Source organism: Zhongshania aquatica (genome assembly GCF_027257955.1).
GTDB classification, from domain to species: domain Bacteria; phylum Pseudomonadota; class Gammaproteobacteria; order Pseudomonadales; family Spongiibacteraceae; genus Spongiibacter; species Spongiibacter aquatica.
Window position 1 is genome coordinate 57,672 of sequence record NZ_JANZNQ010000016.1, and the last position, 41,521, is coordinate 99,192.

Here is a 41,521-nt window from a genome sequence, read left to right on the forward strand (position 1 = left end):
GATTATGGTCGTCTTGTTGGCGCTATATATGACTGTCTTTCAGATAATAATCCCGTGCAGGCCCTTCTTGTTCTATTGGCAGAATGCTTCCATGCCGAGATGGTTTCTCTCGTTGTGAGTTCATCTAGGAACGTGAGTAACGGTAAAATACTCATGGTGAGTCGACGTAGTTTAGGAGATATAGGGTATTACGAAGGGCAGTCCATTCCATTGAGTTCGACGAGAATCTCGCAAGTTACCAAATCACATGTATTTCCTGCGTCGCTAGCACCTGATGATGAAAAAGCGTGCAAAGTATATGACTTATTCTTGGAGTCGGTGGATTTTTATAATTCGTATACAGTAGCGCTTTTTGATGACGGCGAGGCTGTGACCTTACTTAAGATTGGTCGAGGCCGCGGACTAAATTATTTCTCTGCAATAGAGCGGGAGCTTATTGATGTGCTTGTGCGGCATATAAAACAGTTTATGTGCGTGAGCAAACAGATAAAACGTGTGGAATTAGAGCGTACTATTTTCTACAGTGTGGTTGAAAAATGCTCTTTGGCAACTATTGCCCTAGATCATCGAGGTTTGATAGTGCATGTCAACCAATGTGCTGAAAACCTGTTGCGCAGAACGCCGGAGATATGTGTCGAAAGCGGACGGATTGAGCTCACTGATCTTGCTACTCAATGTAAATTCGAAGCCATAATATCTCGTATACTCTGTGCAGACCATCGTGAACCCCCCAGCCAATTGGAAGTCATGCGTGTTTCGAGAGATGGGCACTCTTTGGATTTAGGCTTGGCCATACGACCGGTAGCGGCGAAACACGGCATACCGCCAGCGGGTGCGCCGGCGATCGCTGTATTCATTCGCGATACCAGTTTATATTCTTCGGCGCCTGCCGCCATTGTAAGTGAACTCTTTGCACTTTCTCCCATGGAGGCGCGAGTCGCGCTGTTATTGGCGGACGGTCTTAACCTGGTTGAAATATCGGAATTTATCGGTATAGCGCACGCGACGGTGCGCACTCATCTAAGGTCGGTGTTCAAGAAGATGGGCGTTGACCGTCAGGCGTTAGTTGTAAGATTGGTTTTGATGAGTGTGGCGTGCTTGGCGTAGTGGTTTGGAACTGTACTTCGCTTGGCTATTCAACTCAGTGAGGCTTTGTGGTGTCGGTATTTTCCCTTTGTTGTTTGTCACTAAAATAACGATGTAGGGGGTGAGTATGCTAGATAGAAGATGTAACTTGTCACCGGCTGCTATTGATGATCCCGACTTTTAACTAATAAACGATTATAAATTGGGCCGCCATCTGCATGTAGGTCTACCACCAGAGGCTAGGGGCTTGAGGTACGCCCCGGCCGCTAGTAGTGGACTCCAGCCCTTGGTGTGATTAATCTGTAATGCCAAAGTTATAGCGGAAATCTATAGAGTATTGTGTTTCATCTGGATGAGTAATCGCAACGTAATTACCCCCTTGAAGGGTTGTGTCCAACACAATCATTCTTTCTTGTTCCTCTGTTAAGTTCTTTGCATTGAATATCACTGCCCAGCGTTTATTTTCTGGGCCAATGGCTAAACGTGCATTGATTTTGGTCGTTGCTTCTTGGAGGGTCTTTTCGTCTAAATCGTAGTCTAAGTAATGCTCACCTTGATAAAGAATGTCGAAGGCAAACATACCGCCTATATTCCAGTTGCGAGCAATTGGGAAGCGAATTGTGGGGGTGAGGCTGCCGGTAATTTTAGGGTTGAACGGTAGTTCTTTACCGCTAAGGTCTTGGGATGGCGGCGCGTCTTGGCCACATTCAGGCGCGGCATTTCTGTCATCCCAAGTTGTCGGGCCACAGGGGAAGTCGCCGTATTTTGCTTCGTTGAATCCGAGGCTGCCCTGCACTGTCAGCCACGGCATTGGGGGTAACCAATTAAAATCCACCTCAACGCCCCATGATTCGGCTTCCTCTACATTTGTGGTGTATATCACCGTTCCATCAAAAATATTTAACTGCAGATTGTCAAACTGTATGCTGTAAAGGGTGGCGTTCACCTCCAATGTTTGTTGGAGTAATCTACTTTTAATACCAAGCTCAGCGGATAATGCTTCTTCAGGTTTATACCGCAGGTATCTAGTGTTTATGATGGGGCCGGAAAAGCCACCGCTCTTAAAGCCCTTAGATACATTGCCAAACAAGGTCAGTTCGTCGACAGGCGACCAACTTATGGCAATTTTCGGCGAGAACTCATCCTCTTTTATTCGGCCTTTCTCGTAGTAGTTTTCTGAGCCATTGGTGACTTCTGGTATTGGCGAGTCAGAGTAGTTAGATTGCTCTCCGTCAATGGTTTCGGTTCCGATACGCAAGCCTAATGATGTGGTAACTGAGTCAGAAAGATGCCAGTCTGCCTGACCGAACAGTGCGTAAGTTTCAGATTTAGTATGGACAGACGTTTCGATAATAATATCTTCGGCAACTGCGGAGATCACGCCGATATCGGCGAGTTGAGAAAATAATGCCCCTAGAAAAGCGGGTAGTGGTACTCCGCGCCCCTCTGCAATTACCGGTGCTAAGGCGATCAAACCGTCGTACACAATGAAGGTATTTTGACTTACATGTGACTCTGCCTGGCCAGCGAATAGCCCAAACATCCAATCTATTGAGTGGCCCCAGCCAAACAGGGGAAGGCTATCAGCGCTGTAACGTAATTCAAAATGTTTTTGCTTATATCGCTCAGGGCCGTCAGTTTCGAAATAGCCAGAGTTGACGGGACTAAAATCCGTATCCAGGAGAAACGGAGTGTCGACTCTAGCCCAGCTGATCAGGGCGTCGATGCTGCTATTTCGAAATTGCAAAAAGTCTCCAATATCAATATTCGTTTTTAGTGCAATGGAATCGCTCGCACGATTAGAGTAGGTTGGGGAATTGGCAGAGCGAGTGTCATTAAACTCGTCATCTTCTATTTTGGGGTCTTTTTGTGCAAAAGTGGCGCGTGCGGTATCGGTAAGATAGGAGTGCTGAAAGCCATTACCTACGCCTTCATACTCACTGCTGAAAGCGATCAGTTTAATATCTATGTTTTCATTGGGAAGGTAATCAAGTCGTACGCGCACTGATTCATCTTTAAATTCTTCTTTCTCATTGTTGCGCGCAGTATTATATAGCCCAAGGTATTTCTCTCGTTTTCGCCAACTGATGCGAGCAGCAAGAACCTCGTCAATAATTGGAAAGCTAGCTGCCGCTTCGTAACGTTTGCCATCGAGTCGCTCTTCCGCCACTTGGACGTAGCCTTCTGGCTCAAAAGAAGGTGATTTTGTGGTGAAGTTTAGCACGCCGGCAATGGTGTTTTTCCCAAAGAGGGTTCCCTGGGGGCCGCGTAACACTTCCAGCCTTTCTAGGTCGAATACGCCGTCATTGGTGAATGTGCTGCGGCCGTAACTAATGCCATCAATAACCAAACCTACCGACGGTTCTATATTTCTTGCCAGCGGCGGTGACCCGAAGCCACGGATTGTTGTTGAGCTATTCTGCGGATTTGACGCCGTAAATTTAACATTAGGTGTGTATTGTACTAAGCTCTGGGCGTCGACAATCGCTGCTTCGCTAGCCATATCCCCCGATAGCGCGGAAACAGACATAGGTACGTCTTGAAGGCTCTGGGATCGCTTTTGAGCAGTAACAATTACCTCTTCCAGTATCCTCTTATTATCTTGCTGAGCGAAGGCAGTGGAATTTAAGAAAATCGGAAAAATGAGTATGAGCATACTTTGGTTTGTTTTTCTTTTCATAAATCTTCCTATTATTATTTTATAAGTAGCTTATAAATCATCGAGATGATGAGTGCGCTAAATATGCGGCTTCAGTCATAGTTTGCTATTGCAAATCACGTAGAATCTGAGCGTTGTATAGTCAAGCTGAAATAGTTGTAGGCATGCTTCGTGTGGCAATATTGGTTCGTATTCGACTCTTTTTTATGAGTTAAACGTATGTCGACTATCAGCAATATGAATATTTTAATCTTATAAGGTTTGTATTTTCATCAGAAGATAGAATCTATGGATACAGAGTAGACAAAAAAGCACTAGTTCTGTCGTCTTGAATAATGTAATGCACGGGAGGATAAAGCGTGCTGCTATTAAGTAAAGTTAGTTCAAGTGTTGCTCATTTCTGGAAAAAGTGTGATTCCAATGCAGTGTATATCGCGTAGGTTTAGTTGGTTACGATGTTCGTTGATAATAAAAATATGAAATAGAAATCGCTGTTAAACCGTATTCTGATCTTGCTGTCGCATGTAATTCGTCGCCTGTATATTTCTATTGGTGAGATTCCTTGCTATGCACTAGATAGCTGATTTCAGCGGCTTAGAAGAGGGAAATTTCATATTTTGTCTTCAGGCGGGCGGTTCGAATCAATACAACTATAAAAAGGAGCGTATAAGGTTATGCAAAGGAAGAAGTTGCATCAAGTACTGGCATTATCGATTAGCGGCATCATTTCTCTGCCCTTGTTTAGTGAGCCGACAATGGCTAGACCAAGCGAGATCGAGGAAATACTGGTAACCGCGCAAAGACGTGAGCAAAGTCTGCAAGAGACGCCGATCTCGGTAACGGCGCTTAATTCTGAATCGCTTACGGAGCTTGGCGCATCTGATGTAAGTGGCGTCTCAGACTACACTCCGGGTTTATTGGTGGCTCCTACAGTTGGCGGTTCTGTTAACGCCGGTATTGTCATACGTGGAGCCGGCAATATAAGCAATAATTTGAGCCGAGATAATGCAGTGGGTATGTATTTGAATGGCGTTCCAATATCTAAAACATCAGGAGCAATCTTTGATGCTGTAGATTTAGAGCGCGTAGAGGTTCTGCGTGGACCACAAGGTACGCTCTATGGCAAGAACACGATTGGCGGGGCGGTTAATCTGATCACCAAAAAGCCAAGTGGTGAATTCGGTGGGCAGCTGCGAGTTGGATTGGGGAATGAAGACTTGGTTGAAACCCGTGGCTCATTAGATATCCCGAGTCTAGGTAGCCTAGAGGATGGCATGGGAGAATTTAAGGCTAGGGTGTCAGGCTTTCTTCGCCAGCGCGATGGTTTTTATACTAATGATGGCCCGTCCGGGGATGATTTTGATAATAGAGATCAGTGGGGGCTCAGGGGCGACGCTGTCTGGAGTTTAAGTGAGAGCTTACATATTGAGTACGGGTATGACAGATTTGTGGCGGAGCAGACACCGCCGATGTTGTCACTGACAAACTCAGATGCATTTGTTTTTGTTAGTCCGCAACTCAATCCGGTAGTCGCTGGGGCGACACAGAAAAATCGGCCAGATTCAATCGCAAATGACAGCGCGGTTGCTAGTGAGTCAGAGGTAAGTGGCCACACATTAACGATATCGTATGACCTTCCAGATTCAGCGCTGGGTGATCTGACGTTTAAGTCTATCACCGGATATCGTGATTTAAACACGCTAAGCCTGAGTGATTTTGACGGTACGGCACTGGATCTGTTTCGTTTTAAAATTGAAAATGACTTCGATCAGTGGACTCAGGAATTGCAGTTAGTTGGTATGACTGAGCGCACAAATTACGTTATTGGCTTGTTCTACTATGAGGATGACTGGAACACCGATAATCCTCGCTGGCTCTTCCAGCTTGGCGGAGACAGCAAAGACGAGAGTCAGCGCGGAGCAAATAATGTATCCATTGCGGCATTCGGGCAATTAACGTGGACGCCAAATAAGTTTGATGACCGCATGGAGCTTACCGTTGGTGGGCGCTGGACCAAAGAACACAAAGATGCATTTAATCTTGCAAAGGATGTCAGCATCTATGAACAAGATCCAAGTGACCCTAATGCCGGTGTCTATGTCCGTGATGCCGCTGGCAACCCTGTTTTCAATGCCTCTGGTAATTTGATACCGCTTACTACTGACGACACGTGGACTGAATTCACGCCCATGGCGACTGCAGCGTGGCGCTTTAGCGAGGATATACATGGTTACGTAAAAGTGGCGACTGGGTTCAAAAGTGGCGGCTTTAATGGTGTGGCGACGAACAATGAGTCTTTTCTTAAACCTTTCGAACCAGAAACCATGAGCACGTACGAGCTCGGTTTGAAGTCTAGATTGTTAGATCAGCGTTTACTTTTAAATGTGTCGATGTTTTACAACGACTATGAGGATTTTCAGGGCGATCGCTTTGTAGAAGAGGTAGTGGGTACGGTTATTGTGAATGCCGGCAGTGCAACGATGCAGGGTATGGAAATTGAGCTCACGGCGCGGCCAACACCTAATCTCGATGTGATTGTTAACTATTCACTGCTTGATACCTCATATGACAAGTTTGTTGGTGACAATGGTATGGATGTATCTAAGGATCGCTATTTTGCCTATGCGCCAGAAAACACAGTCTTCACTTCTGTGAAGTACACCTTCGATCCATTTGAGTTTGGCACCTTGTCTGTGCGTGCCGACTACTCTTGGACTGACGACTACTACGTGACGATCATGGACGACCCAAGCACTAACGTGGAGGCATATGGATTATTAAGCATGCGAGCTGACTTAAGCGCTATTCAATGGGGCGGCGGCGAGCTGCGGCTTTCAGCGTGGGGCCGAAATTTGACGGACGAAGAATACTGGAACTCGGCAATTAATTTGCAAGCTTTTACCGTCACTCAGTGGGCAGATCCACGCAGCTACGGCGTTGAGCTGGCCTACGAATTCTGATTGCTGGCCGCGTTGTAGCGCGGCGGATCACTGCCATTGTCGCGGGCGGAGAAATAACAGCAGTGCCACACGGTATCAAGTCTAAGGGCAAAGATTTCCGTTTGGCACTGCTGTGACTTCTTTCCCTGCGTCCCCTCTGCTGTTGTCCCAGTAGGCGCCTTTCAATATAGCGATGCCAGCGCTGAGCACAACGATGGCTCATCGTATTCCTGAAAAGTGAATACGGCCTTGGTTGTTATTATCACTCTGCAGTTTAGCTAAGACCTACTTCACACAAATTGCATTGTGGGACTTGTATTTTGGAAGAGGTCGTCATTATGATGGAAACGATTTCATAATAATAACTAATGCCTCAACAACGAGTCAGTTGGCGAAGGGTAGGGGCAGTCAAGGTGTCTAAGCGTAGCGAGTCGCTGCAGGATGTGCTCGGCTCTGTGTCTGCGTTGAGTGGTTAAATGCTGGTGCAGAATATTCAGGATTTCATGGCCAAGTTAATGCTCGGTGTGATCGTTCAGGGCGAGAAGGCTGACAGTGAACAGGTCGCTATACGCGGAATTAGTCTCACCCGAGACGGCCCATCGACCGCTTGGAGTTGCCGGCCAGATGTTACTTACCAGTTTCAAGGAATTCCTTGCTCCAGCTTTAATACTGGTTGGGGGCAATGCCTTCCCGCCTACACAACTCAGAAAAGGATTCTTCTCCGCGCAACCCCTCCAGCACAATCCGAATTTTTTCATCCGGCTCATGTTTCTTGCGGGTTTTGCGGCGTATAGTTCTAACAAATGTCTCTGTTAAATCTGCCATAATTGACTCCTGTAATCAATAAAATGTAGCAGAAGTCTCCCTTCAAGATTCAGGGAAAATATGTCTCATATGTTTTGGCGGAATACAAATTGAGGTGTATCTGTCTACAGTGATATTCCGAGCATGGGCTTACAGCGATAGTCGTATTGCGATAAGGTACGATTTGTAGTTAGTACGAAAAATAGATAACAATAAACGGATAAATTAGGAGTCTTTGTGAGTTTAGAAATCCATCGCCTGCAAAAAATTATTCTAACTTTCGGCTTGATAAGTCCTGTTTGGGTCTCTCCAGCTCTTAGTGCATCTGACAATAAGATTGAGTCATTAGAGGAGGTTATTGTTACGGCTCGAAAACGAGCTGAGAACATGCAGAAGACCCCTGTCTCGGTAACCTCTATTTCAGGAAAGGATATCGAGGCAGCAAAACTGTTTGACCTCAGAGATCTTCAATCAAAAGCACCGAATCTAAATACCCCGGTTGCTGCAGACGGAGGTGGCAGCACATTTCAAGCCTATATTCGCGGGGTGGGGCAATTCGACTTTGGACTGACAACAGATCCGGGGGTTGGAATCTATATTGACGGTGTCTACCTAACAAGAACTATTGCTTCAAATCTCGAGTTTTCAGATGTTGAGCAAATTGAGGTAATGCGTGGCCCGCAAGGAACATTGTTCGGGAAAAACACGATTGGTGGCGCGATTCAAGTCGTTACTCGTAAACCGAATGGAGATACTCGCCATAGCGCCAAGATTACGGCTGGTGACTATAACTACAAAGCTTTTGACGGCTATGTTGAGTTTCCTATTTCAGAAAGTGTCGCTGCCAGTATTTCTGTGATGGCTAAGAATTCAGATGGTTGGCAAAAACGCAACAGCGGAGACAATGCGGGAAATGATAATTCCTGGGGAGTAAGAAGCCATCTTGGAATCGATTTTTCAGACACGTGGGGCGCGCACTTTATTATTGATCATACTGATATAGATCAGAACGCCTTCCCACATGTTCTACTCGACTTCGACGCAAATGCATCGATTCCGCCCCTCTATAATACGTTCGTGGTTGGACCATTGGGAGAACCTTGCTGTACACCCAATAAAGATATAGATCGAAGCGATGTATTAAATAAGAAAGATCGTGAACTTGTAGACAATACAGGGTTTAACCTCACCAATACTTGGGATTTCGATAACCATGTGCTGCGTTCAATCAGTAGTTATCGCACATTGGAATCTGAAACGTATAGAGATACAGATAATTCCCCGCAGGACTATTTTTCAGTTGAATCACTATTTGATGTAACTGCATATAGTCAAGAGTTTCTGCTTAGTAATAGTGGTGCTGGCAAACTGGACTGGCTCGTTGGGTTGTTCTACATGAAGGAGGATGGAAATCAGATCACGAATACTGTTGTGGCAGGGGGCTTATATGAAGCTGTCTTATTGCCGCTTCCACCTAAACTGACAGACTATGATTTGTTCTACGATAGAACGCAGGTTACAGAGAGCTATGCTGCGTTTTTAAATGCCACATGGCATATAACCGATTCGACGAGTCTGAATTTTGGTGGTCGTTATACCGTAGATGAAAAAGACTTGGAGATGTACACGCTGCGAGCTGCAAGCCAGACGCCGATAGTAGAGCCGGGACCTACCGATCCAGCCTCTTGTAGCGATTCCACGCGCAGTGGGAATGGATCAGTCTACTTTTGTAAAAATAAGTGGGAAGACTTTTCTCCAAAAATTGGTATAGATCATCAGTTCACTGATGATGTTATGGCTTACGCACATGTCACCAGAGGTTTCCGCAGTGGTGTATATAATGGTAGACCTATTGAGCGTCGACATGTATCTGAAGCGGACCCAGAGCTCCTTATTAGCTACGAAGCAGGTCTTAAGTCCCGGTTTTGGAATGAGCGATTACAAATCAATGGTGCGGTCTTTTACAATGATTATGAAGATCAGCAACTCTTGGTTATTCAGAGTGAGCAGACTGCGGAGGGGTCACTTGCGCTTGTTGTAGACAATGCTGCAGATTCAGTTATGCAGGGAGCTGAGCTTGAAATTAAAGTCTTGCCAATTGATGGCTTAATGATCTCTGGCAATGTGGGTTTGGTAGATCCGGAATACAAGACATTTATGGCTGTCGATCCAAGTACAGGCGAGGACGTCGATTTAAGTGACCGAAAATTTGCGCAGGTACCTGATTTGACTGCAAGTTATATGATCCGATATGCCTACTCGTTCCCTAGTGGAAGTCAACTTACCTTGCGTTATGACGCTTCATATATCAGCGATATTTATTATAACAACGATAAAGAGGCCCGTTCATACGAAACTCTTCATGCGCCAGGCTACACTATACACAACGCAGGAATAAGCTTTTTTACCCCGAAAAAGACATGGGAGTTTAGTGTTTTTGGTAGAAATATCACCGACAAACGGGTAATCAATGGTGGGCATGAGGCTGCTGCTTTCGGTATAACTGATGCTACATTCACACCGCCTTCGCGTATTTTCGCTTCGATAAAATACTCAGGATTTTGAGGGGTTACGCGAAATCTAGCTAAAGCAAGTCAATCTGTAGTTTTCTTTGGTCACAAATGCCGCTAGTGTATTTTGAAGAAGCTACAGATGAAAATTTAAATACCGAGCTCAATGAAATGCAAAGGTGGGACGACAATTATGACGTATCGGGATCAACTGGTAGCTTCTATCCTCCTTTGCATTATTCTTGGTTTCTTTTCAGTTGAGACGCTGGCACAAACTCAGTACAAATCTTGTAGTCATAAGCTACAGTCTGACTTGGTCATCCTGAGCTCCGGGTGGAGTAGAGATCTCACTCAACAGCGTACCTACAGCTATAGTGAAACTGGGTTGTCATTGGAGGACCTACAGACATTAAAAGTAGCTTGGACATTTGGTTTCGAAGACACGAATCAGCCGCGTTCTCTTCCAGCAATTACTGATCAAGCTGTCTTCATCGGAAGTCAGGAGGGGACGGTATTTTCCCTAGATACCAAAACGGGGTGCGGCTTTTGGAAATTCCAGACATCGTCATCTATCCGTGCCGCAGTGACTGTGGCCAAGGTTACACAGCCAAGTGGAGATAAACGCCCGATGGTATTTGTTGCGAATGACGATGCAAAAGTCTATGCAATCGATGCGATAAGCGGAACTCAGTTGTGGGAAAAACGTGTTGAAACCCACAAAAACGCTGTGATAACTGGGTCGCCTGTCTACTACGAGGGGGATATATTTATACCGGTTTCCTCTAAGGAAGTTGGAACTGCAGTAAACCCCTGGGGAGGTTGTTGTACATTTAGAGGGTCGCTGGTTTCTCTCGATGCGGCGTCTGGGAAAGAAAATTGGAAGACGTATACAGTCACAAAGCCAGCAGCCTACATGGGCAGGAATATACTAGGCGGTAAGCAATATGGTCCCGCCGGTGCGGCAATATGGAGCGCGCCCACAATAGATACAAAGCGAAAGTTGATTTATGTGGGTACGGGCCAAGACTATACTCTCCCATTAACTGGCCTATCCAACGCTATTCTTGCCATTGACATGGAAACTGGGAAACTAGTCTGGAAGCAGAAATTATGGCCTAAGGATGCATGGAACGTAGCGTGCCCGCTAGGACCTTTTGGAATTAATTGTCCCAAAGAAGAAGAAAATCACGACTTCGATTTTGGTGCGCCACCGATTATTGTAGCCGACTCTGATGGGAAAGACTGGATACTAGCCGGAGCTAAGTCGGGCATAGTTTACGCACTGGATCCGGAGCTTAACGGACAACTGGTTTGGGAGCGTAGACTGAGTAAAGGCGGGTTGTTAGGGGGCATTCACTGGGGAATGGCAGCAGACACTGGTAATGTTTATGTCCCTATTTCAGACGTGGCCGTCCCTTTTTCATGGAAAACATCTTCCGAAGAAAATAAGCCTGGGCTAAATCGCCTCGATCTGAAGACTGGAGAGATAATATGGAGTTCGCCTGTTGCTAAGAATTGCGGCGACGATGAAGTTTGTAAAGTCAATTTTTCCGCAGCAATAACAGGTATTCCCGGCGCAATCCTGGCGCCTGGACTGAATGGTATTATTTATGCGTTTTCTGTCGAAAACGGCGAGCTGGTTTGGGAGTTTGATTCGACTGTAGAAACGCAAACCGTAAATGGAGTGACGGCAAATGGCGGCGCGATGGATGCTGGTGGCGTCGTGGCTGCAAATGGAATGCTTTTTTTTAACTCTGGGTACGCTGGCGCTGGAAGTGCGTTTGGGAAAGGTGGTAACCAGTTTTGGGTTTTGACCAAGTCTGAAACGATCAATAAATGATGCCCTTGGTACTTTAGGCAATTTCGGTAAATATCCGCGAGTAGCTTACTGCGTAGAGAGTTTCCCTTACATTCCGTCTGGTTTAGCAAGCTTAATAAATTCTCCATATCACAGGATGTTGTTATAGTTTGGAGGCCAATGACTGAGTCAGTAAAGAAGTAGTCTAAAGCAATTCAACAAATGTACCTTATTTTCTCTGTAGTGCTGCCATAAAACCAATCCCTCTGGGCGCGATATCTTGGGTGCTAGAGATAAGCCGTATCAATTCATCGGCCGACACCTCTATATGATCTCCTGACTGGGCTGCCATGATGACCGTCGATAGAGTCCGGCCCGCGTTATTTCGCAATAATCTGAGATTTATGTTAGTAAGTACTTCGCGATCCCTATTTGTTGTGACGGCGATAGTAAGGCTGTATGTACCGATTATAAATTTAGAAGCAGATAGGTCTGTAGATTTGTTATTAGTCCTTAAATTTGGTCACCTAGGGCAGCGGCCAAAAATTTGGACTTTTCGTATGCTTGAAATTTGGTTTGGTCACAAAATGGTCACGTTTTGGTCACAGATGGGATTTTGGCCGATATTGGTCGCGGTACATTGAGGAGGGAAACCCCTTCTGTTATAGTGTCGCGCTTCGTGAAATACCCATTTTGCGCCCGTAGCTCAGCTGGATAGAGCGCTGCCCTCCGGATGCAACTCCTGTATTAAACCTCTCGTTACATTAATCTAATATTAATAATAACTATCTGTATTTATTGAAATTTTTTGTCATTTCTCAGTATGTGTTTTAAAGGTGATTAAGTTATATTTGACTGTGCCTTTCTATTTTCGGCGCATTTGTTAAAGTTTAATCGTGCTGTATAAGGCACAACTTGACACCTGCATTAAAATTTACGAATCTGCATTGTATGTAAATCAACTCGTTTGGTGGCGACGTGCAGGACAATTTCGTAATGGAATACGCTTCAACTTTACAGTGGCGTTCATCGAAAAGCACAAAGCTAATTTGTCATCCGTCAGCAAGGGCTGCCTGGCGGTGTTGGCGCGATTTAGATCGGCAATTTGAACTCGTGGGTAATCTGCCGCCGGCATTGGTAGCGTTGCTCCAGTCAGTGGAGCCTATCCATGTTCGGCGGAGTACAACAAATCAGGCGAAAGGAAGTTTTGAGTTTTTTGGAGGGTTTGCTTCGGTTGCGCTAGTAATGAATGCCAACCTTGATCGTGCACTTTTCTGTATTCACGAGATGCCATCACCCGAGGTGGTGGCAAATATTGCAGAAGCTTCTTCGCTAAAATCACTGATGTATAGCTTGGATCGGCAGGATGGCTTACATAGCCTTTATAAGGCGGTGGGCAATCATTTCGATAAGCCGAAGGTAAGGAAGCTATTTGAGGTGGGGGCACTTTCTCTCAGTAAATTGGCTAAATTTGCTAATGTCGGAAGATCGCAGATCCGTGAGAAACGGACTGGATCAATGGAAACTGATCTGACGATACTACAGGCTATCCTGAAAGAAGCTGCGCAGGATGATTGAGTCTGAGCTAGCGACCCTTAACGAAACGGCAGAGCTCAAAGGTCGCATTGCGAAGGACGTACTGGCTTATGGTGCCAGCCTTTTAACCCGATTGGCGGCTGGGGAGTTTGGCGCGCCGCCGGACGATAAGGGAGTCGATGCGCTTTCAGCCTATGGCGCCGCTGAATTGCCTAGCAATGGAATACTAAATTCGCACTTGCAGAGTATAAAGACCATTAAAAAGGTGGAGGCTTGCATAGTATCCTGCATGCTTTGCGCTCGCCCTTTGGATGATTTCTTTGACACGGAAAAGCATGAGCGCATAACCGCGTGGTCACTCTTAGCATGCATTGCTCTTAATAAAGCGGATCAAGAGGGCTATCAGGGCATAATTCAAGAGGGCGCCCGGCGAGTACGCTTAATGACGACGGCGGCTTACCAATGGATGTATAGCCTATTGCCTGAGTTTAACCAGCCAATTGAAGATACCTATGCTGCACTTGCTGAGCTGATGACCATATTAAGTGAGAATATCAATCAGGCAGAGCAATTGGTCAGTACGCATGAGCGTAATTCCGCGAGCAGAGCCAATAATATTACAGAAGTAGAGGCGGCCAAGAAGAGGTTGGGGCAAGCTAAATCTGAAAAACAGTTCATTGGTCAAATCTACTCCCTTTTCGGTCATTATTCTAAGACACTTTTACCTGGCGGCGACGGGCGGCGTGGAGGGGCTGGGGATGCTAATGATAGTGACCAGGCTGCTGTTTCTGTGGCGCCAGTCGTGGGGCTAGAAGATGACAAGTTAAGATTTCTTGACTGGATCGAAAAGGGCAAGGGTGGACATGGATCTATAGCGGCGGCGGAGCTAAACCGCGATCGTCCGATCGGCACAAAGTATATTGAACCCGCACTGGTACTACCAAAAAGCATAAATCGGTCGCGAGTACTTGCTCACTTTCGTGCAAGCACGATGGTAAATAGAATCGCGATGCGCAATATGGCTAATCCATGCGATTGGGGGGTGCTTACGTGGTTTGAGGCCACCACATTTGTGCAAGCCGCTGCAGCGAAACTGAATACAAATAAGGCTGCTGCGCTTGGATTGTTCATGTTGTTGGCAGGGAGGTCAACCGATAGGGCAAAATCCTTGGTCATCAATATGGGGGGTGCCAGTGCAAAGGAACGTATTGACACTATTTTGTTTCGTGGGGATCGAGTGGGCCTGCAGTTTAGGTTGGTTTTGCCCTCCCCGATCGGTGCGGGTAAAGCGCCACAATTGTTAAAACAGGTGAAGAATACGATAACATTGCGGCTGCCACACTGTTTATTGGAGCCATTGCGGGGGTTGAGAGGGCTGGGGCCTGAGGGCTACGATTCACTTGAGGCGGAGCTGAAAAGCTTTCTTGGGTCGCTGAATAACGAGTACAACTTGCGACTAACTATCCCGCGGCTCTGTGGTTTTTTGCGGAGCCAAATGAGACGCCGACTTGATGATCCAGCTGATGCATCGTTAATCTGCGGTGAAACGCCAGATCAGTGTCCAGCATTATATTATTACGCAATAGTGCCTGAACGAATTGTCAAAGAATACAGAGATTGGGTTGCCGAGCTCATGGGCGCGGCTGATGTCAAAGGAAGTTACCCGTCGGAAATACAAAGTCAAAATGCGCTAATTGGCAGCAATACCCAATTTGATGTAAAGCACATAAAAAGCTTGTTCAAACATTTAGCCAAATCAGTGGCTGCACACCATACATTCAAAACTAAAGATTACAAATCGTTCCATAATGCGTACATGTTGTATGTATATGAGGTTCTCTGCCTCGCAGTTGGATATCGAGCGGTTATCAGTCCACTGGAAAATATCAAGGACTTTGATCTTATTCGCCGTTTACTGTGGATAAGCGATAAAGAAAGCCACAATGGATTGGCGGCTAGAACGGTACCGCTGACCCAGCTTGCAGTGGATGTCATAGAAGCCACCATACGCCACATAGAAAGGTTAGCTTACTATTTAAAACCGTATGAGCCTCCAATGGCTGAATATTTGATTCAGTCAGTTCACGGGGAGAATCCATTTTTATCGATGTTTGACAGTAACGGTAAACTGACGACTCTCCGGCCCTCTATATTGACGCCGGTGTTGAACGACAAGTGGCCATTTGCGCTTAATTGGCAGCGCCATTTTATGCGATCGAAGCTTAGAGAAAATGGTGTTCCTGGCGATGTCGTAAATGCTTGGATGGGGCATTCAGACTTTGGTGAGGAAGCATTTGGGCCATGGAGTGGGTTAAGTATTGCCGACTTACGACAATTAGAGGTGGTCATGCAAACCATTCTCTCGGAGCTTGGTATCGCGGCTATCGAAGGTTGGCAGCGGTAATCTAACGAGTTAATTGATAAGTAGAGCGAGGGCGTTCATTGTCCAGATTAGGTGGTCGAGTAATTAGGTCCAAAAATCGGACTGACCGGCGGGCGAGTATTGAATTAAAAGCAGATGGGCTAATTTTATCGACGTTACAATCGTTAAATGCGTGTCCCGTCGATGAGTTGCGATACAAAGCCGAGCTCGCGGAACTGTTGGTGCTAATAAATCAAATGTTCCCGCAAATGGCGCACCGGACAGTCGCTAAAAACCGGTTAATTCGGCATGTCGAAATCGGTAACAAAGAGGGGAGGTGGTCTCTTCCTTTGCCAAACCCTACCATAAAGCTCCGGAGGCATTCCCAGCATAGGACATTAGAGAGGCATGGCTATAGCGCAGAAGCAGCGAGAATAGCGAGCGCACTATTGGAGGCAATGCGCTATCCTGATTTATTTCGTCATTTAGGTGACGAGGATTACATGCATATGGTGTTGCTATCCGCAATCTTATTTGGCGGGTTAAACAATCTCAATTCAGTTCGTGGATTTTGCCGGTTCCTGATGAGTGGCGGTCGACCTGCACGAGTCCAAATTGCAGGGCAAGTACTCTACTGTGTCTACTTTCAAGTTCAGAAAGAGGAAATAGCGAATGTCTACTCTGAGGGGCAGACTGAGTTATGGCGTCGCTGGTATTGCGATCCGATCAGCTTGGGAATGATTTCCCAGTTTGATAAAAACCGAAAGTTAGAGGCTGCTGATTATACAGTCGGGAATATTCTAAAAAATATAAATATGCTTCTGGAAAAAATGGGCATTACACCGTGGCAAACTAGCTCAACTGCCGAGATGGTAATGTCAGGGGCTGCTGTGTCCGAACAATTGGATAATGTCGACATAAGTGCCGCACTTGTTGGCGTAGCGTGCGGTAAGATCTTAACGACGAGTATTCCAGTTGACGCCTGGCGGGCTGTTATGCAGACGCAATACATTATCAAAGATCGCTATAATTTGGCGCCTGTTTATCAGAAGCACGGCAGACCACGTAAACGTGAGCCTTTCGCAAATCAGAAAATGATTTCATTTGAGTTTCAGCGCCTTGCTACCATTGTAAAATTGACTGGCGAAGGTTTACGTAAACGAACGGGTGGGCAGGCAGAAAAAGAGCTCTTAGCGATCGATGTGAGTGAGTGGAGTATCGCAGGAGAAACACTAAGGGATTGGTATGTTCACCATTTACAAGAAAAATCAAACAGCCTGTCCACTGTCAGCCGCTATCATTATGAGGTTGCGAAATATTGGTTTGATGGAAGCACAAATAACGATTATATGGAACTCGATTCAAACGATTGGGAAGAGTACTACGAAAGCGTACTGGGAAATCATACAAAACCAAGTAACCGCGTTTATAGGGCTGGCAGGTTTCAAGACCTACATAATTTTTGCGTAACAAGATTTAAATTTCTGCCTGCAATTGTTGATGGTAACGGAGTTGGAGATAAGCCGGCTAAATATGTACATGCATCCTATATAGGATATGGATTGTACGTATCGGTGAAGGAGGCCGTTTTACGTAGCGCTAATTTGACTGATAACGAAAAATTGGACATCGAACTGATGACCGTTATGGCATATCGGTTAGGATTGCGAGTCAGTGAAATTTGCAAGTTAAGGCTCTGTGATATCGATTACTCTGCGGAGGGCTGGGTATTTGTACGTGAAAATATTTATGGGAACAATAAATCGAGTTCGAGTATACGAAAAATTCCAGCAATGGTACTGATGTCGAATAGCGAATGGGATAGATTTAGGCGCTATGTAACGAATCGTCGTTTATATTCAGAGAGTTCAAAAGAGTTACTTTTCTATCCAAGTTCCGATAAATATACCCCGTGGAATAAACGGTTTATATCAGACTTTGTAGGCACATTGCTTAGAGATATATCCGGTTTGACTGACCTTGTGTTTCACAGTTTTCGTCATACTGCGTTGTCAAACCTGCAGTTAGTCATAGAACAAGAGTGGGAGACTGCATCCATAGTTATGGGTATTGATGTAGATCAGCTTAAAGCGATATATAGGGCTATCGTTGGAAGTTCTGGGGAGAAACTTCGCCGATACTGGGCGCTCGCCTGTTTTGCTGGTCATAACGACCCTTCTGTAACCTTTCACAGTTATTTGCATTTCTCGGATTTGTTAATTGGGTTGAAGCTATCTAGAGCCAGATATGAATTTACCAGAGATCAACTGGTTTCTATGACGGGGTTGAGTGCCAGCAATGTTACTAGAAGAATGCGTAAGTTCGGGGGGGATGTACATAAAATTGCTGCGTCAACCACAATGCCGTCAATCGATGAGAACTTCGAATCAGTTGATAACCCATGTGAACTTGATACAGGAGTGAGTGTTGATTATCCCGATCAATTCATTTCTATGGCTAGTCATGATCAGGCGTACATGATACTTGAAGAGTACCAGGCTGGTGCTCCAGAAACAGTTCTGTCCCATAAGTACGGTATAAGCGAAGACAGATTGAGTTGTTGGATTCAGAATGGGCGGTCATTGCGTGGTATCAAAACCCGTGAAGGAAATTCGCGGCTAATCACTAAAAATCGATCTAGCAGAGAAAAGTTTAATATTGTCCTTCTTCCTCCTCGTTTAAATTCAGCGGCTGAACAAAAGGACGCAGAGTTGATCATTAAACTGCTCAATAAACAGTTTGTGAGTGAAGGAAAAGACAGGCGGGCATTGCTCAACTTGATCAATTTTTACTTGCGTCATGTGACCACATCTAACTCCGGAATTCGTGTTACGGATCCGAAAACATTAGTCAGGTTTATTAACCGGCTTGAATCAGCGGGTATAGTTCCGGTCAGTCGATGGGCTATAAGAATAATCTGCCCAAAAAATACTGAGTCATTAGAAGAATGGCGTGATGTGGCGAAACTACCAGTGAAAAAAATAGTAATAAGTCGTAGCTCCAAAATTATTACGTCGTCGTATTTACGGCTAACCCACCCAGAGGAAGAAAAAATTATTGCTGGTGCGAACAATTTCAGGAAATTTTCTGCGCGAACTCTCCGATATGTATTTCATATGATCGCAATCATGCAGTTTGATAAGTCGTTTTTTATCGTTAAAAATCCTGCTTAATTTCGTAAAATATCGTACTTGTGAAGAAATTTTGTTAATGCCTTTGTCTTCCAGTAGGTCATCAGTGGAATAGTCAGAGCCGCAGTTACCAGTCCAATTGCCCTATCATTGTGTCTATTTCCCAGTCACCAATTCGGGAGTTGTTGTCCACAGCATCAGGGCGGTCATCAATGCTTACACTGTTCTTAACGTGTGCTCGTGTGGATTTGCAATTACGGCGCTTGTCGTATTTCTTGCCTTAACATCGCTATCTGCGGTTCAAAATAGAACATTAAGCCGCAATCAATGATGGTTTACCTCTGTTAGCTATGACTCGATGCACATGGTTGTAAATTCAGAGTCACTAAGTTGTAAAGCACCAATTAAAATATTGTTCTGATAACTGGATGAATTATATACTCATTTCACCGTTTTATGATGACAAAATAGACGGATAGTTATAATAGTATTCACTAGGTATAAACCGGACGCATACATGTTAAATACTGATGCCTCAACTTGTCGCTACCTGTAAAGCTATTTCCATGCGTTGTCCGGATTACCCATTTATTACCATGATTGTTTAAGTGCTTAACTTTATTCACTATTAAATGGCGACTGCGATCCAAGCAGGAGAGTAAGGTGGATTCTAAAACTAGAAGGTGCGGTTGGTGGGTTGGAGGCAAGGCCGGTTATCATGCGACTTTCGCGACTAAAGTTAGCGTCGTCAGTATTAGTGTAGGCTGAAATCCATTTTCGAAGATATAATGAGAAGGTCTTACGTGAATGGGCCCGTTTCGAATATAGCTGATCTGATAAAGTTCTGCTGGATACGTATATCCGGCGATCCATCTGTTAAAATTGATATAACAGTAAATCGATTATAGACATAACCAAAGTTCCAGAATATTATGCCGATTAATATAGATTTAGCCGATATGTGCCGTCGCATGGTTAAATCATAGATCGCGAATGTAATTAAATTATAAAATATAGGGAATTTTCGAAAAAATTACAGTATAAAAATTGACTTTAAAATAGTTTTGGACGGATTGATAATAAAATTTAATTAAGGACTTAATTGATGAGAATAGTGGTAATTGGTGCAGGGTGTGTCGGATGCTATTTCGGAGCAAAATTACAAGTATCAGGGAACGATGTAGTTTATGTTGCAAGAGGAAAGCATTTAGATGAAATTAAGAATAATAAACTCATGGTTTCTCATGAAAACTTTTTTTTCGACGATAAGGTCAACGCTGTATCTATTAACCAGTTATTAGAAGGATATCATTGTTCTGATTTTGATTTAATTATAATTACATTAAAAAGTACGACTACGGCTGAGGTATTTGATGTAATCGGGAGTTGGGCTAAAAAAGGGTTATGTCCGATATTATCTTTACAGAATGGTGTAGAAAATGAGGATATTATATCCACGGTCGTTGGTATTGAAAGAACAATTGGTGGTTTAGTTGTTAAAATAGGCGGTAGCGTAACGCGGCCAGGAGCTGTTGTGGCGCAAGGTGATGCATGTGTTGTTCTTGGCCCATGGCCAAATATTAATAAGAATCCAATTGGTACTGATATAACAGAAAATATTTATAATGCTTTAGTTAATTCAAATATCAAAATTAGTATAAGTAATGATATAAAGAAAGAGCTTTGGCGAAAACTTTTAATAAATAATAGCGTAAATCCATTGTCAGCATTAACGGAATTAGATACACGTGCGTTAACATCAGAAAAAACGTTCTCTAAATTAGTATATTCAATAATGGAGGAGACAGCGTTAGTAGCAAAATATGATGACGTTGTGTTGAGTAAAAGGGATATCGATGAAATGTATAATTTAATAAGTGGATTTGATCCGATTAAAACATCTATGTTAATTGATTATGAAAAAGAAAGAGAGCTTGAAATTGAAGCAATAAGTGGGGCAGTTATACGGCGGGGTAAAAGGCATAATGTAGCTACGCCAATGACTGAATTAATTAAAGCCTTATTGCTTGCAAAAATAAGTTATAGTTATAAATAGAAACCAATTAATTATTGGCAGAGTAAGTTCGCTTTTTTTAACCTGTAAGCTAAAGTTGGGCGAGTCATATTTAGAAGGCGTGCAGCTCCAGAAATACTTTTGTTAGATTTCTCGATCGCAGATTTAATTAAAATATTTTCGACTTCGTCTAAGCTCAAGTTGTTGTCAAAAATTTGGTCAGCCCAATGCTGCTGGGAATAGTTAGATGATGATACTAAATTACCCTCTGTGTTAATTATATTGTCTTTTGTATTATCTTGAACTGGCGCTATAGCAAATAAGGATTCGAGATCGATAATATCATTGTTATCAGTGAGTATTATTCCGCGTTCTATAACATTTTCCAATTCGCGAATATTTCCAGGCCATTTATAATGCAAACAAGCTTGTAGTGCTTTGTCAGACAGCCCAAGAGTACGTTTGTTGTATTCACGATGAAATTTTTCTAAGAAATGTTCCGCGAGCAGTGGTAAATCTTCAATGCGTTCTCGCAACGCAGGTATACTAGCTGGGAAAACGTTTAATCGATAATAAAGGTCCGCGCGAAATCGCCCTTCCTCGACAGCTTTTGCGAGAGATTCGTTCGTAGCAGCTATAACTCTGACGTCAATTTTTCTAGTGTGATTGTCGCCTACCCTTTCAAGTTCGTTTTCTTGAAGGACTCGAAGTAAGCTTGCCTGAGCTCTTGGTGTAAGTTCAATAACTTCGTCTAGAAATATCGTTCCACCGTTGGCGCGTTCGAATCGACCTGCTCGTGATTGATTCGCACCTGTGAAAGCTCCTTTTTCAACGCCGAATAACTCAGCTTCGATTAAATCGTGTGGTATAGCGGCACAATTAACTGCAATAAATGGTTTATCTGACCGCTCACTGCGAACATGCACGCTTCGAGCGATTACTTCTTTACCAACGCCTGTTTCACCCAATAATAATACGGTAACTTTTCCTTGGGCCGCTTTATCTATCATTTTGCAGACTTTTTTATACGACAGCGACTGGCCAATTCCGTAGTATTGTTCTTCTTGATTATTAATGCAGTGATTATATGAATTAAGCTCAGATTGGAGGTCATATAATTCTCCAACGGTAGGATCGGCCTTAAAGTAGCCTCGAAATGAATCTGCGTCATCCCACTCGTCCGCAGGTTTCCCTACTATTATACATTTCTCATCTCCACAACCACGACAACTAATCTCCCGAAACAATATTTCTTGTTTCATGAAAGATGATGCATATGCACAAGCATATCCTAATAGAGACCAGCATGCTGGTTCATCAAGTAAACCAAGCTCAGTTTGACAAATCTCTACTTCGAATGAATCGACCCATTCTAGTTCGCCATAAAAATGGCGATTATCTTGATCTATATCTATTTCTAGAGGGATTACTTTCACCATCCCCTTTAGGGAATGAAGCTGGGGACCAGCTAAGAAAATATCTAGCTCGCTATTGTTGGGCCTAAGTTTCCGAGCGAGTTCTGCGTCACGTAAACCTGATTGGTAACCAAGGCGTAAGAAAAAACCTTTTGCTTGTTCGATTCCCATTGCGTTTGTTATTTCGCGACGAAACGCTGCCATTGAGCTAACTTGCATCAGCATTACGCGTTGTTCGCCAAACCAAATTTTCCCTTCAGTACCTTGAAACCGAATTTGATCAGTTAAGTCCTGTATATCTGTATAGCTTACAGAGGGCAGAGTTGAGAAGGTTGCCATTATCTAAATCTCAATATAATTATTCTATTGTGAGTGTATAAAGTGCGTGTTTGGAGGGTTGCCAATCAACAATAGTATTTATAGCATTAAATTAGGTGTGCTGGATACACCTATAATAACAATAATGGTTATCAATACTCCTTACTTTGGAGGATTGATTTAAGATGTAATTTGTGTTTTTAGGAATGTCTTCAAAGATTGCATTATTAAAATTAAAATACAGATAATAAAATATTTTTATATGTAGTAAACGGAAAAATATATTGGTTTAGACGAAGCGATAGTAACACCATTTCCCTAAAAATATGTAACTTAGTTTGTGTATAAATCAAAAGATTTGATAAAAATTTTATCCACGTAAATATCCATGATCTTCCCGATCGATGTCAAGAATTCAAATCAGATAACATTGATAACCGTGAGTAATGATAAAACTCATCTCTAAAAATGTCGTGATCATTTGGTCTAGTGCTCATAAAACTTAACCATATAATTAATATTGTGTGGTTAAAACCCGTCCCCATACAACGGTATTCAAATAATCATTAATCTAATATATTTAATATATTCAATGACTTAGCTACTTATTGTCTCGGATGCGAGTCTTTGGCATCAAGATTGCTGTTGTCCCAATAGTTACCAGTTTAAGGATTTGCATTTTGGATGATTACAAAAATTTTCACGACATCAAACGTTATGTTCGAATTAAGGACGAAAGTGACCCTAGGTTTGTCGAGTTTGATTTTGCAATTGGTCATCCAGAGCTATTTGTGGAGCTGATATTACCTCGTGATGCTTTCGCGATATTCTGTGAAAATAATAATGTAATTCATATGGATAAAGAAACAATTAAGAAAATAGATCTGGAATCAAAAAAGTGGCGATACGGTGATAAATAACGATAGAAATACCGTTATTAAATTTAAATTCTGAAAAATATTAATTGATAATAAAGAGGGATATATGGCTGTTGAAATACGAACGCTTGCTATCGAACCAATTAGGAATACTTACGGACATACAGCGCGCAGATTCGGAGATAAACCGGCTACAAGGTATCAGGAGGCCAGTTTTGATATCGAAGCAAAAATTAATTTTCATTACAAGCCGCTCTGGGATCCCCAGAGAACACTTAATGATAATGCAAGAACTAATATAAAAATGGTTGACTGGTACTCAGTCACAGATCCAAGGCAATACTATTACGGAAGTTACGTAGCTAATCGTGCAAAGATGCAGGAAGTAGCAGAAAGTAATTTTAGTTTTTGCGATAAAAATAATGTGGTAGAGAATTTAAATGAAAATTTAAAAAATGATCTATTGCGATTGCTGGTTCCATTTCGCCATATGGAGCTCGCTGCAAATATGAACAATAGTAAAATTGCGGGTGATGCTGTTGCTGCAACTGTGGCGCAAATGCATATTTTTACTGCTATGGATAGATTGGGAATGGGGCAGTATCTATCACGAATAGCGCTAATGATCGATGGCGCAACTGGTCAGGGATTAGACAAATCAAAAGACTATTGGATGAATGATCCGTTGCTGCAGCCATTAAGGAAATTAGCTGAAGATACGCTTGTTATCGACGATTGGTTCGAACTGAGTTTTGTTCAAAACTTACTTATTGATGGGTTTATGTACCCATTTGTATACGAAGTATACGACAAAATTATTCAGAAAGATGGTGGTGTTTGCTTATCGATGTTAACTGAGTTTATGAGAGATTGGCATAAAGAGACGCAGCGCTGGGTAAACGCAATGTGTAAAACTGTGTACGCTGAAAATGACGAAAATAAAATATTAATGGAGTCTTGGACCAAGTTATGGATTCCTGTAATAAAAAATACATTTTTAAATCTGGCAAATGAAATTGGTTGCGTTGAAAGTCTAAATGAAATTGAAAGTGACTTAAATTGTCGTCTAGCTAAATTCGGGTTAATTGTTTCAGGGGAATCGAAATGACGCAGAAAGTATTTATAGCGTTACAGGATAATGACAGTGCACGATACCTAGTAGAGGCAATACTAGAAGATAATCCGCATGCTGAAATACAGCATGAACCAGCAATGATAAGAATTGAAGCAGAAAAAAAACTTGTAATTAATCGTACTACGATGGAAGAAAAGTTAGGTCGGCAATGGGATGTTCAGGAGATGTTGATTGATGTCATAAGTATTGGTGGTGGCGTTGAAGAAGATGACGATCATTTCATTCTGCAATGGAAATAAAGGAAATAATAATGAGCGCAAAAAATCGAAAACTAAATCTGAAAGATAAATACCAATATTTGACGCGTGATATGGCATGGGAACCAACGTACCAGGATAAAAAAGATATTTTTCCTGAAGAAGACTTTGAAGGTATTAAAATTAAAGATTGGTCTAAATGGGAGGATCCATTTCGTCTGACAATGGATTCATACTGGAAATATCAGGCCGAAAAGGAAAAAAAATTATATGCGATTTTTGACGCGTTTGCACAGAATAATGGGCATCAGAATATCTCTGATGCTAGGTATGTAAATGCATTAAAATTATTTTTAAGTGGAGTTTCTCCGCTTGAATATGCAGCGTTTCAAGGTTATGCGAAAGTCGGTCGTCAGTTTAGCGGCGCAGGGGCAAGAGTAGCATGTCAAATGCAGGCGATAGATGAGCTACGGCATTCTCAAACGCAACAACACGCGATGAGCCATTACAATAAACACTTTAACGGTTTGCACGATCCTGCTCATATGCATGATCGAGTTTGGTTCCTCTCTGTTCCCAAATCGTTTTTTGATGACGCTCGTTCGGCCGGCCCCTTTGAATTTCTAACGGCAATTTCGTTCTCGTTTGAGTATGTGCTTACAAACTTATTATTTGTGCCATTTATGTCAGGTGCAGCTTACAACGGAGATATGGCTACAGTAACGTTTGGATTTTCAGCGCAGTCAGATGAAGCTAGGCATATGACATTAGGTTTGGAGGTTATTAAATTTATTCTTGAACAGCACGAGGATAATGTACCGATAATTCAAAAATGGATTGATAAATGGTTTTGGCGCGGATTTAGGTTACTAAGCCTTGTCGGGATGATGATGGATTATATGTTGCCAAACAAAGTTATGTCGTGGGCGGAGGCCTGGGAAACCTATTATGAAAAAAGTGGCGGTGCGCTGTTTAAAGATCTAGAGCGTTATGGAATACGTCCACCTAAATATCAAGATGTAGCCAATGCGGCTAAGAATCATATCAGTCATCAAGCATGGGCTACTTTTTACCAATATAGTAAAGCGACCAATTTCCATACATGGATGCCTGACGAATCCGAGATGAAATGGTTAGCGGAAAAATATCCAGATAGCTTCGATAAATACTATCGTCCACGGTTTGAATACTGGGATAGGAAACAGAAGGAAGGAGAACGATTTTATAATGATACTTTGCCTCAGTTATGTCAGGTATGCCAGATACCAGCGATATTTACTGAGCATGAATCACCTTCTGTGCTAAGTCTGCGTCAAGTCGAATATAACGAAGAACGATACCATTTTTGCTCGGATGGCTGCGCTGATATTTTCAATGATGAGCCAGAAAAATATATTCAAGCATGGCTTCCAGTACATCAAATATATCAAGGAAATTGCGACGGAAGTAACGTTTCTGAAGTGGTTTCGAATTACTACAACATAAATCTTGGTAAGGATAACCTAGATTACGATGGATCCCCAGATCAAAAGCGGTGGCAGGAAATTAAGAATAACGGGTCGAAATAAGGCAGCAAAAATGTTGCTTAATAATCAAAAATAAATTGGAGGTTTATTGTGTCGGTAAAAGCGATATCTGAATATACAGCCGAGCCTATGGATACTGTTGATAAATTTCATGGAATGCAATTGATGTATATTTACTGGAAGAATCATTTGATGTTCTGCGCGTCATTTGCGTTTTTGGTAGACCCAGAGATGTCATTTGAGTCAATGTTAACGAATACATTTCTGCCTGCAATTAAAGATCATCCCGATTCTGGAAAAATTAATTTTGAATCGGCAACGTGGTTGTTGAATGGAAACGATTTTAATGCGTCGATGGAGCTTAGTTTACGGGAAAATAAAATTGATCATAAAAGTTTACTAACGATTACAACACCCGAGTTAAACGGGTTAAACAGTTCGGCGACGTAAAGGAATAATTAAATGAGTTATAACGTTACGATTCAGCCAACTGGAGACCAAATTTGCGTCGAGGAAGGTCAAACTATATTGCAAGCAGCTTTACGGCAGGGTGTTTGGCTCCCATTTGCGTGTGGGCACGGGACATGCGCAACGTGTAAAGTTCAGGTCCTTGATGGCGATGTTGATGTAGGTGCTGCATCTCCATTTGCGTTGATGGATGTCGAAAGGGACGAGGGGAAAGTTCTTGCTTGTTGTGCAACGGTTTCGAGCGACGTAACCATAGAGGCAGATATTGATGTCGACGAGGATTTTCTTGGGTACGCGGTAAATGATTATGTATCTACAGTAACGTCTATTATTGATCTATCACCGACGATAAAAGGGATTCATCTTAGGTTAAGTAAACCGATACAATTTCAAGCTGGTCAGTATATTAATCTTAATATTCCGGGTATAGATGGTGCGAGAGCTTTCTCAATGGCTAATACGCCTAAAGACACCCAGGACATTGAGTTACATATCCGATTGGTTGACGGTGGATTAGCTACTGAATATATACACAGCAATTTATGTATTGGTGATGAGCTGGCCTTATCAGGTCCTTACGGACAGTTTTTTGTCCGTGATTCATTACAAGGTGATTTACTTTTTATTGCCGGAGGGTCGGGGTTGTCAAGTATTCAGTCAATGATTCTAGAGTTGTTGGCGAAATCGGATAAGCGAAAAATTACGCTTTGCCAAGGTGCGCGTAACAAAGCCGAATTATATAACCAGAATTTATTTGAAAACCTAGAAAAAAATAACTCAAATTTTAAGTATATTCCAGCTCTTAGTGATATTTCCGATGAAGATAACTGGGCTGGGTATCGTGGATTTGTGCACGAAGCTGCAAATGAATATTTTCATGGAAAATTTGCAGACCTGAAAGCATATTTATGCGGTCCGCCGATGATGATAAATGCTGCAATTAGTACTTTGATGAAAGGTCGCTTATTTGAGAGGGATATTTTTATGGAACGTTTTCTTACTGCCGCGGATGGTGATGGTAATGATCAGAAATCAGCACTTTTTAAAAAAATATAAAATATATAATTAACATGAGCATAAATTATACGATACACGATAGTTATAGCGGTGCTGTTATTAACTGTACATCAGAGCAAAATGTATTAAGCGCGATAAGTTTAGACGGCCGATGTAATGTTTTAGTTGGTTGTCGTGGGGGAGGTTGCGGGAAATGTCGCATCGATGTACTTGATGGACAGTTTGAATGCGGAAAAATGAGTCGTCGCCATGCCCCAGAAGAAGCAATAAACAAAGGCAAAGTTCTAGCGTGTCGACTATATCCGAGAAGTGATCTCATTATAAATACAGCGCCGGACATCGGCAAATAAAAGAGCGAGGAATAAAATGAAAAAAGGAATTATGCGTCCCGGGCATGTGCAAATTCGAGTGTTAGATATCGATGAGGCTTTAGAACATTATTGTGGGCTACTTGGTCTTATTGAAATGGATCGAGACGACCAGGGTCGTGTGTATCTAAAAGCGTGGACGGAAGTCGACAAATATTCAGTAATTTTAACTTTGGCTGATGATCCAGGTATGGACTTCATGGGGTTTAAAGTTACAGACGAGACGTCATTAGAAAAATTACATAGAGATTTATTAGATCATGGCGTTAATGTCGATGTAATACCTGAGAATGAGCTGGTTGATTGCGGCCGTAGATTAAGATTTATTTCGCCTTCTGGTCATACTTTCGAGTTATATGTAGATAAAAAATACACAGGTAAATGGGGCATAGAAGAGTTAAATCCTGAAGCATGGCCGCGAGGCTTAAGAGGAATGCGCGTACAACGCTTTGATCATTGCTTATTATATGGGGATGAGCTCGATACAACACTTGATTTGTTTGTAAATGTTCTTGGGTTTTACTTAACTGAACAAGTACTTGATGACGATAATTCTCGTATAGCACAATTTTTAAGTTTGTCAAATAAGGCGCATGACATTGCATTTATTGCTCACCCCGAGAAAGGGCGGTTCCATCACGCGTCATTCCACTTAGAAACTTGGGAAGATATTCTCCGTGCAGCAGACTTAATATCCATGACTAATACTGCGATAGATATTGGTCCAACACGGCATGGGTTAACTCATGGTAAAACAATATATTTCTTCGATCCATCTGGGAATCGAAACGAAGTATTCTGCGGAGGTGATTACAGTTATCCGGATCATCCCCCAATTACTTGGAAATCAGATCAATTAGGTAAGGCGATATTTTACCATGATCGTGAAATTAACGAACGCTTCCTTACAGTTTTAACCTAATTAGAAACGAGGTCGTAACACTTTATGAAAGAAGTGAAGAATTATATTAATGGGCAATATACTAAATCTATTGAGGAGAAATATTTTAATAATATTAATCCTACTACAGGTGAAGTTCTATCTATTGTGCATGAAGCAGGTCGTAAAGATGTTGACATGGCGGTGTGCGCCGCCAGGGAAGCACTTAAAGGAAGTTGGGGGAAATTGACTGTTTCTGAACGAACAGAAATTCTTTACCGAGTGGCAGACGGCATTAATAAACGTTTTGATGAATTTCTGGAGGCGGAATGTTTGGATACTGGAAAACCACACTCGTTAGCTAGGCATATAGATATCCCCCGTGGAGCTGCCAATTTCAAAGTATTTGCTGACATGATAAAAAATGTACCGACTGAAAGTTTTGAGCTTTCAACGCCTGATGGTGCAGGTGCTTTGAATTACGCGATACGGAGACCGAAAGGCGTAATTGGGGTTATAAGCCCGTGGAATCTTCCTTTATTACTTATGACCTGGAAAGTAGGTCCGGCGTTAGCGTGCGGAAATACTGTAGTAGTTAAACCTTCTGAAGAAACGCCAACGACGACGGCGATGCTTGGCGATGTAATGAAGGAAGCGGGAGTTCCTGATGGTGTATTCAACGTGGTGCATGGTTTCGGAAAGCACTCAGCAGGAGCATTTCTTACTGAACACGCTGATGTTGACGCATTCACTTTTACCGGAGAAACGGGGACTGGTGAACTAATCATGCAATCTGCCGCACGTGGCGTTCGAGATGTATCTTTAGAGCTAGGTGGTAAAAATGCAAGTATTGTGTTTGCAGATTGTGATCTTGATAAAGCGATTGAAGGTACAACGCGTTCAGCATTCTCTAATTGCGGTCAGGTATGTTTAGGGACAGAGCGGGTATACGTCCAGCGTTCAATATTCAACGAATTTGTTAAGCGGATGAAAAGTTCGGCTGAATCACTAGTTATTGGCGCACCTAATGATAATTCAACAAACCTTGGTCCCTTAATAAGTAAGAAGCACCGTGACAAGGTTTTATCGTATTACGAGCAAGCGGTGATTGATGGAGCTACGGTGATTACTGGTGGTGGTATACCTGAGATGGCTACTGAGTATTCGAACGGGTCTTGGGTGCAGCCAACAATATGGACGGGGTTGGATGATAAATCCAAAGTTGTGACTGAGGAGATATTCGGTCCTTGTTGCCATATTCGCCCATTCGATAATGAGGATGAAGTTGTTGAATTAGCAAATAGTCTACCATATGGGCTTGCTGCGTCTGTTTGGACAGAGAATATTTCCCGTGCACATAGAGTGTCGGCTAAGTTAGAAGTCGGTTTGGTTTGGGTTAACAGCTGGTTTTTAAGAGATCTTCGAACCGCATTCGGTGGAAGTAAACACTCCGGGATTGGTCGTGAAGGTGGCGTGCACTCACTAGAATTCTATACTGAACTAAAAAATATTTGTGTAAAAATGTGAGGTTTGCGTGGAGTTTGATGTCGCTCAATATAACAACCCAGAGATCGGAAAACAAATCTTAGTCGGGGGTTACAAAACCAATTATCATGATTCCGGTAGTGGATTTCCCGTAATACTAATACATGGATCTGGACCCGGTGTGTCTGCGTGGGCGAATTGGCGATTAGTAATACATAAATTAGCAGAAAATCGCCGCGTAATTGCACCCGATATGCTCGGGTTTGGATATACAGATAATTTAAAAAACAAAACTTACGAGAAGAAAATCTGGGTTAACCATACCCTGGGTTTTATGGATGCACTTAAAATAGAACAAGTCGATTTAGTCGGGAATTCGTTTGGTGGTGGAATAGCATTAGATATTGCTGTCAAATTCCCAGAGAGGGTTCGTAAACTTGTATTGATGGGTAGTACTGGCGTTAGTTTTGAACTAACCAAAGGGTTGGATGACGTGTGGGGATACACTCCCTCTCTCAAAGCAATGCGAAATTTACTTGATATATTTTCTTACAATCGAAATCTAGTAAATGACGAATTAGCGAATTTGCGTTACGAGGCTAGTATTAGGCTGGGAGCGCAGGATACTTACGCTTCTATGTTTCCGGCTCCAAGGCAAAAGTGGATTGAAGATCTCGCGAGTACTGAATCTGATATAGAAAAAATTTATCATGAAACATTAATCATACATGGACGGGAGGACGAGGTTATACCTATCCAAACGTCATTAAAACTTTTAGAACTAGTACAACATTCACAGCTTCATGTCTTTGGTCAATGTGGGCATTGGACGCAAATAGAACACACAAAACGATTTATTCGGTTAGTCGATCAGTTCTTAAACGAAGAAATTGTTAATAGATCAGGAAACGTTTAATGAAAAATAATGAAATAGAAAATGCAGGAAAAGAGCTCTATCGCTCAATGGTTGAGAGAAAGACAATCGAGCCGTTAAGCAAGACATATCCAGATATGAGCATCGAAGATGCGTACCGCGTATCTCTTTCAATGCTGGACCAGCGGCTTCTCGACGGTACATCCATTATAGGGAAGAAAATTGGAGTTACTAGTAAATCTGTCCAAACAATGCTTGGTGTATATCAGCCGGATTTTGGCTATTTAACAAATGATATGGCGTTTAATAGTGGTGAAGAAATGCCAATCAAAGATAAGTTAATTCAACCACGTGCTGAAGGTGAGATTGCGTTTCTGTTAAAGAAGGATATTACCGGGCCTGGTGTAACTGTTGCTGATGTTTTAGGAGCGACAGAATGTGTAATGCCTTGTTTTGAGATTGTTGATTCCCGAATTGAAAATTGGGAAATAACTATATATGACACAATCGCGGACAATGCTTCATGTGGGCTTTTCATGCTAGGCGACAACGTTATATCTCCACGTAAAATTGATCTTGCAACGTGTGGAATCGTTATGGAGAAAAACGGAAATATAATTAGCACTGGAGCGGGTGCCGCAGCTTTAGGATCTCCGGTTAATTGTGTTGTTTGGTTAGCGAATACTTTAGGTAAATATGGAATCTCCCTTAAAGCAGGCGAAATAATTTTATCGGGTTCACTCGTCCCGTTAGAGAAAGTACAAAGTGGTGATTCTATGAGATTAAGTATAGGTGGAATTGGTAGCGCCTCAGTGCGTTTTATATAAGTTTCGTATGGAGAAGGCTATTATGGTTAGAAAAATTAAAGTAGCTATTATAGGGTCGGGAAATATTGGTACTGATCTTATGATAAAGGTAATTAGAAAAAGTAAATATCTCGAAATGGGTGCAATGGTTGGAATAGATGTAAATTCCGATGGTTTGGCTCGAGCAGGTCGTATGGGCGTTACGACGACTCATGAAGGCGTAGAGGGACTGGTTTCTTTGCCTGTATTTAAAGAAATAGATATTGTATTTGATGCAACTTCAGCAGAAGCTCATAAATACCACGAAGAATACCTGCGTGAACGTCGTCCAGAAATTAAAATTATCGATCTTACACCAGCAGCAATTGGACCATATTGCGTGCCGGTAGTTAATCTAGATCGTAATCTTGAATTAAATAATGTAAATATGGTCACTTGTGGTGGGCAAGCAACTATTCCGATTGTGGCAGCTGTTTCACGAATTGCAAAGGTACACTACGCAGAAATTGTAGCTTCTATATCTAGTAAATCAGCAGGACCTGGTACTCGCGCTAATATTGATGAGTTCACAGAAACCACATCACGAGCAATCGAGATTGTTGGCGGTGCAGAAAAAGGTAAAGCAATAATAATATTAAATCCGGCTGAGCCGCCGTTGATTATGAGAGACACAGTATATGTACTTTCCGAGATAATTGATCAAAAATTAATAGAGAAATCCATAATAGAAATGATTTCAGATGTTAATGATTACGTTCCCGGATACAGGTTGAAGCAAAAAATTCAATTTGATTATATTTCTCCTAACGAACCTATCAATATTCCTGGTGTTGGTATGATGTCGGGACTTAAAACCTCGGTCTACTTAGAGGTAGAAGGAGCGGCCCACTACTTACCTTCGTATGCTGGAAATCTCGATATTATGACGTCTGCCGCATTAGCGACAGCAGAAAAATTAGCCACTTTAATGGTTGGTTGAGGATTAATCTATTATGAAATACATTCCTAAGAAAAAATTATATATTTCTGACGTAACTTTGCGAGACGGTAATCATGCTATAAAACACCAATATTCAATTAAAAACGTTCAGGATATTGCGCGGGCCCTTGACGAAGCCAAGGTTGACAGTATTGAAGTAGCTCACGGTGATGGATTACAAGGATCTAGCTTTAACTATGGGTTTGGTGCACACACTGATCTTGAATGGATTGAAGCTGTATCAGATGTTATTTCGCATGCGAAAATAGCAACGTTGTTGTTGCCAGGTATAGGTACGGTGCATGACCTGAATGATGCTTATTCGGCTGGTGCGCGGATAGTTCGTATTGCAACTCATTGCACTGAAGCTGATGTGTCACGTCAACATATCGAACATGCGCGTAAATTAGGAATGGATACAGTAGGTTTCCTAATGATGAGTCATATGCAATCGCCTACAGGGTTAGCTGAGCAAGCTAAACTAATGGAGAATTATGGTGCGACCTGCCTTTATGTTGTGGATTCAGGAGGAGCACTTAGTATGCAAGATGTTCGGGACAGATTTAAAGCTATAAAAGACGTACTAAATCCTGAGACGGAAACAGGTATCCACGCTCATCATAATCTCAGCTTAGGTGTAGCAAACTCTATTGTTGCAGTTGAAGAGGGTTGCGACAGGATAGATGCATCACTAGCGGGTATGGGTGCCGGTGCAGGCAATGCACCATTGGAGGTATTTATTGCTGCTGCTGAGCGGCTTGGTTGGGATCACGGAACAAATCTTTACAAACTTATGGATGCGGCAGATGACATCGTGAGGCCACTACAAGACCGCCCAGTACGTGTTGATAGAGAAACATTAGCTCTAGGGTATGCGGGTGTATATTCAAGTTTCCTTCGTCATTCAGAAGTTGCTGCAGAGAAATATCATCTGAAAACGGTTGATATTTTACTTGAATTAGGTCGGCGACGTATGGTGGGTGGCCAAGAAGATATGATAGTTGACGTGGCGTTAGATCTTTTGGGTAAAAATAAGGAAATTAATTAGTGAACAATACACTTAACAAAAAGCAAATCTGTGATATTGCAGAGCATCTGGAAAATGCGGAATTACAATTTTCAGATGTAAATAAAATTACCGATGATTTCCCAGATATCACATTTGATGATGCATATAATATACAGTGGGAAATACGGCGTCGAAAAATACAACGAGGCAATAAAATCGTTGGTATGAAAATGGGATTAACCTCCTGGGCGAAAATGGCGCAAATGGGCGTAGATACACCTGTTTATGGATTCCTTGCTGATTATTTTAGTATTCCTGATGGTGGAGAAGTTGATACTAGTTCATTAATACATCCTAAAATTGAAGCTGAGATAGCCTTTGTTACTAAGCAAGATCTAAAAGGACCCGGGTGCAATATAGCACAAGTGTTAGCAGCAACGGATTTTGTCATACCAGCTGTTGAGGTTATTGATTCTAGGTATAAAAATTTCAAATTTGATTTACTTAGTGTAGTTGCGGATAACACTTCATCAGCGAGATTTATTTGCGGTGGAAAAATGGCTAATGTAAACGAAATAGATTTGAAAACAGTAGGTGTTGTTGTAGAGAAAAATGGTGAAGTTGTTGAGGTTGGAGCCGGGGCGGCAGTGCTTGGTCATCCTGCATCGAGTGTCGCAATGCTTGCAAATATGTTGTCAAGCCGTGGAGAGTATATACCGGCTGGCTCATTTATTATGACCGGTGGTATTACCGCCGCAATAAGTGTCAGTCCTGGTGATAACATCTGCGTAAAATACCAAAATTTAGGAAGTATTTCAGCTCGTTTTATTTAGGAGAATTTTATGCCAATAGCGCAATTATTTATTTTAGAAGGTCGTACAACTACTCAGAAAAATAATCTTATTCGTGAAGTAACTGAGGCTGTGTCGCGATCTATCGATGCCCCTATTGAAGGAATAAGGGTTATTATTACTGAAATGCCAAAAGACCATTTTGGTATAGCAGGTGAATCAGCGGCGAATATAAAACGCTAATATTTAGTAATAGGTGATTTATGTATAATCCACCAATTTTTTATCTCAATTGCGATATAAGAACGGCGGAAATGAAGCGCGCTAATTTAAGCTTTAAAAGAATAACGAAAAATGTTGAATACACAAATATTGTATTTATTACTGTAGGTGACCAAGATTCTAACAATATTTTAGTTTATTCGAATGAAACGGATAATAATGAATATATTGAATTATTTTATAAGGATTATAAAAGTATTGTTTATTCAAACAAAAATATTTTCGATGATGATTGGAAATTAATCGAGATAATCTGCAGTGGATTAGTTAATAAATATACTAGAATAAATATTGGAAAAAGTGTATTTGATTCAGAATTAGATGAATTTTCAGATTTTATAACTAAATGTAGGGATAATGGCACTTTAGTTATTTGTTTATACACTTCAGAAATTCATTCAGATGAGGTTTGGGAGTATGGAATAAAAGACCTTTATTTTAGGCGTGTTATTAAGAAATGGATAGATAATTCTGTGTGGGATAAAGTATTAAATAATTCCAATAAGATAGAGACTAGTAAAACATTGAGTGATGAGCTAAAAGTACTTAATTTCGCTTTCTATTTAAGTGGACGTGAAATGCCTCAGCGATTATTCGGATTTTCACGGACAGATAGGAAAAAAGGATTAATCGGGTACGGATGGATGTAACTATAATCTGTATGTTTATATAAACCAGATATAGAAAATTCTATATCTGGTTTTTCTATTTCAATCAACGGAATTAAAAAATTCCCCTATTCAAGTATTTAGATAAAAAAGTACGGCCCTTTTGCTGTGGGTTGAAGAGCCCCTATCACTGTAGACACTCCGCATGGTAAAAATGAACCATCGGAGGAAGTATGAATCAACAGCCCAATCAGTCTTGGGTGACTGACATCACGTATATCATAACCTATGAAGGCTGGCTTTATCTTACGGTAGTCATCGATCTTTATTCTCGACAAGTCGTTGGTTGGTCGATGAACCAGCGAATGACAGTTGATTTAGTATTGGACGCACTATTGATGCCCATATGCCGCCGTAAACCTGTGAGCCAGGTGTTAATCCACTCGGATCAAGGTTCACAATTTACCAGCGGTGAGTGGCAGTCGTTTCTAAATGCCAACAATCTTAAAGCGAGTATGAGTCGCCGGGGTAATTGTCACGATAATGCAGTAGCCGAAAGCTTTTTCCAGCTTCTTAAACGAGAACGTATCCGGCGCAAAATATATAAAACAAGAAGGGAAGCCAAAGAAGATATCTTTAACCACATCGAAATGTTTTACAACTCGACACGCAAGCATGGTACAAACGGATTGCTGTCACCAAGGCAGTATGAAGACCGTTTCAAATTGAATAACGGAGTGGTCTAAATTTTTGGGGGTTATTCAGGTTAATCCGTAAGTTGAATAGATTAAATAGTTAAACATCAGAGAATATCATCAAATGGTAATAATAAAAGTTCCGGCTACACACCTAACTCATTGATATATATATAGTAATTAGTTGGCACGGTTGGTGCTTAGTGTAGTTGATGGTATTAAAAGCAGATCCTAAGGAGAAAATAATGGCTATTAAACCTAGAGAGCAATGGTACGACATAGCGCGAGATTTGAATTGGACATCTACCTATGTCAGCGAGGACGAGTTATTCCCTGAAAATATGTCTGGTAGTGATGGAATCCCAAAAGAAGCGTGGGAGGAGTTCGACGAGCCTTATAAAATGAGCTACCCAGAATATGTAAAAGTACAACGAGAAAAAGATTCTGGAGCCTACTCTGTTAAAGCCGCACTTGAGCGTGCAGAGATTGTTAAAAATTCTGATCCGGGCTGGGTTAGCGTATTAAAGGCTCATTATGGTGCAATTGCAGTTGGTGAATACACCGCGGTAACTGGAGAGGCTCGTATGGCACGATTCTCAAAGGCACCCGGAAACCGAAATATGGCTGTTTTCGGTATGTTAGATGAAACGCGACATGCTCAATTACAATTATATTTCCCACACGAATACTGTAAAACAGATCGGCAGTTTGACTGGGCATGGAAGGCTTATCATCAAAATGAATGGGCGGCGATTGCAGCTAGGTCGTTATTCGATGACATTATCGCCGGTCGTGATGCAATGAGTGTTGCGATAATGCTCACGTTTAGTTTCGAAAGCGGTTTTACTAATATGCAGTTTCTTGGGTTAGCCGCCGACGCTGCTGAGGCTGGTGATTATACATTCTCGAATGTAATTTCCAGTATCCAAACTGATGAATCGCGCCACGCACAACAAGGCGCGCCAATTCTAGAAATATTAGTTAAGAATGGTAGAAAAGAGGAAGCTCAGAAAAAAATTGACGTAGCTATCTGGCGTTCTTGGAGATTGTTTGCAGTGCTAACCGGGCCGATTATGGATTACTACACGCCTGTAGAACATAGAAGCATGTCTTTTAAAGAATTTATGTTGGAATGGATTGTTGGGCAATTCGAAAGATCTCTGTTGGACCTCGGTTTAGATAAGCCATGGTACTGGGATATTTTTATGGAAGAGTTAGATACCTGTCAACATGGTTATCATTTGGGAGTGTGGTATTGGCGGCCGACGGTGTGGTGGAATCCAGCCGCTGGTGTGGGTTTAAAAGAGCGTGATTGGCTTGAAGAAAAATATCCCGGCTGGAACGAGCGCTGGGGGCAATGCTGGGATGTAGTTACAGATAACCTTCTTAATGACAAGGAAAATCTTACTCTTCCAGAAACTCTACCGCTAGTTGATAACATGAATCAGCTACCCATTTGTGGTATTCCAGGTGATAAACACTGGGATATGAATGTTTATAGCGTCGAAAAAAATGGACGAATATTCCATTTTTCAAATGAAGTGGATAAATGGATATTCGAAAGTTATCCCGAGCAGTATGAGGGTCATAAAAGTATAATCGATCGTTTCCTTGGTGGTGAGATTCAGCCTATGACGCTCGAAGGTGCACTTAAGTATATGGGATTCGAAGGCGATGCGGAGATTGGGCGTGACGCTCATAATTATGAATGGATAAATCAAGCTTTTAATGAGATTAAAAAAGCTGTTTGAATTCTAGGAGATAAATAATGGCAATGTTCCCTATTCACTCAAATTTTCAAGGCGATTTTGTTGTTCAGTTAGTTCCTGTGGACAGCGAAGATACAATGGATCAAGTGGCTGAGAAATGCGCGTACCACTCAGTGGGGCGAAGAGTAAAAAAACGGCCAGGAGTGATGCGTGTCAGGAAGCACAAATCATCAACACTATTTGATAGAAACCTTAAGATTTCTAGTAGCGGGCTAAAGCCAGCTGAAGTTTTAGACATTATTTACGAATAATAAGGAAATAAAATGGCGTTTGAGAAAATATCTACGCTTGATGAACTGTGGGAAGGTGAGATGGCTACTTTCGATACGTCCGACGGTACTGAGGTGCTGTTGGTCGGAGTCGAGAACAATGAAATTAAAGCATTTCAAGCTATGTGTCCACATCAAAAAATTCTTCTTTCAGAGGGTACGTTTGAAGATGGCGTTATCATTTGTAGAGCCCATCTCTGGAGTTTTGAATGTAAATCCGGAAACGGCATTAATCCTAGAGATTGCCACCTTGCGGAATACCCAACGAAGATAGTCGAAAACGATATATATGTTGATGTAGATGGTGTTACACCGTTTATGTCTTCTAAATAAGGGATTGGTATGACTAAAAATACTGAAATTGATAAGTTGCTTAATAACAATAATGTTGGGCCGATAATGAGGGCTGGTGATGTAGCAGATGCAGTCGTAGAGGCGGCCATAATAGATAATCCCGGAAAAAATATCGTAGTCGATAATAAAAACGCTTATATACGCATTTCTGCAAATAATGAGTTGCGGCTAACGCGAGAGACAATTGAGCTCGAGCTAGGTCGGCCGTTTAAAATGAATGAAATTGAAATTGAGCTAGCGTCATTTGCTGGCCGGATAAAAATGACAACTGACGAAGTCATTTTTTATTACATAACGAATATGCAAAGTTAGGAGGTTGTTATGAGTTTTGTCGAAAATCAAAAGCCTTTAAGAACTTGGAGCCATTTGGCGAGTGGCCGGAAAAAGCCAAGTGAATATGATGTTGTTTCGCGAAAATTACACTATAGCACTAATAACCCAAATGCTCCGTGGGAGTTATCACCAACGTCACCAATGAATGAGTGGTACAAAAAATATAGAAATAATTCGTTGTTGCAGAATGATTGTTGGGATGATTTTACGGACCCCGATGGTCTGGTTTATCGTACGTACAATTTAATGCAAGACGGGCAGGAAAGTCATGTCATGAGCTTGTTTGACCAGTTTGACGAGCGCGAACACGACTACCAGTTAGACGCCGATTGGATTAAATTATTATTGGAGATGTATACACCATTAAAATATATATTCCATGGTTTACAAATGTCATCTTCATATTTAGCGCAAATGGCGCCGGCTAGCACTATTACAAATTGCGCAACGTTTCAAACTGCAGATTTCTTGAGATTAACTACACATACGGCTTATCGAACATATGAATTATCTGAAAAATATCCCGATCTCGGATTCGGTAAAAACGAGAGATCGGTTTGGGAAAATGGAGAGGGATTCCAGTCATTCCGCTTGTTAATAGAAAAAGGATTAGTAGCTTATGACTGGGCTGACTCGTTTGTTTCTTTATGTTTGGTTACGATCCCAGCAGTAATTGAGGGAATTCTAAAACCACTTTCTAGTGCAGCTAAAGATAATAGCGACGTTTTGCTCCTGTTATTAATCGACTCCCAGATGAAAGATTTGGAGCGACATTTACGTTGGGCTAGAGAACTCGTTAAATTTTCAGTTGTTAACAATTCTGATGCGAAATCAGTGATCTTGACGAAACTAGAAAACTGGAAGTATATCGGTGAAGAAGCAGTAAGCGATTATGTTGGGGCTATAAAAGGACTATCAATATCGCCATCAGATGCAGTCAAGAGTTATAACTTATTAATTAACAGCATTATTGACTAGCAATATTAAGAGATTGGAATATGTCCAGTATTAATATAAATAATAAAATAATTATACCTTGTGAATCCGGAGATTCAATTCTCCGGTCATCGCTCCGTAATTCTATCGGAATTGCATATGAATGTAATTCTGGTGGATGCGGAGCTTGTAAAGTTGATCTAATTTCTGGCGAAGTACAAAATAAATACCCTGATGCATCATCTTTGACTAAACGAGATGTTAGAAAAAATAGGATATTAGCTTGCCAGAATGTACCGGTTGGTTCTATTGAGATTAACGCCGAGATTTCTGGTGGCAGTGAATCATATATATTGCCGGTGAAATACAATGCAAAATTAATTTCAAAAGAAATTATAAGTTCTGATGTTGTTGAGTTTAGCTTTGCAATTAAGAGTGACGTTAAATACAGGCCGGGACAGTATTTTATGCTTTCTATTTGCGGTCTTGCTGAGCGTGCTTATTCCGTATCATCTCCCGATAGTGAAGATGGGGTTATAAAATTTATAATTAAAAAAATGGACATGGGGAAAGTAAGCTCATATTTATTTGATGAAATTAACTCTGGTGACGTGATTGGTTTAGATGGACCATACGGCCATGCTTATTTGATAGAAAATAATTGTGACGTGGTTTGTATTGCGGGTGGGGCTGGTTTATCTCCTATAGCTTCAATAATCCGAAGTCTTAAGAAAAATGGAAGCACAAATAAGTTGCATTTTTTCTACGGAATTAATTTTATTGAAGATCTTAATATTGAATATATATTGCGATTAATAGGTGATATGTCGGGTTCAGAATACAACTTTATACCTGCTATAACTAACGATAATGAAAATTGGAGTGGCGAAATAGGGTTTATACACCAGGTTGTCGAAAGGTGTTTGCCTGACTTTTTAAATAAAGAATTTTATTTTTGTGGTCCTCCGGTTATGACGTCTGCAGTACAAAAGATGCTAATGATTGAGAAATCTGTTCCTTTTGAGCGAATGCATTTTGATAGATTTTTCTAGTTAATATTATAAATTAATTTTTTACCAGGTTTTAATTTTAACCTTTATCACAAAGGTCGGATGAGTTCGCCTAGAGGAAAGCATATTATGAAAATATGGGGTAAAACGATGGTAAGCGCTCAACAAACCCCACCCTATTTATTCTTTGCAATCTCGACTAAGGCATCTATAGTTTTCATAAGCTCAGGATGAGCCCATAGCATGGAAGGCATTCTCAGGATGAGGACTTGCAAGGGAT

At 41.8% G+C, this 41,521-nt stretch carries 32 protein-coding genes and 3 pseudogenes (1 of these 35 running past the window's edge); 31 read left to right on the forward strand and 4 right to left on the reverse strand.

Annotation, left to right across the window (positions count from 1 at the left end):
- Window positions 1-1,107, forward strand: the 3' portion of a protein-coding gene (locus O9X78_RS15275) for a helix-turn-helix transcriptional regulator (RefSeq protein WP_269620597.1). The gene continues 54 nt to the left of window position 1, outside the view; the window shows 1,107 of its 1,161 coding nt (coding positions 55-1,161); its start codon lies off the left edge, out of view; it ends in the stop codon at window positions 1,105-1,107.
- Window positions 1,108-1,381: 274 nt separating this feature from the next.
- Here O9X78_RS15275 and O9X78_RS15280 read toward each other — a convergent pair whose 3' ends face one another.
- The gene (locus O9X78_RS15280; RefSeq protein ID WP_269620598.1) at window positions 1,382-3,766 is read right to left on the reverse strand and encodes a TonB-dependent receptor; all 2,385 of its coding nucleotides are present in this window, start codon (window positions 3,764-3,766) and stop codon (window positions 1,382-1,384) included.
- 653 nt (window positions 3,767-4,419) lie between these two features.
- Here O9X78_RS15280 and O9X78_RS15285 point away from each other — a divergent pair.
- On the forward strand, window positions 4,420-6,705 hold the full coding sequence (locus O9X78_RS15285; RefSeq protein ID WP_269620599.1) for a TonB-dependent receptor: 2,286 nt from the start codon (window positions 4,420-4,422) through the stop codon (window positions 6,703-6,705).
- Between the two features lie 645 nt (window positions 6,706-7,350).
- Here the strand turns inward: O9X78_RS15285 and O9X78_RS15290 are convergent.
- Window positions 7,351-7,509 (reverse strand): annotated as a pseudogene (locus tag O9X78_RS15290) (transposase); the annotation flags it as partial.
- A gap of 216 nt (window positions 7,510-7,725) precedes the next feature.
- Here O9X78_RS15290 and O9X78_RS15295 point away from each other — a divergent pair.
- From O9X78_RS15295 to O9X78_RS15315, 5 genes are all read left to right on the forward strand, one after another.
- Window positions 7,726-10,053 (forward strand): TonB-dependent receptor, encoded by a 2,328-nt coding sequence (locus tag O9X78_RS15295; RefSeq protein ID WP_269620600.1) that lies wholly within the window; start codon window positions 7,726-7,728, stop codon window positions 10,051-10,053.
- Window positions 10,054-10,191: 138 nt separating this feature from the next.
- Window positions 10,192-11,838, forward strand: a complete 1,647-nt coding sequence (locus O9X78_RS15300) for an outer membrane protein assembly factor BamB family protein (protein WP_269620601.1) — start codon at window positions 10,192-10,194, stop codon at window positions 11,836-11,838.
- A 954-nt stretch (window positions 11,839-12,792) separates the two neighbouring features.
- The gene (locus O9X78_RS15305; RefSeq protein ID WP_269620602.1) at window positions 12,793-13,374 is read left to right on the forward strand and encodes a hypothetical protein; all 582 of its coding nucleotides are present in this window, start codon (window positions 12,793-12,795) and stop codon (window positions 13,372-13,374) included.
- On the forward strand, window positions 13,367-15,736 hold the full coding sequence (locus tag O9X78_RS15310) for a hypothetical protein (RefSeq protein WP_269620603.1): 2,370 nt from the start codon (window positions 13,367-13,369) through the stop codon (window positions 15,734-15,736). The genes O9X78_RS15305 and O9X78_RS15310 overlap by 8 nt, the downstream gene beginning before the upstream one ends.
- A 416-nt stretch (window positions 15,737-16,152) precedes the next feature.
- Window positions 16,153-18,867: a tyrosine-type recombinase/integrase gene (locus O9X78_RS15315; protein ID WP_269620604.1), complete on the forward strand. Its 2,715-nt coding sequence runs from the start codon at window positions 16,153-16,155 to the stop codon at window positions 18,865-18,867.
- A gap of 97 nt (window positions 18,868-18,964) precedes the next feature.
- On the opposite strand, the pseudogene O9X78_RS21035 reads toward O9X78_RS15315, so the two are convergent.
- Window positions 18,965-19,105, reverse strand: a pseudogene (locus tag O9X78_RS21035) (IS30 family transposase); the annotation flags it as partial.
- Between the two features lie 825 nt (window positions 19,106-19,930).
- Between O9X78_RS21035 and O9X78_RS15320 the strand changes: the two are divergent.
- Entirely contained in the window at window positions 19,931-20,881 is a 951-nt protein-coding gene (locus O9X78_RS15320; protein WP_269620605.1) for a ketopantoate reductase family protein, read from the forward strand.
- An 11-nt stretch (window positions 20,882-20,892) separates the two neighbouring features.
- Here O9X78_RS15320 and O9X78_RS15325 read toward each other — a convergent pair whose 3' ends face one another.
- Window positions 20,893-22,593: a sigma-54-dependent Fis family transcriptional regulator gene (locus tag O9X78_RS15325; protein ID WP_269620606.1), complete on the reverse strand. Its 1,701-nt coding sequence runs from the start codon at window positions 22,591-22,593 to the stop codon at window positions 20,893-20,895.
- 659 nt (window positions 22,594-23,252) lie between these two features.
- On the opposite strand from O9X78_RS15325, the gene O9X78_RS15330 reads away from it, so the two are divergent.
- From O9X78_RS15330 to O9X78_RS15435, 23 genes and pseudogenes are all read left to right on the forward strand, one after another.
- Window positions 23,253-23,492: a phenol hydroxylase subunit gene (locus O9X78_RS15330; RefSeq protein WP_269620607.1), complete on the forward strand. Its 240-nt coding sequence runs from the start codon at window positions 23,253-23,255 to the stop codon at window positions 23,490-23,492.
- Between the two features lie 64 nt (window positions 23,493-23,556).
- Complete coding sequence (locus O9X78_RS15335) at window positions 23,557-24,558, forward strand: aromatic/alkene monooxygenase hydroxylase subunit beta (RefSeq protein WP_269620608.1); 1,002 nt, start codon at window positions 23,557-23,559, stop codon at window positions 24,556-24,558.
- On the forward strand, window positions 24,555-24,824 hold the full coding sequence (locus tag O9X78_RS15340; RefSeq protein WP_269620609.1) for an MmoB/DmpM family protein: 270 nt from the start codon (window positions 24,555-24,557) through the stop codon (window positions 24,822-24,824). The genes O9X78_RS15335 and O9X78_RS15340 overlap by 4 nt, the downstream gene beginning before the upstream one ends.
- An 11-nt stretch (window positions 24,825-24,835) precedes the next feature.
- Complete coding sequence (locus O9X78_RS15345; protein WP_269620610.1) at window positions 24,836-26,350, forward strand: aromatic/alkene/methane monooxygenase hydroxylase/oxygenase subunit alpha; 1,515 nt, start codon at window positions 24,836-24,838, stop codon at window positions 26,348-26,350.
- A 48-nt stretch (window positions 26,351-26,398) separates the two neighbouring features.
- A complete protein-coding gene (locus O9X78_RS15350) occupies window positions 26,399-26,758 on the forward strand; it encodes a phenol hydroxylase subunit P4 (RefSeq protein ID WP_269620611.1) in 360 nt (119 codons plus the stop codon).
- Between the two features lie 12 nt (window positions 26,759-26,770).
- Window positions 26,771-27,832 carry an NADH:ubiquinone reductase (Na(+)-transporting) subunit F gene (locus tag O9X78_RS15355; RefSeq protein WP_269620612.1) on the forward strand — a complete coding sequence of 354 codons (1,062 nt, stop codon included), beginning with the start codon at window positions 26,771-26,773 and terminating at the stop codon, window positions 27,830-27,832.
- A 14-nt stretch (window positions 27,833-27,846) separates the two neighbouring features.
- Window positions 27,847-28,143, forward strand: coding sequence for a 2Fe-2S iron-sulfur cluster-binding protein (locus tag O9X78_RS20935; protein WP_350339239.1), 297 nt, complete (start codon window positions 27,847-27,849; stop codon window positions 28,141-28,143).
- Window positions 28,144-28,159: 16 nt separating this feature from the next.
- Window positions 28,160-29,083 (forward strand): catechol 2,3-dioxygenase, encoded by a 924-nt coding sequence (locus O9X78_RS15360; RefSeq protein ID WP_269620613.1) that lies wholly within the window; start codon window positions 28,160-28,162, stop codon window positions 29,081-29,083.
- Window positions 29,084-29,107: 24 nt separating this feature from the next.
- Window positions 29,108-30,568 (forward strand): 2-hydroxymuconic semialdehyde dehydrogenase, encoded by a 1,461-nt coding sequence (locus O9X78_RS15365; protein ID WP_269620614.1) that lies wholly within the window; start codon window positions 29,108-29,110, stop codon window positions 30,566-30,568.
- A gap of 7 nt (window positions 30,569-30,575) precedes the next feature.
- On the forward strand, window positions 30,576-31,442 hold the full coding sequence (locus O9X78_RS15370; protein WP_269620615.1) for an alpha/beta fold hydrolase: 867 nt from the start codon (window positions 30,576-30,578) through the stop codon (window positions 31,440-31,442).
- Window positions 31,442-32,227, forward strand: a complete 786-nt coding sequence (gene dmpE / locus O9X78_RS15375) for a 2-oxopent-4-enoate hydratase (RefSeq protein ID WP_269620616.1) — start codon at window positions 31,442-31,444, stop codon at window positions 32,225-32,227. Before O9X78_RS15370 ends, dmpE begins: the two co-directional genes overlap by 1 nt.
- Before the next feature lie 22 nt (window positions 32,228-32,249).
- Window positions 32,250-33,185, forward strand: coding sequence for an acetaldehyde dehydrogenase (acetylating) (locus O9X78_RS15380; protein ID WP_269620617.1), 936 nt, complete (start codon window positions 32,250-32,252; stop codon window positions 33,183-33,185).
- A gap of 13 nt (window positions 33,186-33,198) precedes the next feature.
- A complete protein-coding gene (gene dmpG / locus O9X78_RS15385) occupies window positions 33,199-34,233 on the forward strand; it encodes a 4-hydroxy-2-oxovalerate aldolase (RefSeq protein ID WP_269620618.1) in 1,035 nt (344 codons plus the stop codon).
- Window positions 34,233-35,027, forward strand: a complete 795-nt coding sequence (gene dmpH, locus O9X78_RS15390) for a 2-oxo-3-hexenedioate decarboxylase (RefSeq protein ID WP_269620619.1) — start codon at window positions 34,233-34,235, stop codon at window positions 35,025-35,027. The genes dmpG and dmpH overlap by 1 nt, the downstream gene beginning before the upstream one ends.
- Before the next feature lie 9 nt (window positions 35,028-35,036).
- The gene (gene thmT, locus O9X78_RS15395) at window positions 35,037-35,228 is read left to right on the forward strand and encodes a 2-hydroxymuconate tautomerase (protein WP_269620620.1); all 192 of its coding nucleotides are present in this window, start codon (window positions 35,037-35,039) and stop codon (window positions 35,226-35,228) included.
- Between the two features lie 20 nt (window positions 35,229-35,248).
- Window positions 35,249-35,917, forward strand: a complete 669-nt coding sequence (locus O9X78_RS15400; RefSeq protein WP_269620621.1) for a hypothetical protein — start codon at window positions 35,249-35,251, stop codon at window positions 35,915-35,917.
- 200 nt (window positions 35,918-36,117) lie between these two features.
- Window positions 36,118-36,621: pseudogene (locus tag O9X78_RS15405) on the forward strand (IS3 family transposase); the annotation flags it as partial.
- A 194-nt stretch (window positions 36,622-36,815) separates the two neighbouring features.
- Window positions 36,816-38,321 (forward strand): ferritin family protein, encoded by a 1,506-nt coding sequence (locus tag O9X78_RS15410; protein WP_269620622.1) that lies wholly within the window; start codon window positions 36,816-36,818, stop codon window positions 38,319-38,321.
- Window positions 38,322-38,338: 17 nt separating this feature from the next.
- Window positions 38,339-38,590 carry a toluene-4-monooxygenase system B family protein gene (locus tag O9X78_RS15415; protein WP_269620623.1) on the forward strand — a complete coding sequence of 84 codons (252 nt, stop codon included), beginning with the start codon at window positions 38,339-38,341 and terminating at the stop codon, window positions 38,588-38,590.
- Window positions 38,591-38,602: 12 nt separating this feature from the next.
- Window positions 38,603-38,941 (forward strand): monooxygenase system ferredoxin subunit, encoded by a 339-nt coding sequence (locus tag O9X78_RS15420; RefSeq protein ID WP_269620624.1) that lies wholly within the window; start codon window positions 38,603-38,605, stop codon window positions 38,939-38,941.
- Between the two features lie 9 nt (window positions 38,942-38,950).
- Window positions 38,951-39,274, forward strand: a complete 324-nt coding sequence (locus O9X78_RS15425) for an MmoB/DmpM family protein (protein WP_269620625.1) — start codon at window positions 38,951-38,953, stop codon at window positions 39,272-39,274.
- A 9-nt stretch (window positions 39,275-39,283) separates the two neighbouring features.
- A complete protein-coding gene (locus O9X78_RS15430; RefSeq protein ID WP_269620626.1) occupies window positions 39,284-40,273 on the forward strand; it encodes a ferritin family protein in 990 nt (329 codons plus the stop codon).
- 20 nt (window positions 40,274-40,293) lie between these two features.
- A complete protein-coding gene (locus tag O9X78_RS15435; protein ID WP_269620627.1) occupies window positions 40,294-41,283 on the forward strand; it encodes a 2Fe-2S iron-sulfur cluster binding domain-containing protein in 990 nt (329 codons plus the stop codon).
- The last annotated feature ends 238 nt before the right edge of the window (window positions 41,284-41,521 follow it).

Excerpts from the sequence above, each read along its gene's own strand:
- O9X78_RS15280 (WP_269620598.1), bottom strand. The coding sequence starts at position 3,766 with ATGAAAAGAAAAACAAACCAAAGTATGCTCATACTCATTTTTCCGATT.
- O9X78_RS15285 (WP_269620599.1), top strand. The coding sequence starts at position 4,420 with ATGCAAAGGAAGAAGTTGCATCAAGTACTGGCATTATCGATTAGCGGC.
- O9X78_RS15300 (WP_269620601.1), top strand. The coding sequence starts at position 10,192 with ATGACGTATCGGGATCAACTGGTAGCTTCTATCCTCCTTTGCATTATT.
- O9X78_RS15305 (WP_269620602.1), top strand. The coding sequence starts at position 12,793 with ATGGAATACGCTTCAACTTTACAGTGGCGTTCATCGAAAAGCACAAAG.
- O9X78_RS15310 (WP_269620603.1), top strand. The coding sequence starts at position 13,367 with ATGATTGAGTCTGAGCTAGCGACCCTTAACGAAACGGCAGAGCTCAAA.
- O9X78_RS15315 (WP_269620604.1), top strand. The coding sequence starts at position 16,153 with ATGCGCTATCCTGATTTATTTCGTCATTTAGGTGACGAGGATTACATG.
- O9X78_RS15320 (WP_269620605.1), top strand. The coding sequence starts at position 19,931 with ATGAGAATAGTGGTAATTGGTGCAGGGTGTGTCGGATGCTATTTCGGA.
- O9X78_RS15325 (WP_269620606.1), bottom strand. The coding sequence starts at position 22,593 with ATGGCAACCTTCTCAACTCTGCCCTCTGTAAGCTATACAGATATACAG.
- O9X78_RS15335 (WP_269620608.1), top strand. The coding sequence starts at position 23,557 with ATGGCTGTTGAAATACGAACGCTTGCTATCGAACCAATTAGGAATACT.
- O9X78_RS15340 (WP_269620609.1), top strand. The coding sequence starts at position 24,555 with ATGACGCAGAAAGTATTTATAGCGTTACAGGATAATGACAGTGCACGA.
- O9X78_RS15345 (WP_269620610.1), top strand. The coding sequence starts at position 24,836 with ATGAGCGCAAAAAATCGAAAACTAAATCTGAAAGATAAATACCAATAT.
- O9X78_RS15355 (WP_269620612.1), top strand. The coding sequence starts at position 26,771 with ATGAGTTATAACGTTACGATTCAGCCAACTGGAGACCAAATTTGCGTC.
- O9X78_RS20935 (WP_350339239.1), top strand. The coding sequence starts at position 27,847 with ATGAGCATAAATTATACGATACACGATAGTTATAGCGGTGCTGTTATT.
- O9X78_RS15360 (WP_269620613.1), top strand. The coding sequence starts at position 28,160 with ATGAAAAAAGGAATTATGCGTCCCGGGCATGTGCAAATTCGAGTGTTA.
- O9X78_RS15365 (WP_269620614.1), top strand. The coding sequence starts at position 29,108 with ATGAAAGAAGTGAAGAATTATATTAATGGGCAATATACTAAATCTATT.
- dmpE (WP_269620616.1), top strand. The coding sequence starts at position 31,442 with ATGAAAAATAATGAAATAGAAAATGCAGGAAAAGAGCTCTATCGCTCA.
- O9X78_RS15380 (WP_269620617.1), top strand. The coding sequence starts at position 32,250 with ATGGTTAGAAAAATTAAAGTAGCTATTATAGGGTCGGGAAATATTGGT.
- dmpG (WP_269620618.1), top strand. The coding sequence starts at position 33,199 with ATGAAATACATTCCTAAGAAAAAATTATATATTTCTGACGTAACTTTG.
- thmT (WP_269620620.1), top strand. The coding sequence starts at position 35,037 with ATGCCAATAGCGCAATTATTTATTTTAGAAGGTCGTACAACTACTCAG.
- O9X78_RS15400 (WP_269620621.1), top strand. The coding sequence starts at position 35,249 with ATGTATAATCCACCAATTTTTTATCTCAATTGCGATATAAGAACGGCG.
- O9X78_RS15410 (WP_269620622.1), top strand. The coding sequence starts at position 36,816 with ATGGCTATTAAACCTAGAGAGCAATGGTACGACATAGCGCGAGATTTG.
- O9X78_RS15415 (WP_269620623.1), top strand. The coding sequence starts at position 38,339 with ATGGCAATGTTCCCTATTCACTCAAATTTTCAAGGCGATTTTGTTGTT.
- O9X78_RS15420 (WP_269620624.1), top strand. The coding sequence starts at position 38,603 with ATGGCGTTTGAGAAAATATCTACGCTTGATGAACTGTGGGAAGGTGAG.
- O9X78_RS15425 (WP_269620625.1), top strand. The coding sequence starts at position 38,951 with ATGACTAAAAATACTGAAATTGATAAGTTGCTTAATAACAATAATGTT.
- O9X78_RS15430 (WP_269620626.1), top strand. The coding sequence starts at position 39,284 with ATGAGTTTTGTCGAAAATCAAAAGCCTTTAAGAACTTGGAGCCATTTG.
- O9X78_RS15435 (WP_269620627.1), top strand. The coding sequence starts at position 40,294 with ATGTCCAGTATTAATATAAATAATAAAATAATTATACCTTGTGAATCC.